This is a genomic window from Comamonas sp. CMM02 (assembly GCF_014851485.1).
In the GTDB taxonomy this organism is placed as follows: domain Bacteria; phylum Pseudomonadota; class Gammaproteobacteria; order Burkholderiales; family Burkholderiaceae_C; genus Comamonas; species Comamonas avium.
In genome coordinates this window covers 805,289-861,948 of sequence record NZ_JACUZW010000003.1, presented here as the reverse complement: position 1 = coordinate 861,948, position 56,660 = coordinate 805,289, and the positions used below count along the sequence as shown (strand labels likewise).

Genomic DNA, 56,660 nt, shown 5'->3' with positions numbered 1-56,660 from the left:
GCTGATATTCCGACAACCGTTCTATTCGCAGAAATAGGAAGATCTATTGTTAAAGATTTTGATAAATTTTCAAATAAAGAGCTAGCTTATATTTTTGATTTAATAGAAAAAGGACTGAATTCTTTAGATGCCAATCTTAGTACCGCTGTCGCAACTGGCTTACTAGAAGCCTTAAGTGGACAGGCTTCGAAAGATACTATTCTTGCAAAAAGAATTGATGCAGAGCTCCAAGAGAAGTCAAGAAAGTATTTGGCTGATTGGAATAGTTGGCCTGGGACCTGATAATTTTATTATTGGGGTGATCTCAACGCTGAAGTGCAGCGCTTGATTCGCGAGGAGGTGGCCTAGGCTGGAAGCGGGTATTACGGGGGCATTGGCAGATGTGCTGACGGCGGCGGCTAGCACAGCAGCGGGAGCGGTGACGGGTGGCGTTAGTGGTGCGGCTGCTGCTGGCAATGAGGTGACGAATAACTACCTCACTCACAATCAAGCTAGGGAAAAAGAGAGAAAGTTAGCTAGTGCAGAGACTGAGGATGATAAGAAGAAAATTATTCAAGAATACGCTCAGCTTGATGAACAGCAGCGCAAGGAAGCCGGTATGTGCTTGGTCAACGACCAATGCCAGAGTGTATTTGACAAAGAATCACTCAAATCCGTGCTTGCCGAGTTGAACTCGGCTTGTTTGCAGCCGCGCTACTGCACGGCAGATGAGAAAGCCAGTATCCAGGAACTTAATCAGTTCTATGCGATGCGTGACAGCGTCAATCCTTACACGGCGGTAGAAGAGTTACTGCTGGGTAATAAAGTCATAAGTAGTGCCTTTAAGGGTGTGGTTGCATTGTATGGAAAATTGATAGAGCGTACAGCCACAGATAATATAGTAAATACCGCTAAAATATTGTCAGAATATGGGAATTCTTCGTCCAAGATGATTCATATATTTGATGATTTCTCTCATAATCTAGGGCCACTAGTTACAAAATATGGAAGTAACGAGGCTGCATTTTCTGCTGTTCACACTGCGGCACAAAAAATGGCGGGGCAGCCAGGGGTTGTTACGGCATGGATCGATGTGGGCGGAAACCCTGTATGGGTCCGTGGAATGACCGTTAATGGATCATTTCGAATTGGTTCGTTCTCTGGAAATACTATGAATTCCAAGTATCCATTACCTAGGAAATAAAATATGCTTGACCCATTTGAAATTAAAGTTATGAAACTTGCTTTAAGAGGTGATACCCCTTGGATCGTTGGGATGCGAAATCAGATTCCATACCTAACTGTGACTGATCGCCAGTCACATGCTGGTGGTTTTACGACAAAATTCCACTGCAGTGATGTTGCAATTCCAGTCGAAATTCCTCGTGGAGAGGGTGATCTACCTGTGAGTGGATATCCACCTGCGATTAATGCTAAGCGTCGTGAGCCAGCCGAAGGTCTTGTTAGTTTCATTGTTTGGCTAGGTGATGACGGAAGAATTCGTCAGCTAGAAGCATGTTCATTAATAGATGATCAGTGGCCGAGTGATATATTTAATGGTTTTTATGAGTTTCAAGACGACTCGGGCAATATTTTGGAGGTATAAGGTATTTACGAGTGGTAGCTCCCATTAATAATAATTTATATTTAAGATATAAAATTAAACAAAATATTGATCTACGGCCTCATCAAACATGACTGATGGTTATTAATTCAACTGAATTTCCCATGGGCATATAATAATGGCGTTGAGCAAAATATCGCAATTGGGGTTTCGTCAAATGGTTTTGTTGTTCGAGCCAATCCTGTAAGTTTTTGGAAATAATAGCTATGATAAATTTAAAATTGGTTAATGAGTATTTAGCTCCCCCATTATTTTGTCCTGACTTGGGGGAGATGGGACATATTTCGTTTAAATAGGAGTCCATATGAACGCACAGCGCTACCCAGAAGCATTCAATTGAGGCCGTTAAACAAATCTTGGAACAAGGCCTGTACAAGTGAATTCGCCTGCAGCAAATTCCTGCGGCACAACGCTTAGAGCAAGCCGGCCAAAGTGAAGAGATGTGTCGCTTGAAGGCTGAGTTCAAGCGGGTCACCGAGGAGCGTGACATCCTGAAAAAAAGCGGCAGCGTACTTCGCTCGTCAGTGCGACTGAAGTACGCCTTGCGATACGGTGATTTGTGCAACAACTCCCAGCAGAAGTCTGGATACAAAAAAGCCTGAGCGGTGAAGCTCAGGCTTTGTATGGCTGGTGGCAGGCCTGATAGTTCGGCCAAGCTAGTGGTATGAGATTGAAAAAATGCAATGGAGATGCTGCCGGTGTCTCAACAGATGGCCGGTTGAGTTCGATCCAGTACGGAACAATCAGCTAATTGATGGCAGGCAGGAAGGGGGATAAAAATAAAAGCCCCGTCTATTGCTAGACGGGGCTTCATTTCTTGGCGGAAGAGGCGGGATTCGAACCCGCGGTGGGGATTAACCCACACACGCTTTCCAGGCGTGCGACTTAAGCCACTCATCCACCCTTCCGAAGCTGAAATTCTAACCTGTTTTTTAGAGGTGACTGGCTTTAAAGGCCTATTGCACCTAAAAAAACGAAGTTAGTTGCGTGCGCCTTGCTGAACCACGCGCATGGCAGAGGCGATGAGGCCCGAGACTTCAGAGATATTGCTGGGCACGATGAGGGTGGTGTTGGCGTCTTTGGCGACCTTGCTGTAGGCATCCACAGCGCTTTCAGCCACTTTCAGTTGCACAGCCTGCTCGCCACCGGGTTGCTGAATGGCAATAGCCACACGCTCCAGCGCTTGCGCGGTGGCCTCAGCCACGGTGGTGATGGCCGAAGCTTCACCCTGGGCTTTATTGATTGCGGCTTGCTTTTCACCTTCAGAGCGGGCGATGAACGCTTCGCGTTCGCCGGTGGCAATGTTGATTTGCTCCTGGCGGCGGCCTTCAGAGGCGGCAATCAAGGCGCGCTTTTCACGTTCAGCGGTGATCTGGGCCTGCATGGCGCGCAGAATTTCGGCGGGCGGTGTCAAATCCTTGATTTCATAGCGCAGCACCTTGACGCCCCAGTTCAGGGCGGCTTCGTCAATGGCGTTGACCACTTGCGCGTTGATCATGTCGCGCTCTTCAAAGGTCTTGTCCAGCTCCAGTTTGCCGATCACGCTGCGCAGCGAGGTTTGCGCCAGTTGTGTCACCGCCATGATGTAGTTGGACGAGCCGTAGCTGGCGCGCATGGGGTCGGTGACTTGAAAGTACAGGATGCCGTCGACCTGCAGCTGTGTGTTGTCACGCGTAATACAGACTTGGCTGGGAACGTCCAGTGGAATTTCCTTGAGGCTGTGCTTGTACGAGACTTTCTCGATGAACGGAATGATGATGCGCAAACCGGGGCTGAGGGTGCCTGCGTATTTGCCGAAGCGCTCCTTGATCCATGCGTGTTGCTGGGGAACGATTTTGACGGACATGCTGACAAAGATGGCAGCTATCACTAAACCGACAATGGCGATTTCCATGGTCTAAGCCTTATAAGAGAAGAAAAAACGGGTTGAAAAAAAGAGGGCGCTCAGGCCTTGTCTACGATCAGGCGGTTGCCTTGCACTTCAATCACGCGGTGCAGGCCTGCTGCGGGCATGCTGCCGGGGCGCAGTACCACGGTCCACTGGCTGCCGCGGTAGGGAATGCGGGCGGTGCCGTCGCTGTTCCATTCGGGGACATGTACGGTCTCGCCAATATCCAGATTCAAGTCGGGGTTGGCGGCAGCGGGCAGCTCTGGCATGCGGCGGCCACGTATGCGGCGGCACAGCATGACCGACAGCACGCCTACGATGGCTGCAGTGCTGATCTGAATGGGCATGTCCAGCCCCAGATGCGCAGCCACGGCACCGGCTGCCATGCCCAGTGCAATCATCAAGAGGTAGATACCCCCTGTGAGCAGCTCGGCGGCAATGGTGATACCCGTCAGGATCCACCACAAATTACTGTCCTCCATGTATCGACTCCCTTGTCTTGTTGATGGCAGTGTCATGAAACTGCCTGTAAATGTAGGAAAAGCGTCTGCAAATTGCAGTCTTGACTGCGATATTACTTACACTGCGCGCCTATCTGACTTTTATTGATCCCCGATTGCAAAGGGTTGCGCATGAAATTCCGTTTTCCCATCGTCATCATCGACGAGGATTACCGCTCCGACAACACGTCTGGTTTGGGCATTCGCGCCCTGGCACAGGCCATTGAGGTTGAAGGTTTTGAGGTCTTGGGTGTCACCAGTTACGGTGACCTGAGCCAGTTTGCGCAGCAACAAAGTCGCGCCAGTGCCTTTATCTTGTCGATCGACGACGAGGAGCTGACTGGCGACAATGATGATCCCATCATTCACAGCCTGCGCAATTTCATTGGTGAAGTGCGCCGCAAGAATGAGGAAGTGCCGATCTACATTTACGGCGAAACCAAAACGGCACGCCATCTGCCCAACGACATTTTGCGTGAACTGCACGGCTTCATTCACATGTTTGAGGACACACCGGAGTTTGTGGCCAAGCACATCATCCGTGAAGCCAAGAACTATCTGGAAAGTGTGCAGCCACCGTTCTTCAAGGCACTGCTGGATTACGCCGAAGATGGCTCGTACAGCTGGCACTGCCCCGGTCACTCGGGTGGTGTTGCGTTCTTGAAGAGCCCTGTGGGCCAGATGTACCACCAGTTCTACGGTGAGAATATGCTGCGCGCTGACGTGTGCAATGCGGTGGAGGAGCTGGGCCAGCTGCTGGACCACAATGGCGCCATTGGCGAGTCAGAGCGCAATGCAGCGCGCATTTTCAATGCCGATCACTGCTACTTTGTGACCAACGGCACATCCACTTCCAACAAGATTGTCTGGCACCACACTGTGGCTCCGGGCGATGTGGTGGTGGTGGACCGCAATTGCCACAAGTCCATCCTGCACTCCATCATCATGACGGGTGCGATTCCGGTGTTCTTGAAGCCTACGCGCAACCATTTCGGCATTATTGGTCCGATTCCGCAAAGCGAATTCAGCGTGGAATCCATTCAGGCCAAGATTGCCGCCAACCCGCTGCTCAAGGGGGTGGATGCCAAAAAGGCCAAGCCCCGTGTGCTGACGCTGACGCAGTCCACCTACGACGGCGTGCTCTACAACACCGAAACCATCAAGAACATGCTGGACGGCTATGTGGCCAACCTGCACTTTGATGAGGCGTGGCTGCCCCATGCGGCGTTCCACCCCTTCTACGGCACTTACCACGCCATGGGCAAAAAGCGCCAGCGCCCGAAAGAGTCGGTGGTGTATGCCACGCAGTCCATTCACAAGCTGCTGGCCGGTATCAGCCAGGCTTCGCATGTGCTGGTGCAGGACTCGCAAAACGAAAAGCTCGATCACCACCTGTTCAACGAGGCGTACCTGATGCACACCTCGACCAGCCCGCAGTACAGCATCATTGCCAGCTGCGATGTGGCTGCCGCCATGATGGAGCCGCCCGGGGGCACTGCGCTGGTGGAAGAGTCGATTGTGGAAGCGCTCGATTTCCGCCGCGCCATGCGCAAGGTGGACGACGAATTTGGTGACGACGACTGGTGGTTTGAAGTCTGGGGCCCCGAAAAGCTCGCCGAAGAAGGTGTGGGCCGTGCCGAGGACTGGATCATTCGCGGCAAGGACGCCACGCCCAAGTCCAAAGCCAAGAAAAAGAACGGTAAAGAGTTCGACAACTGGCATGGCTTTGGCGATCTGGCCGATGGCTTCAACATGCTGGACCCCATCAAGTCCACCATCGTGACGCCCGGTCTGGATCTGGATGGCGACTTTGCCGACACCGGCATTCCCGCCTCGATCGTGACCAAGTACCTGGCAGAGCATGGTGTGGTGGTGGAGAAGACGGGCCTGTACTCGTTCTTCATCATGTTTACCATTGGCATTACCAAGGGCCGCTGGAACACCATGCTCACTGCGCTGCAGCAGTTCAAGGACGACTACGACCGCAACCAGCCGCTCACGCGCATCCTGCCCGAGTTCTGCCAGCAGTTCCGCCGCTATGAGCGCATGGGCCTGCGCGATCTGTGCCAGCACGTGCACCAGATGTACGCCAAGTACGACATTGCGCGCCTGACCACCGAGATGTATCTGTCGGACCTCAAGCCCGCCATGAAGCCTTCGGATGCCTATGCACACATTGCCCAGCGCAAGACCGAGCGTGTAGAGATCGACCACCTGGTTGGCCGTACCACGGTGGGTCTGGTGACGCCTTACCCACCGGGCATTCCGCTGCTGATTCCCGGCGAAGTCTTCAACAAGAAGATCGTGGATTACTTGCTGTTTGCGCGTGACTTTGCCAAAGAGTGCCCGGGCTTTGAAACCGATATCCACGGTCTGGTGGAGATTACGGACGACAGCGGTGTCGTGCACTTTTACGCAGATTGCGTGGCAGAAGAAAAATCTGCGGCGGTCAAGCCCCGTGCACGTTCGCAAGTGCGCAAGCCAGCGGCCAAATCCACAGGTGCTGCGGCTAAATAAAGACTGACCAGTCCATCAAGGCTTGGGATTGAAGCCTTTAATAAAGAGAGCTGCTAACGCTTATGCTGCTTGGTTTTTAGATATAAAACTATCTGAAAACTATAGTGTGTAAGCGCTGGTAGCTCTCTTTTTATTGTTTCTGCTGCAGGGCAGTGTCACTGCGCACCCGCCAGTAGCGGGCAAACCTTGGCAGGCCACTGGGGTGGCTGCCGTTAAAACGGTAGGTGATGGTGCTGCCCATGGCGGGCGGCTGGGCGCGGTCGGCATCGCTCAAGCCACTGCCAATCTTGAAGCGCTGGCCGCTGGGCATTTGCACCAGCAGCGCACCTGTCATGCCCTGGTATTTGCCTTTGCCGGGCAGGTGGGCCACCACTACGGCCTCGGCATCTTCAAACAGTTTGAGCTTGATGAGGTCATCGCTGCGGCCTGCTCGGTAAGGGCTGTCAGCGTGGCGCAGCATCAGCCCCTCAGCCCCGGCTGCGCTCACGGTGCGCAATTGCCGCATCAGCGCCTCATGGCTGGCAACCTGCCATTGCGCAGCAGCCTGCACCCAGTCCTTGCCAATGGCTGCCACCAGTTTTTGCAGCGCTTGCTGGCGCTGTGCAAAGGGGCCGCTGTGCGCGGGCAGGTCAAACACCATGTAGCGCAGTGCGCGCCAGCCAGCCTCGTCTTTGCGGCCCTGGCCCACACTCGATTGCACGGCTGCAAACTGCTCACGCCCGGCCCACAGCTCGCCGTCCATGGGCTGTGCAGGCCAGTGCTGGGTAAACCATGCGGGCGCATCAATCGGCACACCCTGTCGGCTGCGCAGCTGCTTGCCATCCCAGTGGGCGCGAATGCCGTCGTATTTTTCGCTGACCCAATAGGCGCGTACATCGATGTCAGGGCGGTAGGTGTTGGCCAGCGTCAAATCACTGGCCAATGCCACGGTGGCGCAGGCTGCGGCAAACGCTGCACACAGCATGCGGCGCAGCACCATCCATGTGGACATGGCAGCTCCTTTCCGGTCTGACGTTGGGTATGGGTCTTGGTGTGGCTGCATTTCACCAAATTGGTGCTGCAGTGCCAAGCCCGGGCGTCAGATGGGCACAGGTGACTAACCCTGTGCCCTGCAAGGAGCCGCCGTGCCGCGGCCCTAAATCACAATCTGGCTGCCCAGCTCCACCACGTTGCGATGGGGCAGGTGCAGAAAGTCGGCCGCTGAGCCCGCGTTGCGGTACATCTGGGCAAACAGCTTTTCACGCCACAGGGCCATGCCATGGCCGCGCTGGGGCACGATGATGTCGCGCGAGAGGAAGTAGCTGGTTTCCATGATGGATGTGGACGGCAGCTCCCCGCGCTGTGTGAGCATGGACAGAGCGTTGGGCACGTGCGGGTCATCCATAAAGCCAAAGTGCAGCAGCACCTGCCAGCAGTCATGGCCCAGATCGTGCGCCGTGGCGCGGTGTGCAGGGGGAATGTGGGCCAGCTCATGGTGGCGCACCGTAACAAACACGTTGCGGGCGTGCAGCACCTTGTTGTGCTTGAGGTTGTGCAGCAAGGCGCTGGGCACCGTGCCCGATTGCGACGACAGAAAAACAGCTGTGCCTGCCACGCGCGTAACGCTGTCACGGCGCAGCATTTGCAAAAACTCGGCCAGTGACAGCGCATGCGGCTGCATGGCGCTTTGTACCAGCTGACGGCCTGTGTGCCAGGTGCGCATCAGCACAAACATGCCTGCACCAATGGCCAGGGGGAACCAGCCCCCATCAGGCAGCTTGATGAGGTTGGAGGCAAAAAAGCTCACATCCACGACCAGAAAGAACAGCGTTGCCGCAGCAGTTGGGAGCAGCGGGTACTTCCAGCCCCAGCGCACGACAAAGAACGTCAGCACCGTGGTGATCAGCATGTCCAGCGTTACGGCAATGCCGTAGGCTGCAGCCAGATCGCCAGACGACTGGAAAAAGATGACTGCCAGCGCAATACCGGCGCACAGGCCCCAGTTCACCAGAGGCAGGTAGATCTGGCCGGTATCGGTTTCGCTGGTATGCAGCACCTGCAGGCGCGGCAGATAGCCCAGCTGGATGACTTGTTTGGTCACGCTGAAGGCGCCGGTAATCAGGGCCTGAGACGCAATCACGGTGGCAGCTGTAGCCAGCACCACCAGGGGCAGCAGCATGGCGCGCGGTGCCATGGCAAAGAAGGGGTTGCTGACGGCATCGGGTTGTTGCAGCAGCAGCGCCCCCTGACCCAGGTAGTTGATCAGTAGCGCAGGCATGGCCACGCTGAACCAGGCCTGGCGAATGGGGCGTTTGCCAAAGTGGCCCAGATCGGCATACAAGGCCTCGGCACCCGTCACGCAAAGCACCACGGCACCCAGCAGCAAAAAGGCAGTGCCCGGCTCTTCGGCAATGAAAGCCAGCGCATAGTGGGGGCTGAGTGCCCACAAAATCTGGGGCAGCTGCACGATGTGCCAGATGCCCAGCGCGGCCAGACTCAGGAACCACAGCAGCATGATGGGGCCAAACCAGCGCCCAATCCCTGCGGTGCCGCGTTTTTGCACGGCAAACAGCACGAACAAGATGCCCAGCGTCAGCGGCAAAATGGCTGACGACAGGTTGGGCGAAATGACCGCCAGGCCTTCAACAGCCGAGAGCACCGAGATGGCAGGCGTAATGACACCATCGCCATAAAACAGACAGGTGCCGAAAATGCCAATCGCCATCAGGTAGCGGCGCAGGCGAGGGTGCCCTTCTACAGCGTGCGCAGCCAGCGCCAGCATGGCCACCAGGCCCCCTTCGCCGCGGTTGTCAGCGCGCAGCACCAGGGTGACGTATTTGAGGGAAACAATGACCGTGACAGTCCACACCACCAGCGACAGTACGCCGTAGACGTGCTGGGTGGTGAGCGAGACATGGCCGGAGTTAAAAACTTCCTTGAGAGCGTACAGAACGCTGGTGCCTATGTCGCCATAGACGACGCCCAAAGCACCCAGCGTGAGGGCGGTAAACGATGATTTTGTAGATTGCACAAAAAAAGCAGGCAGCAACGATGAGCGCGATTGTGCGATGGTGGAAGCTGCGCGTCGATGCGTGTGCAAAGCTACGCTGTAGGCATGGACTAATGCTTGACGCCATCCAAAAACCTGAGCTCTTTTAAAAAAGGAGCGCTGCACACAGGCTGAATGGACGTCAAGCGACTAAAACATGGTGTTACTGGGCAGTGAAGGTGCAGTGTCCAGCCCACTGGGCTGGTTGCTTACTGGCGCTCAATCACGCCGCAGGCCAAACGTGCCCCCGCATTGCCAGTCGGCTGGGTCTGAAAGTCATCGGGGTTGGCGTGCACGATCAAGCCTTTGCCCAGAATGTCGCGTTCACCTTTGCCCAGTGCCAGCTGAGTGGACTCAAACTGCACGATGGCCAGGCCATTGGCATTGGCCCGCAGGCTGGGTAAGTCCCCCGCATGGCTGGCCGTTTGGCCATGCTTGCCGTGCGCGCTGGCTGCAGGGTTGAAGTGCCCGCCTGCGCTGGTGCCGTCGGGGCTGCTGCAATCGCCTTTTTCGTGGATGTGAAAGCCATGCTCGGAATTGGGCTTGAGGCCACTGACCTGGCCCGATACCTTGACCACGCCGTGCTCGTGCTGGCTGAAGTGCACCTTGCCCGTGACCGCATTGCCTGCGGTGGGCTCAAGCTCTGCGGTGGCAGAAATGCCTTTGTAAGTGCCTGCACAACCGATCAGGGACGCAGCTGCAATACTGCCTAAAAAATATCGATAGAACATGGCAACCTCCGGGTTTGTTGGAATAGGGAAACAGGATTTGACTATGCAGGGTATAGCCCCTCGGGGCATGTCCACCCCGTCCGAGCTTTGCGTAATAGATTACCGCTTGTCACTGAATTTTCCCAGACAAGCTGTGGCTGTGTACGCACTCAGCTCAGCTCAGCTCAGCGAGGTGTCCATGATCATCATCAGCACAAAGCCCAGCATGAGTCCGCCAGTGGCATAGGTTTCATGGCCTTTGCGGTGTGATTCCGGAATGATTTCGTGGCTGATCACAAACAGCATGGCACCTGCAGCAAAGCCCAGACCCCAAGGCAAAATGCTCAAGGAGGTGCTGACAATGGCTGCACCCAGCACCGCACCGACGGGTTCAATCAAGCCACTGAGCATGCCCAGCAGCACGGAAAGCTTGCGGCTGTAGCCTGCAGCGAGCAGGGCAACCGCTACCACCAGCCCCTCGGGCACGTCCTGAATGGCAATCCCTGTGGCCAGCGCATTGCCCGCCGCACTGCCGCTGGCGTAGCCAACGCCAATGGCCAGGCCTTCGGGCAGGTTGTGCAGGGCAATGGCAAACACAAACAGCCAGGTGCGCTGCAGTTTGCGCGCAGCATCTACATCCAGCCCCTCACGGCCTTTGATGAAGTGCTCATGGGGCAGCATCTTGTCCATGACCATCAGAGCCAGCGCACCCAGCAAGATGGCAGAACCAATCACACCACCTGCCGCCCAGCCGCTGCCCCCAAACATGCCCTGGCTGCGGACAGCCTCCAGCCCCGGCAAGATGAGTGAGAAAGCGCAGGCGGCCAGCATGACCCCGGCCCCGAAGCCAAAGAGAGTGTCTTGCGTGCGCTCGGACATGCGCTGCGACAGCATGACGGGCACTGTTCCCAGGGCTGTTGCAAGGGCTGCAGCAGAGCCACCAGCCAGTGCCTGCAGAACCACCGGATGGTTTTGTGCATAAACCCAGAATTGGTGGCACACAGCCCAGACGCCAACCATCATGATGGTCAGCCCGATCCACAGCCTGATGCTGTGACGCACCTCCACAGGCGAGCGCAGGCGTGGGTGCGAATCGTCAATGGCTGCGGGGTGTTTCTTCATGCACATGCTCTTTGAAGTAATGGTCGTACCTGCTTAGCCTTGTGGGGCATTTCGGGCGGCGGCAAAGCGACGGGAAACTTCGGCCCAGTCAATGACGTTGTAAAACGCGGCGATGTATTCGGGGCGACGATTTTGGTACTTGAGGTAGTAGGCGTGCTCCCACACGTCCAGCCCCAGTATGGGCGTAGAGCCCGAACCAATACCTTGCATGAGCGGGCTGTCCTGATTGCCACTGCTTTCAATCGCCAGGGTGCCTTGCGCGTTGACGACCAGCCACGCCCAGCCACTGCCAAAGCGCGTGAGCGCAGCCTGTGTGAATGCGGCCTTGAATGCGTCCATACCTCCCAGGTCTGCTTGTATGGCCTGGGCCAGTTGATCTGTCGGGCCTGCGTCACCCTGCCCGGCAGGGGTCATCACAGTCCAGAACAGGCTGTGGTTGGCGTGTCCGCCACCGTTGTTGCGCACAGCCGCGCGTATGCCTTCGGGCAGACGGGACAGGTCGGCAATCAGTTGCTCCACCGGTTCATCGGCATGGGCGGTGTCTTTCAACGCTGCATTCAGGTTGTTGACATACGCCTGATGGTGTTTGGTGTAGTGAATCTCCATGGTTTGCGCATCAATATGCGGCTCCAGCGCGTCAAAGGCATACGGCAGTGTGGGCAGGGTGTGAAGGGTCATGTTGAAGCTTTCAGTTAGAGAGCATGGCCATCAGTGCAGATGGCTGGAGGGGAAACGAATGCTTGGTGTCGATGGTGCAAAGCAAGCACTGTCAGGTTGCCCGGGCTCGGGAGCACGCAAAACGGCATCAATGCAGGTGCAGCTGCCGTAGCGGGAGTGCCACTGCAGCAGGGCAGCGTGGGTTTCGCGCATGTGGCGCAAGGCAGCCTGCTGCACCTCGGGGGCTGTGGCTGGAGCGCTTTGTATGCTGCGCAGCCCGATGTGTGCATCACACAGGTAATCCAGCGCGAGCACCAGTTGCTGGCGCTGTTCCAGCAACTGGGCAACGTTATGGTGGCTCACCACCCAGGCAGCCATGCAGCGGTCAGGGTGTGCATACAGCATTGGACCGACCAGAAGGCGTGCCGCCACCTGCAGTGCGTTGATCTGCAAAGCCATAGCGCTTTCTATCTTGCCGTGCTGGCTGAACTGCAGGGCGCGCCTTGCAAGTTGCTCCCAAGCGTGCAAAGTGCTGTCGTCCTGTGCAGTGTGCGGGTCCAAAGCGAGGAAAATGTTGGTGGCTTGCATATGCAGGCGGTTCTTGTGGAGTGCGGATGCCAAATCTTGCGCAGCATCAATTGATTGAGAATTATTATCATTCAATATTTATTCTGCTGCAGATAAAAAGACCAGAAAGTCATCGCAGGCATCTAAGGAGCAGGGCGTTTGCAAAAGCGATCAGCGGCTGATCAATGGGCCGCAGACGCAAAAAAGCCCCGCAGGCCTTGCAGACCCCCCGGGGCACCAGTGGCTTTATGTGCTGTCAGTGAATGCGGCAGCAGAGCCTGAGCACATCGAGTGAATGGCTTGCCTGCAGGTATTTCATGGAACACTAGACAGCTCGAGAAAAAGCCCTGCTCTGTGCGCTGTGGCAGACGTCAACGCTTGGGGGGTGTGTGTTCCAGCAATGATCCAGGCCCCGACATCCGGACCAAGCAAGCGGCATCAAGGAGTGCTTTACTGAGGTGCTCGCTGTGCTTGAGGGGTGAGCTGGTGATCAGAGTGCGAGTTGCGACTGGAGAGAATGCTGCTGATCGCACCGAGGGTGAGCTCGCCCACGTGGGCATACGCCAGCTGGCCCTGGGCATCAAAGAAGTAGGTGCTCGGCAGACCCTGCGCGCCTAGAGTCTTCATGGCACTGGAAGAGGGGTCGAGCAGCACATGAGACAGATCCAAGCCTTGCGCTTGAAGAAAACGCACGACTTGCTCAGGTTTTTCACCTTGATTGACCATCACGAACACAGTGTCAGGGAATTTTTTCTGGGCTTGCTCAAACGCAGGCATTTCACGGCGGCAAGGTGGGCACCAGCTGGCCCACAGGTTCAGGACGACAGGCTGGCCCTTGAGGCTATGCAGTGCAGTGGGTTGACCAGTCAGCGACAGCAGCTCTAAATCTGGCAAAGGCGCTGCTTGACGCTGCGCAGCTTCCAGGACAGCGCTGGCCAGGAACCAGGTAAGGATGCCCGCTGCAGCCCCCGTAAAAACCGCTTGGCGCAAGTCACGCTGCTTCATGGTCCGCCAGTACATGAATGCCAGCCCGGCAGCTACGCCTGCCCACCACAGGTAGCCGCCATCGCCAATCGCCAGCAAAGACATGGGAGATGACAAATATTCTTCGCTCCAGCGTGCAATGTGGGCCAGCCTTGCAGTGACGAGCCCCACAAGCAAACTGCTGTACACCAAGCTACCTGCTGACTTATAGCGTTCTGCAGAGGTTTTCCGTTTGGCGAGCACTCTTGAAATGAACCACCCGACCACAAATGCCGCTAAAACCATGAGAGGACGAATAGGAAGTGGACCAATGCTTGTCATGGTGTGCCTGCTGTATTGAGTTTTTCTAAGAAGCTGGCTGCACAGAGTTCATCCACCATGCGTAGAGCACAGCGTTCCCCGACATCAGGAGCAATCCGATCAAGACTGGAACTGCTGCCCAGGCCAGCGCTTGCCCTTGAGCAAGACCCGCGTCTTGGGAGGCGTTGTGTGGAGCATCGGGGCCAATGACTGGCATCTGCCGCAAACACGCTTAGACTTTGGAGCGGCCAAAGCTATTCTTTTTGATCATATGACAGCTGGCACACCACTGAGCAAAGAAGTCGATCAGTATTCATTGGTCTTGCAGCGGAGCTTCTTGCAGCAGCTCTTTGATATCCTGAACCTGTTTGGGAAGCCAACGACAGCCGCCAATCGGCCAAGAGCAGCCCTCTGATGCATTGCCACAAGCGACGGCTTTAGGCTGGTTGCCGTCGCTCACCTCAGTAATTCCAATGACTGTTGTTGCCCAGAGCAGTCATTGAGCCAAGACTTTCGAGAAAGTCTGCTCTACATCTCAAAGCTGTCGCTGGAGTGTGACGAACACCAAGTGACTGCTTTGGAGCCTGCTGAACTGGCGCTATCAACCCAAAGCGGACATCCACTAACGTTTGAATTCACCGGCCTGCGCGGCTTTTCGTGCAGGTCCGGTGGAGTGATGGGTTAGCCTGCATCTGGTTCATCTCTATTGACCCATTCAGTGACGGTCCTTGCAAACCCCTGATCGTGCTCCATGAACATCGCCACGATCTTATGAACCTCTTCGACATTTTCTTCTATTAGGCTTGGGAGGGAGCCCTTAATAGGGTGCGGCGACACAACGACTGAAGAGCCTTGAATGCGAACTCGCTCAGGCCCACTTTCCTCTTCCCTAAAGACTGAGTACCGTAACCCCAGTTCTTTCATGACGTCGATATTGCTGCTGCGATGTTCGCCAAAGTGGTGCGTAATGAAATAGGTGAATGGGTCGTTGCCAAAATGTGACGACAGCACTTTATCGAAGTCTGGAGCGGTTCCATCCCACTCAGGAAGACCAATGAACCGTTCGCGCTTTTTCGTAGGTCGGTCGATATCAAGTCGGAACGTCGGCAAAAATCCGGGATAGCCAAATGCCGTTCCCGCGATCGACCTCAGAATATCTTCGTTACTGAAAGCTGTGAGTCTTACAGTTGCCGGACCCGTACGTTGCGCATAGGCTATTAGATCTCTGCAAGCCCCTCGCCAATCGTTGTTGAAGAAGAAGATATTTTCTGCTGCCTTCGTTAGTGCCTCGATCTGAGGTGGCGAGTCTGTTCGAGCGGTAAGATCAAGATGGTAATCAGATATTCCGTCCCGCCCGATTATTTCGGTGACTATTGTTTCATCAGAAATTCCATCGTCGCGGAATCGACCGAAGCGTTCGATACAGATAGAGCTTTGTGCCCCTTCCGCGAACCAATATGCGGCCTTCTCGGGATGGGATATTTCGGAGTGGTCGGAGTTGATCCGGCCAAAGAGCTCATCGTATCCGGGCAGCCAAACCTGGTCGGCAGACTCCCCAAGTTGATCCTCCTCTTCGCTCAGATCGGACAGGTTGTTCTCGAAATCTTCAAATGCCTCATCATCCAGTAAGGCATGAATCCTTTCTCGATACTCAGCCAAACTCAGTTCTTGCTGAGCGAAATATACGAATCCTTTTTCGATGATCCGAGGATCGTTTGACCGAGTTCGTATGAGTACAAAATCTTTTAGTCCTACTCGATGCATGTGATCTGAAATTAACGGCACCGCCGCAATGGCGCCGGCTTCATCAGCAAAGCGCCAAAGGAACTGGCGTTTTGAAAATCTACGCTGAGCCACGGTAGGCAGAGGTACCACAGGTTCGATTCTGGTTGGTAGCCCGTCTTGGTCAAGAACTATGGTCCCTGCCGACAATTCATACGGTGCCCGATGGGCTAACTCTGAATAAGGTGTGAGCAGCTCGTGCCATTCAACTGACAAGACGATAAGTCGATAGTCAACATCTCGAACCAAGTAGTTTTTCCGAAGCAGAGTCGCGTACTTGAACAGTTCCTGTATGGCCTCGCGAGCGGCAGCGTTAGTACGTTTGATTTCAATGATGAGTAGCTGCCCGTTTGCCGCCCGGGCGAAAATATCCAGGAATCCCGATGCGCCAACAGAATTCCTCAAATAGTGCTCACGGGCGACCAAGGTCAGTCCTGTCTCGATGAGTTCAAGATGTGTCGCTAGGTAGTCGCGGATTGCGCTTTCGTTCGGAGGACTCATCTCAGTAGACTTGGAGCAGTTGGGTAAGAAAATCAGCCGTTCGATGCAGGCTAACTAGATTTAGACGACAGACAGAAAATCCTGTCGTTCTCATAAAAATGAATCTATTCGGATTTATGAAAGTGAGCAATCGCAAGCAATTTTTAGGCAAACCTAAAAATTTCGAGATTGGGGCTTGTTGCAAGTCGTCCAAAGACCAAGGAAGGAATGACGGCTTATGGCCGATCTGCGACTGTCGCTGACTGACCCATTGCAGCTGTTCAGAGTCACCAATGCCTAAAGCAATTCAGATGGTCTGATTCGTGATGAAAATTCAGGTTGAAGACGAGTCTCGCAATATGTCACGATTGCACGCAACAAAGTGATTGCATCACCAGTTGGCTCACTTTTTACTAACATGAGAGCACGCTCAATCTCTGACTTCTGCGCATTAAATAGCTGGCGAGCGAAGGCAGGCACCATCGGTGACTCCAAAGCTTTCTCTATATCTTCAATACTCGTTCTTGGAGCTTCTATGTGACCAAGCGAGTCAAGACGTAACACGAGAAAATTGCTGAAATCTTTTGCGAACTCAAGACAAAATTGGGCTGCGTCCACAGTCGGTGCGAGAATTTCAATCAGCTTGCCTGAAGAATCAAACCGATGAATGTCTTTAGGCACAAAGTATCGCCCTTCAGTCCACCCGCTGATCACTGGATTGCCATCATGAGTAGCTGCATTTCTGCTGAGCCATATAAACGTTCCATGTCGCAAGCCTTCAATGTCGCTCCAAGCAATCTTTGGTTTGAGAAATGTTGAGCCCGCATCTTTAAGAGATTGAACCGTATTGCTAAACGCTGAGAACGCATAGACGATTCTGCTTTCTGTTTGTTCGTTACCTTGCTGCCCTTTGTGAAACCTATCCATTGATTGATCGCAGCACTCCACGACGGAGCGCAAGCAAAAATCAAATTCTTTGACCTTGGATTTGAAGAAGCTGGACACCCAGATGCGATGCTGATCTTGAGTAAGGCTCATGTCCGTGCCTCCTTTTTGAGAAATTCGAATTGTAGGAGTCGAAATGCAACTCTCTGGATGCTTAGCTATCGAAGCGGCAATTTGAGGTGCCTCTGAAGGTCGGCTATTGGCCGATAGTGTGAGCACACGTATGCGCTAGGAAGCAGACACCCCGCCACGCGAGCCAGTTCGAAGAGGTCAGCTCTCAGCGAGGCAACTGGTGCTATCGGCCAAACGACGATATTCGTTGAATTACATTAACAGACTCTAGGCCAATTTTTTGTTGACGACCAAGAGTCAATTAGTTTTAACGCATCGAAGTAAATATTATTCAACTCCTTCAATTTTCTTGATGATTGTTGTTGCAAATAAAAATATTTTTGGATATAATGCATTATCCCAAGTCCACTTAGGGTAATGGGTGCAACCACGAGTTCGACTCTCGCAATTGCGTTTTCTCCCGGTCTCTTTGCAATGGTAGTTTTTCTGGCGTTCGTAGCGCTAAAACTTCAATCATTCACACAGGCATCTAGTGATGCTGGAAAGGAATCAGGTGAAAATATGGGTATTAATATCAGTTTAATCGGTGCAGCTTTGTTTAATGTTTTAACGATGCTGGGGGTTAACGCGATGTCGGTTACAGTAGTACCCTAAGTGGATTTAAAAATCAGTTAAAAGCCCTGGCTTCTTGATGGAGTTGGGGCTTTTATCATTTCTCGGGTGTAGGTTGCCCCTCCCGCATTACAACTTATTCGCCACATTTCCTGAATGACAGTTTGGAGGTACTGTCCTAGATGGCTGCCTGGGGGTTGGCCTGATCCAGTGCCTCGGCCAATGGTAGACCTCGTCGCTGGTTCGCGACTATCGTTGCTCGACTGGTACTTGCCCATGCGCACGGAGCTGATCCCACAACCGCTCGTTGAACTCATAGAGCTCATCACGTGCTTTACTGATGAATTCCACATCACCCTGTACTCGCGCTAAGTCATAGCGTTTACAGCGGTAGCTAATGCCGGTGCGTTTGGACTGCTGCTTGACGCGCACGTACCCATCAAGCTTCATTCCAATCCAATCTGCATGTGCGTACTCATTTCGCCGAGTCGCACACTCAGTGAGCAGCACGTCCACCTTACGTAAATCCTCATGAGTAATCTCTAAGCCGCCATGCTCGATCATTTGACCGTACAGGTCGAGAAGTGCTCGTGCCTTTGCAGAAAACAGCATGCCTGCGAGAAAAACATCCATGCGCTCATCTTGCAAAGCATCCCGAAGAATGGCTTCACGAATGCAAGTTGATACCTCATCTTCCAGCGAGTTGAAGAAGATGATGATCCAGCCAATTTCGGGCGCGAGATCAGACAAGTAGTCCGAGAGCCCGCTGTCATCAACAGCATCCATCTCATCCGCTTGGCGCTGGGTTAAATAAAGCGGCGCTGTGGGATCGTCATGTTTATGCATTGCTTAAGTCTACGAGCAAGCAGACCACATCACTCTTTCCGCACCCGCCTCAGTGGCAAGAAGATGCTGCCATCGAAAGTTGGTGGGGGATTAAAATGTCAGGAGGGATGCGCTATTTTTCGCAGTGTTCGCTCACGGAGCTTAAGTGTGCGTTTTGAGCATTGAGTGAACAACTCCTTTGGAGCAAGCGCAATATCTGTTTTGGGTCGATAACACCTATTCGCGGGCCGAGATAGCGGACTTCCAGCATCCCGAGGACAGCCTGTTAGCGAGGGGCTGCTACTGACCTGAAAGCATCCATTGGAGAAGTGACTGTCTTGGCGCTCTGAATGACCGCTATGAGGTGGTGACCGGTAGTTCAGCCTGCGGATACGAGCAGCAGCAATCGCTGCACAGCTGCCGATGGCCGAACGACAGAAACGGGTTGACCTGAGGCTCTTGTCATCGAGCCACAACCAGCCGTTAGCCATTCCGCCAGCAAACGCACTGAGGAGAGCCCCAGTGGCGCAGCCCTATGACTTCTTGCGTCGCGTTTCTGGAAGAAAGGCGGTCGCAATGCCAAGCAGAGGCAGAAAAGAGGTCACGCCATAGACCCACACGATGCCGTGGATGTCTGCCAGGTCACCGAGTGCGGCTGCGCCAATGCCGCCGACCCCGAACATCAGTCCAAACATCAGCCCGGATACGAGTCCCACCCGACCGGGTACGGCCTCCTGTGCATAAACCACCAGAGCGGCAAAAGCGGATGACATCACCAGGCCGATAACGATGGCGAGGATGCCTGTCCAGACCAGGCCAACGTGCGGTAACGCGAGTGCGAACGGGGCCACACCAAGGAACGATATCCAAATGACGGCCTTACGGCCAATCCGGTCTCCAACAGGTCCGCCGGCGAAAGTACCGGCGGCGACTGAGGCCAGGAACATGAAGAGAAACAGCTGGCTGGACTGGACGCTGAGCTCAAAGCGCTCGATCAGGTAGAAGGTGAAGTAGTTGGTGAATGATGCGATGTAGACAAACTTTGCAAACATCAGCACGCAGATGACGGACACCGCACGTATTACGCCAGCGCGGTCCAGTCCCTCGCCGTGGCTTTTTGACAGAGCCTTGGCTTGGGCTGTTCCGTGCTGACGTACCCAAATTGTGAGTCTATATAGAACGAAGATAGCAACCAGAGCAACCACCATGAACCAGGCCACTGCGGGCTGTCCATAGGGAATGACGATGGCTGCGGTCAGCAAGGGACCTATGGCCGAGCCGGTGTTGCCGCCCACCTGAAAGGTCGATTGTGCGGTGCCAAAGCGCCCACCCGACGCCAGCCGGGCAATGCGAGAGGCCTCCGGGTGAAAAGTCGCAGAGCCGACGCCCACCACCGCCGCTGCGATCAAAAGCATCTCGTAGCTGCTGGCTGTTGCCAGGAGCGCGATTCCGATGAATGTCATGCCCATGCCTGATGGCAGCAGGTAGGGCTTGGGATGCTTGTCTGTGTACAGGCCGATCCAGGGCTGCAGTAGCGAAGCCGTCACTTGATAGACCAGGGCGATGATTCCGATCTGCCCAAAGCTCAAGGCAAAGCTTTGCTTGAGCATAGGGAAGATCGAAGGCAGCATGGCCTGGATCATGTCGTTGAGAAGGTGGGCAAAGGCAGCGCCACCCACAATAGGCAGGAGAAAGCCTTGCGGCTTAGCTTCAGGAGTCACCACTGGAGTTGCATCCGAGGAAGCGATAGTTGCGGTTTGAACGGTCATTGAGATACGGGGCAGGGCGATGGCGCTGATCTGTTAAGAGGCAGAACTTTGAGATTACGGGTTTGCTAATTGGCTGTCGCGCGCTCATCTGCCAATACCTGTAGAGTTTCTGCCATGACCCCGCACCCATCCCATAAGCACAAGCAGTACGACGACATGGCCTGGCCGGTCGTGGTCATGGAAAACAGGTGGCCGGCAGGTATGTCCACGGGCTGGCATTTCCATCCCAAGGGGCAGCTTCTCTACGCTACTGAGGGGGTGATGATCGTACACACCGATGCCGGGTCCTGGATTGTTCCGCCCAACAGAGCGCTCTGGATGACCACAGGCCTGAGGCATAACGTCACGATGGTTGGTGACGTGTTGATGCGTACGGCGTATATCGATGTTGAGAAGGTCTTGATCTTGCCGGGGGAGAGCAGCGTCATCAACGTCTCTCCTTTGCTGCGCGAACTGCTCGTGGAGGCGGTTGGCATTAATTTTCGCGTCGAACCGAAGGGCCGTGACGCACGGCTTCTCGAATTGCTGATTGATGAGATTCGCGTCTCAACGACCTTGCCGCTGCACCTGCCAATGCCCAGTCACGAGCGGCTTCGCACCATCTGCGACAAGCTCTGTGCAAACCCATCGAATTCCTTCAGCGCTGCCCAATGGGCAGCATCGATTCATGTTGCAGAGCGAACGTTGCACCGGTTATTTATGAAAGAAACCGGCATGACTTTTGCCCAGTGGCGCGAGCAGGCCAGGTTGGTTCACGCGCTGCGTGGGATTGCTGCGGGTGACAAGGTGATCAATGTGGCGCTTGACTGCGGTTATGGCAGTGCCAGCTCTTTTGCCGCTATGTTTCGCCGATATTTTGGGGCCTCGCCTTCGAGCTTCTATCAGTAACAGTGCCAAGTTAAAAAGTTGTCACTTGGGTGTGTACTGTTGACGAACTGGCATCTGCTAATTGGCAGTTGTTAATTGGCCTCTGTTTATAGGCTGCAACTGTCCAGATCCAGGAGCGATTAAGTCCTGGCCACAAGGTCTGTGCACGCCTGAGCTACCTAGATTGCAGCCTGCTCTTCGCGGTCTTTGGCAAAGCTCGATCAGGTACTCTTATCTGAAAAAATGATTGAAAACAGCCATGTATACCCACTTCACGCGTGGGATGCGGATATTTGATCTATCTGCATTGAAGTTGCAGCCTCTTGGCATATCCAGTCCATGAAAGCTTTCACCTCTGGCCGTGTAGCCGCACCGGGGCGAGTTACCAAGTAGTAAGCAAATCTCGCAGGCCAGGGCTTATCCAGAACCTGCACAAGTCGTCCCGCTTCAATCTCGCTGCGGGCATAGGCTTGCGCAACCAGTGCCAAACCTTGTCCAGCCTCCGCAGCCCGGATGAGTAGAAATTCATCTTCAAATGCACTGCCTCGTTCGGCTCGTGGGTCTTCGTGTACGCCATGCGCGTTGAGCCAAAGCGCCCAATCAGCACGGTCACTGTCGTGGAGCAGTGGAAAGCGCAGGCAGTCGGCAGCATCTGTGATCGATTCTTGCTGATCTTTCAAAAAAGCAGGGGATGCAACGGGTACGAGTACCGGCGCCATTAGGTGCATGACATCAAGGCCGGGATAGTTGCCCAGCCCATGGCGCAGTGCAATATCTACACGAGCTCGTCGCAAATCCACCAGCTCAGAGGTGGCTTCCACGCGCACTTCTATATCAGGGTTATGTTGCTTGAAGCGTCCTAGTCGAGGAACTAGCCAGGAAGCCGCAAATGTAGCCACGGTACTGACCGTGAGGCTTTTTCTGCTTGTAGTGGCTTCCAAGGTGTCCACGGCCTTGTCAATTTGCAGGAATGCCTCCAACAGCTTGGGGTAGACGCTTGCACCGGCTTTGGTAAGACGCATACCCAGACGTTCGCGCTCCAGCAGGACTACGCCCAGCCTGTCTTCCAGTAATCGAATCTGTTGGCTGACCGCCCCGGGAGTGACGTGCAATGCCTGGGCTGCGGCCTTGACGCTTCCGCGCTTTCCGACTTCGACAAACGTGCGCAGAGCTTGTAATGGGTATGTCATGCTGAATTTAGTTTTGCTAAATACAAAAGGTAGAAATCATCGCTTTTCTAACCATTAAATAAGAAGAAAAATGTGAACTGTCGATTAATTTCTAATTTAGTTTATCTAAAAAATGTTGCATCTTTATACCGACAGTTCTCCGAATGGTTTCAAGGTAACCATTGCGCTTGAAGAGCTTTCATTGCCGTACAGCCTTCACCACGTGCGTATCGATGAAGGCGATCATCAACAACCTGACTTTCTTGCCCTGAATCCGCATGGCCGCATTCCGGTGCTCACGGATAGCGATACAGGCGTTGTTCTTTTCGAGTCGGCGGCCATCTTGCTTTACCTGTCAGAAAGGACGGGGAAACTGCTGCCTCAGAACGCACGCGCACGCTGGGAGGCCATCAAGTGGTTGCAGTTCCATGCGTCCAGCGTTGGCCCGCTGCTGGGTCAGCGTGTGTACTTTGAGCTGTTTGCAAATGCGCCTATTGCAGAGGCTATAGACCGCTATCGAAACCTCACGCAAGAGATGTTTGCAGTGCTAGACCGTCTGCTGGCCAATCGCCCCTATCTGGCAGGGGAGGACTATTCGATTGCAGATATCGCTCATTTTGGCTGGATGCACATTGCACAAATCGTCCATTTCGACTTCAGTCAGTACCGTCACTTGAGTGCATGGTATGCGCGCATCGGGGCTCGAGCCGCAGTGCAAAAGGGCATCACGCTGCCAGCACCGGCAACTGGCGCATGAACATCAATCAGACCTATCCAGAAATGACCAATTCACATTTTTCTGCGCGCACGCGTGGCGCGCCCTGTGCCGCTTTTTATGCACATCCGGGCTACACACGCATGTTCGCTGCGGATCGGCTGACTGTGGGAATCTTCTTGCCGTTGCGAAGCTACCAAGGAGACATGGCTGTGCTTGCGGGTCAGGCGCATCTGGTCACTGAAATCGATAGACATGGTTTTGCCGCAGTGTGGGTGCGAGATGTACCTTTGTTTGATCCATCTTTTGGAGATGCGGGACAGGTTTTTGACCCGTTCACCTACCTTGCTTTCCTGGCTGCAAACACCAAGCATGTGGCTTTGGCAACAGGTAGTGCCGTCATCTCTTTGCGTCATCCCATTGACTTGGCGAAAGCAGCTGCCACGATTGATCAGTTGTCTGGTGGGCGCTTGGTGATGGGTGTGGCCTCGGGTGACAGGCCTATGGAGTTTCCCGCGTATGGACTTGAGCATGCTGCCAGGGCCGATCGATTTGCTCAGGCGCTCTCCTATATGCGGCAACTGACACAGACCGGGCTTTTGTCCATTGATTCCCCGCTAGGGCACTTCAAGGGGGCAGAGTTCCTGCCAAAACCTGTGGCAGGGTCCATACCGCTGGTTGTCACGGGTTCATCAGGTCAATCTCTGTCCTGGATTGCAGAGCACGCAGACGGCTGGTTAACTTACCCCAATGAGACGCATACCCCGAGAGGGCCGCAACATTTGGCGGAAAAAATTCGTGCTTGGCGAGACCTCATTGCAGATGGTGCGTTTCGTCCGCACATGACCAATGAGTGGATCGATCTTGTCGATGACCCCGAGCACCCTCGCACGCCTTTGCACGGGGGTTATGTGTTGCGAACAGGGCGTAACGGTCTGATCACTCTGCTCCAAGAGTGGCAGGCTGCTGGTGTTAATCATGCAGCACTGGGTATTCAGTTTTCTCAGCGCCCTGCTGCTGAAGTACTTGATGAGCTGGCCAAGGAGGTGCTGCCGCATTTCCCATCCCATCAGGGGGCTCGTGCATCGGCAGTCACCTGGTAAATGCTTGAGCACGGCCATACAGCAAAGGAGGCGTTATGAATATTTGTGACCCAGTGGTGGAGGGTGTCCAGGTGCGACAAGTGCAACCACACGATCAAACGCAATGGATGCATCTTTACCGCCAGTACGCGCACTTTTATGGTGTGCCCATGAGCGATGCAATATTGGAGCGCACTTGGTCGTGGCTTTTAGACCCTATGCATCCGTTGGAAGGGCTCATCGCTGAGTCTGCAGGGCAGCGCCTGACTGGATTGGCTCACTTTCGTGCCTGCCCGGAGCCACTGATGGCCCAGGAAGTGGGGTACCTCGATGACCTTTTCGTTTTGCACGATCACAGCGGCCTGGGCATCGGGCAGTGTTTGATGATGAACATCGATGCCATTGCGCGCGAACGAGGCTGGCCCCTGGTGCGCTGGGTCACTTCGGATGCCAATACCCAGGCACGCCACCTCTACGATAAGCTTGCCCAGCTGACCTCATGGGTCACTTACGACCTGGATACTCAGAGATAGGCGGGGCGCAGATGCCATGCTGTTTGCTAGCCCGGCCTGCATCACAGTCCGAAGTCTGAATACTTCGGCCAATGATTGCTCTGTGGCTTTACGCCGATGGCCTGACACCCTGCCTTATGCTTGCCGCAACGCTACCCCACACTTGGATTGGTGCCTGCACCATTGACTGCCATGACAGATATCCGCTTTGCCCGTTTCCCTGATGATCTTGACTCGGTGCTCTGCATTTTCCGGGAGTATGTGGCCAGTCCAGCCGCCAACTTGGACTTTCAAGACTTTGAATCCGAGTTCGCATCCTTGCCAGGAAAATACGCTGCACCCGAAGGCTGTGTTCTGCTGGCTTGGAAGAACGGTCAGCCCGTGGGATGCGCTGCGCTGCGTCGTGTAGATGCCCAAGTGGCAGAGATGAAGCGCGTCTATGTGCGGCCTGCAGTGCGTGGTGAAAGCCTGGGGCGCCGATTGGTGGAGGGTATTTTGGAGTCTGCGCGGCAGGCTGGCTACACCCGCATCTGCCTGGATGTGCTGCCCGAGTTTCAGGCAGCGCAGCGGCTTTACGAGTCGCTGGGGTTTGCAGATGCGGCGCCCGTAAGTTTCAATCCTGTGCCGGGGACTCGGTATCTCGGACTGAACCTCAAAGAGCGGTAAATCTGACAACCCACAAAGTCTGGACAGATGATCGAGACGGCCATGCAAGAACAAGGCGTGGATATTCCCGTTTGACCGGCCACAGGCTGTCCATGCTCGATCCTTTGAGCCATCTCTAACTTTTTCCCCTTTGCGCTCGTGCTCACCCAACAACTCCAAGGATTCATCCTGACCCGCAACTGGCGAGACACGGCAGCGGGTACCGAAGTCGAGTACTGGCTGGCCACGCAGGCAGGCCCCTTGAAAGTCCTGCTGACAGGGCAAACGTCCGTAGCATTTGTAGAGGCCAGACACAAAGCTGTGGTGCAGGCACAGCTCTTTAGCATGCCGGATGTGACGTTGCGTGAGCTGGGGCTCAAGAGCTTTCAGCAAGAGCCAGTTCTGGGGGTGTACTCCAAAAAATTTCGTCAACTGGGGCGGCTGGCACGCGCACTTCAGCGCCAGGGGGTTGCTTTGCTTGAAGCCGATGTGCGCCCGCATGAACGCTATCTGATGGAGCGTTTCATCACTGCGAGTGTGACGATTCAAGGAGGGCGGCTAGAAAACTCCGTGTGCGTCGACTGCAAGCTCCTGCCTGCACCGGATTACAGGCCACATTTGAAAGTTGTTTCGCTGGATATCGAAACCAGCCAGCACCAGGAGCTTTACTCCATTGCGCTGGATGGCATGGCGGAGCGCGTCGTTTTCATGCTTGGTGAGCAGCCCTGCGAGCCTGTTGAATCTACCAACTTTGCGTTGCGCTATTACTCAAGCCGTAAAGCGATGATTGAGTCTCTCAACGAATGGTTTGAGCGCAATGACCCTGACGTCATCATCGGGTGGAACGTTGTTCAGTTTGACCTGCGTGTTTTGCAAAAAACAGCAGATGATGCGCAAACACCTCTTTTATTAGGGCGCGAGCGCCAACCTATCGCATGGCGTACCCATCCTGGCAAACAGGAATATCTCTTCGCCCCCATGCCAGGCCGGGTAGTCATTGACGGCATCGAAGCGCTCAGAGCCGCGATTTGGAGCTTTCCCTCTTTCAGTCTTGAAAATGTTTCGCAGCAACTCCTTGGCGAGGGTAAAGACATTGGCGATGAGTACGACAAGATGGCAGAAATCGAGCGGCGCTATCAGGAGGACAAACCTGCGCTCGCCGTTTACAACCTCCGCGATTGCGAGCTGGTTCTGCGCATTTTCGAGAAAGCGAATTTGCTGCCTTTTGCCATGGAGCGTGCACATACGACAGGTTTGCAGCTCGACCATTTTGGTGGATCTATCGCCGCTTTCAGCCACCACTACCTGCCGCGCATGCACCGCTTGGGCTATGTAGCACCCAATGTGGGGGAGATTCAGGGCAAGTCGTCTCCGGGTGGCTATGTCATGGATTCCAAACCCGGCTTCTACGATTCAGTTTTGGTTCTGGACTACAAAAGTCTCTACCCCTCCATTATTCGAACCTACCTTGTGGACCCGGTGGGTCTTGTCGAAGGCTCACGTGCAAGTGAGCCCGGGAAACCTGTCAAGGGGCCGATGGATACCCTGTTCTCAAGGGATAAGCATTGCCTGCCGGGGATTGTGACCACGCTTTGGCAGGCACGTGATGAGGCTAAACGCAGTAAAAACGAGCCTTTGTCGCAGGCGCTGAAGCTGGTGATGAATTCTTTTGCCGGGGTGCTGGGGGCATCAGAGTGCCGCTTCTTTAACCCCAGGTTAATTTCTGCGATCACCTTGCGCGGCCATGAGATGGTGAAGGTCACCCGTGACTTTGTAGAAAAACGAGGCTACCAGGCGATTTACGGTGACACGGACTCTATTTTTATCTGGCTAAGACGTAGCCATACTGACGAGCAGGCACGCGCTGTAGCGGCTGACCTTGTCAGCGATATCAATGCGTGGTGGTCGCAGACTTTGATGCAAGAGCAGGGCTTGGAGAGTTTTCTTGAAATCGAGTTCGACACGCATTACAAGAAGTTCTTCATGCCGACAATCCGGGGCTCGGATATTGGCAGCAAGAAGAGGTATGCGGGCCTGTGCAGCGATGAAGAGGGCAAGGATGCGATGGTTTTTCGTGGTCTGGAGATGGCGCGAAGCGACTGGACACCTTTGGCTCGCCAATTCCAGGAGGGCTTGCTTTCACGCGTTTTTCAAGGAACCCCTTATCAACAATACATAGCCGAGTATGTGCATTCCACTCTGGCTGGTCATAAGGTTGATTCGCTGATCTATAGAAAGCGCCTGCGGCACAGACTCGATGCCTATGTGACGAATGTGCCCCCGCAAGTGAGGGCAGCCCGCATTGCTGATGCATACAACGTACGTCTGGGGCGGCCCGCACAGTATCAAAACGGGGGCTGGATCCGATACGTCATGACCCAAAACGGCCCCGAGCCACTGGAGGCTCGCAGTTCACCAATTGACTACGATCACTATCTGACAAAGCAGCTTCAGCCAATTGCAGATGCCATCTTGGTGCCGCTGGGCGACAGCTTTACAGCGTTGACGTCGCCCCAAAAAAATCTCTTTTAGCGAATGGACTGCCCCTGATCGGTCCACATCGAATGTGTCAGCTTTAAAAAATCTAAGCTAGCAGCAATCGATGGTCAATCACTCATGCCCTATCGATTGATAAGGCATGAGGTATCAGCGAAGTACGGGGCGTTGTCTCAAGCGACTGCGGCTTACACCTGATCGGCTGACAGGCCCGCAGTCTGGCTGAAGCCACCGTCTACATAGGTGATCTCGGCGGTTACGCCAGAAGCCAGGTCTGACAGCATGAAAGCTGCTACGTTGCCGACATCTTCAATGGTGACATTGCGGCGCAGTGGCGATGCATCGGCCACGCGGCCCAGCAACTTGCCAAAGTCCTTGATGCCCGAAGCGGCCAAGGTCTTGATGGGGCCAGCAGAAATACCGTTGGCGCGGATGGCGCGGCCATCTGCGGTGCGGCCCACGGCTTCAGCCAGGTAGCGCACCGAAGCTTCCAGCGATGCCTTGGCCAGACCCATGGTGTTGTAGTTGGGGATGGAGCGCAGTGCGCCCAGGTACGACAGTGTCAGCAGTGACGACTTGTCGTTCAGGTAAGGCAGAGCCGCCTTGGCCATTGCGGGGAAGCTGTAGGCGCTGATGTCGTGGGCGATCTGGAAAGCTTCGCGGCTCAGACCTTCCAGGAAATTGCCTGCAATGGCTTCACGGGGCGCGAAACCGATGGAGTGCACAAAGCCGTCAAACTTGCCCCAGGCATCGCCCAGGCCCTTGAACATGGCTTCAATCTGTGCGTCGTCGGCGACGTCGCAGTCAAAAATCAGGGTCGAATTGAATTCAGCCGCGAAATCGGTGATGCGGTCCTTGAAACGCTCGCCCACGTAGCTAAAAGCCAGTTCAGCGCCTTGCTCATGGCAAGCCTTGGCAATACCGTAAGCGATGGAGCGGTTGGACAGCACGCCAGTGATCAGCAGCTTCTTGCCGGTCAGAAAACCCATTGTTCTTCTCCTTAGGAAATTCAGTGAAGGCCAGCCGCAGGTTTTGTACAACGCAAAAAACACAGGGCGGCGGGCCGCAGTGGTGCAGAATTGTCGCATGCGCTTTTGGAAGTTTTGTTTCTTGCTCGCAGGAGCCACTACGGTTGCCCCGACTTGGGCTGGCTACGCCTATGCTTTGTGGGGACAGCCCAAGTACGCGCAGGACTTTGCACACTTTGGCTATGTCAACCCTGACGCCCCCAAAGGCGGGGAGTTGCGGCTGGTCAGCAACCTGCGGGTTTCAACCTTCGATAAATACAACCCGTTCACCATTAAAGGCAATGCACCCGCTTACTTGTCCAACTTGATGTTTGATACCTTGCTGACCGGCAGCATGGATGAAACAGCGACAGGTTATGGCCTGCTGGCAGAAGACGTAACGGTGGCCGCTGATGGCATGTCTGCCACCTTTCGCCTGCGCCGCCAAGCCCGTTTTCACGACGGCACACCGGTTCTGGCCCAAGATGTGCGGCACAGCTTTGCCACGTTGATGGGGCCACACACCTCGCCCGCCTACAAAACCATGCTGGCTGAAGTCGTGGCTTGTGAGGTGATGGACAGCCGCACGGTGCGCTTTACTTTTCGAGCGCCCAATCGTGAACTGCCACTGACCGTGGGTAGTCTGCCCATCTTCAGCCGGGCGTGGGGTGCAGGCAAGCCTTTCAGCGAGGTGGTAATGGACACCCCGATTGGCAGTGGCCCCTACAAAATTGGCCCAGTGAGCTTTGGCAAAGACATTACCTACGTGCGTGATGCGCATTACTGGGCCAAAGATTTGCCTGTGCGCCGTGGCACGATCAACTTTGACCGTATCAACGTCAAAATTTACAAGGACAACACCGCCAGACTAGAAGCGCTGAAGGCGGGGGAGTTTGATTTGATGCGTTTTTACAGCGCGGGCGACTGGGCGCGGCGTGTGGATGGGCGCAAGTTCAAATCTGGCGAACTGGTCAAAGGTGAGTTCGCGCACAAGCAGCCCACTGGCTTTCAAAGCTATGTGCTCAATGCTCGCCGTCCTTTTTTGCAAGACGTGCGTGTGCGCGAGGCGCTGGGCCTGGCGCTGGACTATGAATGGATGAATCGCCAGATGTTTTACGGCGCTTACCAGCGCGTAAATGGTATTTTTGGCAATACCTTGTGCCAGACCACAGGGCTACCCAGCGCTGCCGAGCTGGCGCTGATGCAGCCTTGGGGCGATGTGCTGCCCCCTGGTGCTTTTGGTCCCATGACGGTTGCGCCACGTACGGATGGCGATAGCAGCCTGCGCGAGAACCTGCGCAAAGCCAAGGGCTTGCTGGCTGCAGCGGGCTGGACAGTGCAAGGCGGTGTGCTGCGCAACAGCGCCGGCCAGGCCATGGAGCTGGAGTACTTGGACAGCAGTGAAGTGGGCCAGCGCACCGTAGCGTCATGGCAGCGCAATTTGCAAAAGCTGGGCATCCAGCTCAATTTCCGCGCCGTGGACTATGCGCTGTACCAGCAGCGTTTGCAAAAGTTTGACTTTGATATCACATCCATTGCCTACCAGGGCACCAACAACCCGGGGCAGGAGTTTGCCGACTTGTTTGGCAGTGCATCAGCCGATCAAGAAGATTCGGGCAATTTCCCCGGTGTGAAGAGCAAGGCGGTGGATGCGTTCATTCAGGCCATGGTGTCGTCCAAGACTGAGGCGCAGTTGCTGCCTGCCTGCCATGCACTGGAGCGAGCGATTGCCCATGGGCACTATCTGATTCCGCAATGGTCGTCCAGCACGCACCGCATGGCCTATAACCAGTGGCGTCTGGAGCACCCGCAGGTGATTCCTCCGTACTCCAATGGTGAAAACTGGGTGATCGACACGTGGTGGGCACGCATGCCCCCCTTGACGGCGGAAACGGCCCCGGTGGTCTTGAAAGAACAGGCGCAATAGACATGCTGGCCTACATTCTTAAACGCATTCTTTTAATGGTGCCCACGTTGATGGGGGTGCTGCTCCTGACTTTTGTGGTCATCCAGTTCGTTCCCGGCGGCCCTGTCGAGCAGTATCTGGCCGAGGCCAAAGCAGGGGTGGGTGGAGGTGCTGAAGGCGGGGGCATGGCTTACCGGGGTGCGCAGGGGGTGGATCCACAGCGTATCGAGCAAATCAAGGCTTTGTACGGGTTTGATAAGCCGGCGCACGAGCGGTTCTTTCAAATGCTGCGCCAGTTTGCCCAATTCGATCTGGGCACCAGTTTTTTTCAGAACAAACCCGTCTGGGCACTGATTGTGGAAAAGCTGCCAGTGTCCATCAGCTTGGGGTTGTGGACGTTTTTCATCAGCTATCTGGTTGCGGTGCCGCTGGGCGTGGCCAAAGCGGTGCGTGCAGGGTCGCGTTTTGATTTGATGACCACGCTGCTGATCTTGATTGGCTACGCCATTCCGGGCTTTGTGCTGGGCGTGGCGCTGCTGGTGATTTTTGGCGGGCAGTTGCAGTGGTTTCCGCTGCGTGGGCTGACTTCGGCCAACTTCGACGAACTCAGTGCCATGGGCAAGGTGGTGGATTACCTGTGGCACATTGCGCTGCCGGTAACTGCCATGGTGGCGGGCAGCTTTGCGGTGACGGCCATGCTCACCAAGAACGCTTTCCTGGAAGAAATTCGCAAGCAATACGTGCTGACTGCGCGCGCCAAAGGCTTGAGCAAGCGGCAGGTGCTGTGGAAACACGTATTTCGCAATGCACTGATTCCCATCATCACGGGCTTTCCGGCCGCGTTCATTGGGGCGTTCTTTGCCGGGTCGCTGTTGATTGAAACGCTGTTCTCACTGGACGGTCTGGGTCTGCTGAGCTACGAGAGTGTGATTCGCCGTGATTACCCCGTGGTGCTGGGATCGCTCTATCTGTTTACCTTGATCGGACTGGTGACCAAACTCATCAGCGACCTGTGCTACGTGTGGGTCGATCCACGCGTTAAATTTGATTGAATATGGCTCCGATCCAAACACCGTCTGTGCAGGCAGCTATGTTTATTGAGTCTTTGCCCACCGTGGCACCACGCTCTGTCTCACCGGGGCGCAGGGCGTGGCAGCGCTTTAAGCGCAATAGGCTGGGTTTTTACAGCCTCATTTTGTTTTGCGTGATGGTGGTTCTCAGTCTGTGCGCTGAGGTGGTGAGCAACGACAAGCCGCTCATCGTGCACTATGAAGGGCAAACCTATTTCCCGCTGCTCAAAGACTATCCAGAGACAGTGTTCGGCGGCGATTTTGAAACGACCACGGACTACCTCGACCCCTACATCACAGAGCAGTTGCACAAGGGCAGCAACTGGGCGCTGTTTCCTCTCAATCGCTATGGCGAGGCAACGATCAATTATTTCGCCCAGGCCCCAAATCCTGCCCCGCCATCAGCCGCTAACTGGCTGGGCACCGATGACCGGGGGCGTGATTTGCTGGCACAGCTGCTGTATGGCTTTCGCGTAAGTGTGCTGTTTGCGCTGGCTCTGACTTTTGTTGGGGTGCTGCTGGGGGTGGTGACGGGCGCGATTCAAGGCTTTTTTGGGGGCAAGACTGATTTGGCCTTTCAGCGGTTCATTGAAATCTGGGGCTCCATGCCAGAGCTGTACCTGCTCATCATCTTCAGTGCCGTGCTGGCGCCCAGCATCAGCTTGTTGCTGGTGCTGCTCAGTCTGTTTGGCTGGATGGGGCTGTCTGACTATGTCCGGGCCGAATTTCTGCGCAATCGCCAGCTGGACTATGTCAAGGCTGCACGCGCCCTGGGCGTGCCCAATGGGCAAATTATCTGGCGACACATCTTGCCCAACAGCCTGACACCGGTCGTCACATTTTTGCCGTTTCGCATGAGCGCCGCCATCTTGGCGCTGACATCGCTGGACTTTCTGGGGCTGGGTGTGCCCCCTGGAACGCCCAGCTTGGGCGAGCTGCTGAGCCAGGGTAAGAACAGCATTGATGCATGGTGGATTTCGCTGGGCACATTTGCTGTGCTGGTCATGACGCTGCTGCTGCTGACCTTTATGGGCGATGCCCTGCGCGATGCGCTGGACCCACGCAAAGCGCAAGTGACCGATGCCAAGGGGGGTGTGTGATGCAAGCGGCCGATGACAAGCTGCCACTGCTGTCTGTGCGTGACCTGAAGGTGCGCTTTGGCCGCAAGACGGTGGTGCAGGGGGTGAGCTTTGATATGCATCCTGGCGAGAAACTGGCTTTGGTAGGCGAATCCGGCTCTGGCAAGACCATCACAGCTTTGAGTTTGCTGCGGCTTGCGGAAGACGCACATATCAGCGGCCAAGTCTTGCTCAATGGGAGGAATCTGCTCTCACTGACTGAGCGAGAAATGCGTGCAGTGCGTGGCGGTGATGTGGCCATGATCTTTCAGGAGCCCATGACAGCGCTGAACCCGCTGATGACGGTGGGGGTTCAAGTGGCAGAGGTGCTGCAGCTCAAAGAGGCGCTGAGCAAGCAGCAGGCATGGAAGCAGGCTGTGGAGTTGCTGGCGACCACAGGCATACCAGAGCCTGAACGCCGCGCACAAAGCTATCCGCACCAGCTCAGCGGTGGGCAGCGTCAGCGCGCCATGATTGCGATGGCGCTCGCGTCCAAACCGAAATTGCTGCTGGCAGACGAGCCCACCACGGCACTGGATGTCACGCTGCGCATGCAGGTGCTGGAGCTGCTCAGTGATCTGCAGCGTCAGACGGGCATGGCAATTTTGCTGATCACGCACGACTTGCCACTGGTGCGCCGCTTTGCCGATCGTGCGGCCGTGATGGAGCATGGTGTATTGGTAGAGCAAGGGCCAGTGACGGCACTTTTTGATTACCCTAAACATGCCTATACACACAAACTGCTGCACAGCCAGCCTGTGCGGGATGTACTGCAGACCCATCCCGGGGCCAGGCCAGTGGTGCAGGCCAGTCAGTTGCGTGTGAGCTATCCCGTACCGCTGGCAGGCATCAAGGGCTGGTTTGGCAAGGGTGAGTTTGTCGCAGTACAGGGCGCGCAACTGTGCATGCGAGAAGGGCAGACGCTGGGTGTTGTCGGAGAGTCCGGCTCAGGAAAATCCACCTTGGCGCAAGCCATTTTGGGGTTGTTGCCCAGCCATGGTGAATTGCACATCAGTGGCAAAAACTGGCAACAGCCCGCCATGCGCAATACACCTGCCAACCAGGCACTGCGCCGCCAGGTACAGGTTGTTTTTCAAGATCCGTTTTCATCGCTTTCGCCGCGCATGACGGTGGAAGAAATTGTGGGCGAAGGCCTGCGCGTGCACGCCCCTGACATCAGTGAAGCAGGGCGGCGTGAACAAGTGCTGTCCGTGCTGCTGAGCGTAGGCTTGAGTGAGCAGCAGTTCCCCGGTTTGCTGCAGCGTTACCCGCATGAGTTTTCGGGGGGGCAGCGCCAGCGTTTGGCGGTGGCGCGAGCTTTGATCTTGCGCCCCAAAATTTTGGTGCTCGATGAGCCTACCAGCGCGCTGGATGTGACGATCCAAAAGCAGGTGCTGGGTTTGTTGCAGCGTCTGCAGCGAGAGCTGGGGCTGAGCTATCTGCTGATTACGCACGATATGGAAGTGATTCGCGCCATGGCGCACGACGTCTTGGTGATGAAAAACGGCGAGGTCGTGGAGCAGGGCACGGTCGATGCTGTACTGGGGAAGCCCCAGCACCCCTACACCCGGCAACTGGTTACAGCAACCTTTTAGGTCGCTTGGCTGTGCAGCAGGCAGTGCATGCTGCGTTGCATGTTTTGCCGCATCTTTACAAGGTGTTGGGCTGACTGTTGCTTGGCGTGCCTAGTATTGGAGTCGTCAGCAATTACCCACGAAAGGGGTCGCTATGAACAAGCAATACGTGACTGCAGCTATGACCGCACTGGTCGTGGCTGCATCCTCCTTCTCCGCCGTCGCCCAGCCACGCCATGGTGGCGGTGACTGGCAAGGCCAAGGGGCTTCTCAGCGCCCTTCGCATGGCGCCCATAAGGGCCAGCAAGCGCACCGGCCTGCAAAGCCTGCCGCTCCTGCGTATCGCCCTGGCGTGCAGCCACACCAAGGGCATCCGCATGGAATGCCTCCCGGGCAGGCCAAACGCATGGGTGCAGGCCCGCAGCACAACTGGGTCAAGGGTAGCCGCGTGCCGCCGCAATACCGCTCATCCCACTATGTGGTCAATAACTGGCACGCCCACGGCCTCAAGCGTCCTGCGCGTGGTCAGCAGTGGGTGCAATACGGCGGCGACTATCTGCTGGTGGCGGTGGCCACGGGTGTGATTGCGCAGCTGGTTCTGGGCTATTGACAGCTATCCATGCGCGCACGTGCGTGCGTGTGGGCGGGGGCCTTTGGCAGACACGCGGTATGTGTGTGGAGGTTAAAAAGCACTTGCTTTTGAGTGTCTGCCTCGGGTTCGACGGAGTGTGAGCAGAGCGAAGTTAAAGCTCTGTAAAACCAAGAACCGATGCAAAAGGCATCGGTTCTTGTTTTTTATAGCAGTCAACGTACGACTGGTAATGAACTTAGATATAAAACAATCTAAAAACACCAGTGCATAAGCGCTGATAGCTTATTTATTTGTAGCTGCCTGTTGGATTGACGCCGTCCTGGTGCACCCACAGCACTTTCTGGGTGTCGATGCCTAGTGATTGCGCTTGTTGTAGCAGCCGCTCTTCCACGCCGTCTGGCAGTGATGGCTGGCGCGAGAGAATCCAGAAATAGTCCAGGCTGGAGCCAATCACCATGGCCCATTGGTAATTATCATCCAGCGCTACAACGTTGTAGCCGCCATAAAACGGGCCAAAGAACGACACTTTGAGGGCTGCAATATCCGGCGCAATCGTCGGATGGGCTTTGCCGTGAGAAATTTTCCACTCACCGCGCTTGGGGTCGTAGCCACGGTTGATGACCTGGATGCTGCCGTTGGGGTTGAGGTTGTACTCGGCTTGCGTGCGCTGCAGGCCTTTTTCAAAACTGTGCTCAATGCGGGCCACTTCGTACCATTTGCCCAGATAGCGGTCTAAGTTGAAGCCGTCGACAGGCTCAATTCCCTCTGGAATGCGCGGGTTGCGCGTTGCATAGATGGCGGTTCCCGCCAGTGCTGCCAGGCCAATCGTGCACAGCACGGCATTGCCTACCGTCACACCCGAGCGGCTAGATGACGAAGCTGGGGGGGCGATAGTAGGGTGCAGAGCCGTTTTGAGGCTTTGCACCGTATTGTGTAATTTGTTGGAGGTCTTGCACTTGTGGCAAGAGCAGTGGATGTTGGCCTTGCAAGAACGGTCAAAGAAAGACATGGGCATGATCCTGTGGCAAAAAACGCAGAAACAGGCACTTTTTGGGTGCGCTCGAATGCACACAGTATTTGTAGCAGAAGGCTTGCGCCGGTGTAGGTCACGTCCGTAAATCCGTGTGCTGATGTGCTGAGCTTGTGGTGCGCATGCCCAAAAATGGCAGTAAAAAGAGAAGAATGCCCAGATGTGAGACAATTTTTTGAATCCCGCCGTCACGTTGCCTTGCAGTGTGTGGAAAAATAACGGGTTTACTGAAACCTCAACTGGAGAGATTGCCATGGGCAATAAGATCGTTACTGAAGCTGACCGCAAGCGCACACCCCGTCCTGTTGCCCCTAACGGCGTAACTTTGTTGCCACAAGGCCGTGGCCAGCGCTCGAGCTTGGAGCGTGGTTCGCACACTCGCAGCAAGAAGAACGCCGGCAAGCGCCCTCACTCGGGTTAATCCATCGATGCATGTTTGGGTAATTCGTTGCCCAAATCTGACCAAGAAAGCCTCAGGCCCTGTCTGGGGCTTTTTTTATGGATGATGCGAAGTGGGCAAAGCTGCCTGCTTTGCTCTGCTTTCGGAAAAAAGAAACGGTGTGCGGGTTGGTTGTCGTTAGGATGCATGGCTTTAAAGCCATGATGGTGCCCCTGTGAGGGTTGTGGAGCCAAGTTGAAGATGTACTGTGACAAGCCCTCAGATACCATGCAGCCAGTGACGGCACAGGATGGCGCACCCTGGCGGGTGGTGTGCCTGTGTGCTGCGTGGTGCGGTGTGTGTCGCCAGTACGAGCCTGAGTTTTTGGCGATTCAGGAAAAATTTCCCCAAATCCGCTTTTCCTGGGTGGATGTAGAGGACCAGGAAGAAATAATGGGCGATGTCGATGTTGAGACATTTCCCACATTGCTGATTGGACAGGGCGCTCAACCGCTGTTTTTTGGGCCTGTGCTGCCCCAGGTGAAAGTGCTGGAGCGGTTGTTGACCTCTTTGCTGCAGGCCCCGCAGGAAGCTTCTGGCATGCCGTCTGAAGCTGTACCACTGTGGCAACGGATTGCAGCGCAATAGCAATGATTGCTGCAGGAAATCCGGCTGCTTGACATTGCGAATCAATGCTTTGCGGATACAATAGAACATTCACGACCAAACGGGCGGGTATTAACCGCCCTTTTTTTTGGTCGCTTGCATTTGGAGCTCGAAGCCGCCAGCAAGCAATTGCAGGATGGTTATCGGGTTTTTTGTACTTCCGGGATTGAACTGAGCACGTGGCACTACAGCAAATTGTTGAACAAATCGTAACGGGTCTGGGCTATGACCTGGTGGAGATCGAGCGTTCCGCTGGCGGATTGCTTCGTGTCACCGTTGACTTGCCTTGGCAGGCGCCGCAAGAAGGTGCGGATCCTGTTCCTGAGGCTTTCGTGACCGTAGAGGATTGCGAAAAAGTCACACGACAACTGCAATTTGCGCTGGAAGTCGACGGTGTTGATTACACGCGTCTGGAAGTTTCTTCTCCGGGCATCGATCGCCCCCTGCGCAATGAACAGGACTTTGTTCGTTTCGCTGGCGCAGAAATCGATATCACCCTCAAGGAAGCCATTGGTGCAGCTGGTGGTGGTGTGGTGAATGCAAATCGTAAGAAATTCCGCGGCACGCTCGAGCGTGCTGAATCGGGTGGCTGGCAAATCGTCTGGAGTGACGAGCCGCCGCGCAAGCCCGGTGCGAAAGTGAGCAAAAAGCGTGAACCTGCGCCGTTACAGGCAATGGGCTTTACGCTGCAAGAGCTGCGAGAGGCGCGTTTGGCGCCCGTGGTGAGTTTCAAGGGGCGTGGCGCTAAGCCCGCTTGAGATAGAGCACATGAGCTAGATGGGTGCCCAAGCTGGTGCCACCGCTTGAAAGAATTGAAATTAGGAGAGTCATCGCATGAACCGCGAACTGTTGATGTTGGTTGAGGCCATTTCGCGCGAAAAGAACGTAGAACGCGATGTGGTGTTTGGCGCCGTTGAGTTGGCTTTGGCGCAAGCTACCAAAAAGCTGTACGAAGGCGAAGCGGATATTCGCGTTGCGATTGATCGCGACAGCGGCGATTACGACACCTTCCGCCGCTGGGTGGTGGTGCCTGATGATGCCGGTCTGCAAAACCCCGAGGCTGAAGAAATGCTGATGGATGCGGAAGACCGCGTTCCAGGTATTCAGGTCGGTGAGTTCATTGAAGAGCAAATCGAGTCGTTGCCAATCGGGCGTATCGGTGCGATGACTGCCAAGCAAGTAATCTTGCAAAAAATTCGTGACGCAGAGCGCGAAATGCTGCTCAACGAATTCATGGCACGTGGCGAAAAGATTTTCACCGGCACCGTCAAGCGCATGGACAAGGGCGACATCATTGTCGAATCCGGCCGTGTTGAAGGCCGCCTGCGCCGCAGCGAGATGATCCCCAAGGAAAATCTGCGCAACGGTGACCGTGTGCGCGCCATGATCATGGAAGTGGACTTGACCCTGCGTGGCGCACCTATCGTGCTGTCGCGTTCGGCCCCTGAGTTCATGATTGAGCTGTTTCGCAACGAAGTACCAGAAATCGAGCAAGGTTTACTGGAAATCAAGAGCTGCGCACGCGATCCCGGCAGTCGTGCCAAGATCGCAGTTGTTTCGCACGATAAGCGCGTGGATCCAATCGGAACCTGCGTGGGCGTACGCGGCACCCGAGTGAACGCTGTAACCACAGAGTTGGCGGGCGAGCGCGTAGACATCGTGCTGTGGTCGGAAGACCCTGCGCAGTTTGTGATCGGTGCTTTGGCGCCTGCCAATGTTTCATCCATCGTTGTAGATGAAGAGAAACACGCCATGGATGTGGTGGTAGATGAAGAAAATCTTGCCATCGCCATTGGTCGCGGCGGTCAGAATGTGCGCTTGGCGTCCGATCTGACAGGCTGGAAGATCAACATCATGGATGCAGCAGAATCTGCCCAGAAGCAAGCTGAAGAGACCGATGGTGCTCGCAAGCTGTTTATGGAGAAGCTGGATGTGGACGAAGAGTTCGCTGGCATCTTGGTAGATGAAGGTTTTAGCAGCTTGGAAGAAGTGGCCTATGTGCCCTTGTCCGAGATGCTGGGAATTGAAGCTTTTGATGAGGAAACCGTGACTGAGCTGCGCGCCCGTGCCAAGGATGCGTTGCTGACCATGGAAATTGCTCAAGAAGAAAGCGTCAGCGAAGTCTCGCAAGAGTTGCGTGACTTGGAAGGTCTGACACCTGAGTTGGTGGCCAAATTGGCTGCTGGCGGAGTGTTGACTCGTGATGACTTGGCCGATTTGGCCATCGATGAACTGACCGAATTGACCGGTCAAACTGATGACGAAGCCAAGGCTTTGATCATGAAGGCGCGTGAACATTGGTTCACCGACGGTCAGGAATAAGGGTCAGGGAGGATCGAACGGAGTATGTCTTTGAACACTGTTGCTGAGTTCGCTAGCGAACTTAAAAAATCCCCTGAGACTCTGCTGGAACAACTCAATGCCGCTGGTGTGGCAAAGAGCTCTGGCACTGATGCCTTGACCGAAACGGACAAGCAAATGCTGTTGTCGCACCTCAAGGCCAGCCATGGCTCTGAAGGCGACGGCAAAAAGAAGATCACGCTGACGAAAAAGTCGACCAGCGAGATCAAGCAGGCCGATGCCACTGGCAGAGCCCGCACCATTCAAGTGGAAGTGCGCAAAAAACGTACTTTCATCAAACGTGACGATGCCCCCGAGGTAGTTGCCGAAGCTGCTGCCCGTTCTGCGCAAGCTGCACAGGCTTCCCAAGAGCTGGTGCGCCGCGAGGAAGAAGTCCGCAAGCAAGCAGAGATGATTAGCCAAGAAGAAGTTGAATTAGCGCAAACGCGCCATGAGCGTGAAGAACGCGAAGACCGTGTGCGCAAAGAGCGCGAAGCGGAAGAGCGCGCTGCTGCTTACGCAGCCGCCGAAGCCGCCAAGGCTCGCCAAGCCAAGGAAGCGCAAAAGGAAGCTGCTGCAGGTAATGCAGCTTTTGCTGAAGCACGTGCCAAAGCACAAGCTGATGCGCGTGCCAAGGCCGATGAAGAATCCCGTCAGCGCCAGGCTGAAGAAGCTGCTCGCGCCAAGGATCTGGAAGATCGTCGTCGCAAGGCTTTGCAAGAAGCAGAAGCTATTCGCGCCATGATGGCTGCACCTAAGAAGGTGCTGGTTGCCAAGAAGCCTGAAGAGCCCAAGAAGGTTGTTGCTCCAGCTGCGGCTGCTGATGCCAAGAAGACCACCGCTTCCAAGGATGCCAAGCCTGCTGCAGGCGCAGCAACGGCTGCACCTGGCCGCGGCGGCGCGAAGGACAAGGAAGTCAAGTCTTCCAAGCTGTCTTCGACTTGGTCGAACGACGCCAACGGCAAGAAGAAGGAAATCAAGACCCGTGGCGACAGCTCGGGTGGCGTGGGTAATCGCTCCAGCTGGCGCGGTGGCCCTCGTGGTGGCCGTCGTGGTAATGACCGCAACGATCACCAGCAGCAACAGCAGCAGCAGGAATTCCGCGCGCTGGAAATCTCGGTGCCAGAAACCATCACTGTGGCCGAATTGGCTCACAAGATGGCGGTGAAGGCGTCCGAGCTGATCAAGGTGCTGATGAAGATGGGCCAGATGGTCACCATCAACCAGCCTCTGGACCAGGACACCGCCATGATCGTGGTGGAAGAAATGGGTCACACCGCCAAGATCGCTGCACTGGATTCTCCAGAAGCCTTCAGCGAGGAAGATACTTCCAAGTACACCGGCGAGCTGGTGTCGCGTGCTCCTGTCGTTACAGTCATGGGCCACGTTGACCACGGCAAGACTTCGCTGCTCGATTACATTCGTCGCAGCAAAGTGGCAACCGGCGAAGCGGGTGGTATTACCCAGCACATTGGTGCATACCATGTGACGACTGACCGCGGTATGGTGACGTTCCTGGATACTCCGGGTCACGAAGCGTTTACCGCTATGCGTGCCCGAGGTGCCAAGTCCACCGACATCGTAATTTTGGTCTGTGCGGCTGATGACGGCGTGATGCCTCAGACCAAGGAAGCCATCAAGCACGCCAAGGCTGCTGGTGTGCCGATCGTGGTTGCCATTACCAAGTCTGACAAGCCTGAAGCGAACCCTGAGAAGGTCAAGCAAGAGCTGGTGGTCGAAGAGGTCGTGCCAGAAGAGTACGGTGGTGATTCTCCGTTCATCTCTGTGTCGTCCAAGACCGGCGCTGGCGTTGACGCATTGCTCGAGCAAGTGCTGCTGCAAGCTGAAGTGCTGGAGCTCAAGGCTGCAGTGGACGCAGCTGCCAAGGGTCTGGTGATTGAGGCTCAGCTGGATAAGGGTCGCGGCCCGGTCGCTACAGTGCTGGTGCAATCCGGTACGCTGAAGGTCGGTGACGTGGTGCTGGCTGGTCAAACCTATGGCCGCGTGCGTGCCATGCTGGACGAAGACGGCAAGCAGACCAAGGAAGCTGGTCCTTCGATTCCTGTGGAAATCCAGGGTCTGTCCGACGTGCCTTTGGCCGGTGACGACTTCATGGTCATGGCCGATGAGCGCCGTGCCCGCGAAATCGCGACTTACCGTGCAGGCAAGTTCCGTCACACCAAGTTGGCCAAGCAGCAAGCTGCCAAGCTGGAGAACATGTTCTCGGACATGACTTCTGGCAACGTGCAGACTCTGCCTTTGATCATCAAGGCCGACGTACAAGGCTCGCAAGAAGCGTTGGCAACATCGCTGCTCAAGCTGTCGACCGACGAAGTCAAGGTACAGATCGTGTACTCTGGCGTGGGTGGTATCTCCGAGTCCGACGTCAACCTGGCGCTGGCTTCCAAGGCCATCATCATCGGCTTTAACGTGCGTGCTGACGCCCAGGCTCGTAAGACGGCCGAAAGCAACGACGTGGATCTGCGCTACTACAACATCATTTACGATGCCGTAGATGAAGTGAAGTCCGCCATGTCCGGCATGCTGGCTCCTGAAAAGCGCGAAGAGATCATCGGTATGGCCGAGATCCGCACTGTGTTCGTGGCAACCAAGATCGGTACGATCGCTGGTTCCTACATCACCCAGGGCCATGTGGTCCGCAACGCACACTTCCGTTTGCTGCGCGACAACGTGGTTATCTACACGGGTGAGATCGAATCGCTGCGCCGCCTGAAGGACGATGTCAAGGAAGTCAAGGAAGGCTTCGAGTGCGGTATCAAGCTGCGCAACTACAACGACATCCGCGAAAACGACGTGCTGGAAGTTTTCGAAATCAAGGAAATTGCACGTACGCTGTAAACCATAGCTTTCAGCGCTGATGAATAAAGGGTTTGAAGGTCGAAAGGCTTTCAAACCCTTCTCTGACTAGCGCTACTAGCTCATAATTTTTAATGCCACCTAAACGTAAATCTGCTGCGCCTAACCGCAGCTTCAAAGTTTCTGACCAGATCCAGCGTGATCTGTCGGAGCTGATCGCCCGCGAGTTGAAGGACCCGCGTGTTGGCATGGTCACACTGCAAGGCGTTGAAGTGACGCCCGACTATGCACACGCCAAAGTGTTTTTCAGCTTGCTGATCGGTGACCCGGATGAGTCGCAAAAGGCGTTGAACCAGGCTGCAGGCTTCCTGCGCAATGGCTTGTTCAAGCGTTTGCACATCCACACCGTGCCTACTTTGCACTTCGTCTACGACCGCACCTCAGAGCGTGCTGCTGACATGAACGCCTTGATTGCCAAGGCTGTGGCGTCACGCGGCCCTGAAGAAGGCTAAGCAATGAACGCCACTCGCACCAGGGTGCAGCGGCGCCCTGTGCATGGGGTGTTGCTGCTCGATAAACCGCTGGGTCTTTCCAGCAATGACGCTTTACAGAAAGTGAAGTGGTTATTGCGTGCGGAAAAGGCCGGCCACACTGGCACTTTGGATCCCCTTGCCACCGGCGTGTTGCCGCTGTGTTTTGGGGCTGCCACCAAGTTCAGCCAGTTGCAGCTGGAAGCTGCCAAGACCTATATTGCTGTTGCCCGCTTAGGCCAGACTACTACCACTGCAGATGCAGAAGGTGAAGTGCTGCGTGAGCGGGTGGTGGATATGTCGGCCATCACGCCAGCGCTGCTGGCGCAGGTGCAGGCCCGCTTTACGGGCCCTATCCAGCAAGTGCCGCCTATGTACAGCGCCCTCAAGAAAGATGGTAAGGCGCTGTATGAATATGCGCGCGCAGGTATTGAAATTGAGCGTCCTGCGCGCAATGTAACTATTCATGCACTGGACATTGTTTTGTGCAAGGATGCGGACGGTTTGGATGCCCTTGAGCTGACAGTCACCTGCAGCAAGGGCACTTACATTCGTACGCTGGCAGAGGATGTGGGGGAGGCGCTCGGTTGTGGCGCACACCTGCGTTCGCTGCGCCGTACAGACACGGGCGGCATTGGTGTCGATCGTTGCATCACTTTGGATGCCTTGATCGCCATGCCCGAAGAAGAGCGCATGAGCGTGGTGCAGCCGGCAGATTGTCTGCTGCATGCCCATACGCGCGTGACGCTGGATGCGAGTGAAAGCGGCCGGTTTCTGACTGGTTTGCGTCGCCGCGGCGATTGGCCCGATGCCGAGGCTGTCGCAGTTTATGGGGATGAACCACGCGCCTTGCTGGGTGTGGGGCACATCACAAGTGGGGAGCTGATTCCTGATCGCCTGCTCAGCCCCCTAGAAATTCAACAAATTTTGGAAGGCACGCCGCGCCCACAAGACCGCGGCATTTTGGAAATCGTATGAGCAAACAAATCCGCAACATCGCCATCATCGCGCACGTTGACCATGGCAAGACCACAATGGTTGACCAACTGCTGCGCCAATCGGGCACTTTTGCCGAGCACGAAAAAGTGGTCGACACCGTCATGGACAACCACGCCATTGAACGTGAGCGTGGCATTACGATTTTGGCGAAGAACTGTGCCGTATCGTGGAACGATACCCACATCAACATTCTTGACACACCCGGTCACGCGGACTTCGGTGGTGAAGTTGAGCGCGCTCTGTCCATGGTGGACGGTGTGGTGCTGCTGATCGATGCGCAAGAAGGCCCCATGCCCCAAACGCGTTTCGTGACCAAGAAGGCTCTGGCCCTGGGTCTGAAGCCTATCGTGGTGGTCAACAAGGTGGACAAGCCCGGTGCCAACCCCGACAAGGTGGTGAACGCTGCGTTTGACCTGTTTGACAAGCTGGGCGCTACTGACGAGCAGCTGGACTTCCCCGTGGTGTACGCATCGGGCATCAACGGCTGGTCTTCCAAAGTAGAAGGCGTACCAGGTGAAAAGTGGGGCGAAGACATGTCGGCCCTGTTTGACACCATCTTGGAGCACGTGCCTTTCGTACAAGGCGATGCCACTGCACCTTTGCAGTTGCAAGTGTCTGCGCTGGACTACTCCACGTTTGTGGGCCGTATCGCTGTGGGCCGTATCACTCAGGGTACCTTGAAGGTTGGCCAGAATGTGCAAGTGATGGCCGGTCCTGATGGCAAGGCTTACAACGGCAAGATCAACCAGATCCACAAGTTCCAGGGTATCGACCGCGTGCAAGCCACTGAAGCCGGCCCTTCGGAAATCGTGCTGATCAACGGTATCGAAAACATCGGTATCGGTGAAACCATCACTGATCCCGCCAATCCTCAGCCTCTGCCGATGCTCAAGATTGACGAGCCGACACTGACTATGAACTTCTGCGTGAACAACTCGCCTTTGGCGGGCCGCGAAGGCAAGTACGTGACCAGCCGTCAAATCTGGGACCGTCTGCAAAAGGAACTGCGCTCCAACGTGGCTCTGCGCGTCAAGGAAACCGGCGAAGACGGTATCTTTGAAGTGATGGGCCGTGGCGAATTGCACCTGACCATCTTGATCGAAGAAATGCGCCGTGAAGGCTACGAGCTGGCCGTGTCCAAGCCCCGCGTGGTGTTCAAGGACATCGACGGTGTCAAGCACGAGCCTATCGAGCTGGTGACTGCGGACATCGAAGAAGGCCATCAAGGCAGCGTGATGCAAGCCCTGGGCGAGCGCAAGGGTGAACTGGTGAACATGGAACCCGATGGCCGCGGTCGCGTCCGTCTGGAATACCGTATTCCTGCCCGTGGCCTGATCGGCTTTACCAACGAGTTCATGAACATGACACGTGGTTCCGGCCTGATCGCCAACATCTTTGACAGCTACGAACCCCATAAGGGTGACATCGGTGGCCGCAAGAACGGCGTGCTGATCTCCATGGACGATGGTGAAATCTTCACCTACGCTCTGGGCAAGCTGGACGACCGCGGTCGCATGTTTGTGAAGGCCAACGACCCCGTGTACGAAGGCATGATCATTGGTATCCACAGCCGTGACAACGATCTGATCGTCAACGCCACGCGTACCAAGCAGCTGACCAACTTCCGTGTATCTGGCAAGGAAGACGCGATCAAGATCACTCCTCCTATTCAGCTGTCGCTGGAATACGGCGTTGATTTTATTGAAGACGACGAGCTGCTGGAAATCACTCCTACCAGCCTGCGCGTGCGCAAGCGATTCCTGAAGGAGCATGAGCGCAAGCGTGCTCAGCGCGACAACTAAGCCGCGTTCAGTGTGCTTTCAAAAGGCCGCCTTGTGCGGCCTTTTTTTACGTATGCCTGGTAGTCAAATGCAGCCAGAGTGACAAAACAAAAGTGACGCTTGCGGTATCGTGCTCACTTTGTTGGAGACAGTTGGAGCACAAAAATATGTCACAGACCCCTGCAGACGTTCTGGCCGAAGTACGCGGCCATGTTGGATTCATCACCCTCAATCGACCCAGAGCCATCAATGCCTTGTCACTGGGCATGGTGCGCGATTTGCTGGCGCAGTTGCTGATCTGGAAAGATGATCCCAAGGTGTTGGCGGTGGCCATTCGCGGCAGCCACAAAGAGGGCGTGTTTGGGCATTTCTGTGCAGGCGGTGATATCCGCTTTCTGCACCAGGCGGGCAGCACTGGCAACCCAGAGCTGGAGGACTTCTTCACGGAAGAGTACGCGCTCAACCACCTGATCTTTACCTACCCCAAGCCTTACATCGCCTTCATGGACGGCATTGTGATGGGCGGCGGTATGGGCATCAGCCAAGGTGCCAGCCTGCGTCTGGTGACTGAAAAAACCAAGATGGCCATGCCAGAGACCATCATTGGCCTGTTCCCCGATGTGGGGGGGGGCTACTTTCTCTCGCGCTGTCCGGGTGCTGTGGGCGAGTGGCTGGCGTTGACGGGCGATACCATCGAGGCGGCTGAAGCGTTGGCCTTTAATTTGGCAGACGCCTATTTGCCCGCCGCTGAGCAGGGTGCCCTGTGGGAGGCACTGGGCGCGCAGCAGTTTGCAGATGGCGATGCCGTGCACGCCTTTGTACAGGCGTGCAGCCAGCCCCATGCACCGCAACCCGTGCGCGATGTGCAGCAGATCAACCGTATTTTTGCTCTGCCCACGGTGCGCGACATCATCAGCACCTTGGAGGCAGATACCAGCGAGTGGGCACAGGCCACCGCAGCCGTACTGCGCAAGCGCTCGCCTCTGATGCTGTTTGTGGTGCTCGAGCAGATCCGCCGCGCGCGCAACATGGGTGTCGCCGAAGATTTGCGCATGGAGCGCGACATGGTGCGTCACTGTTTTTACCTGCGCCCCGGCCAAAGCGAAACAGTGGAAGGCATCCGCGCGCTGGCAGTGGACAAAGACCACAACCCGCGTTGGAACCCGGCACGCATTGAGGACGTGCCTGAAGATCTGTGGAAGGCGTTTTTTGTCAGCCCATGGCCTGCGCACTCACACCCTTTGGCTTACCTCAAAGACTGATGCAGGTGTAAAAAAACCACGCAGGCACAGGCGTGGTTTTTAAAAATAGAAGCATCAAGCGCTGGTACTTAAAGGGTTTCAGATAGTTTTATATCTGAAACCCTCGTGGATAAAGCGCTGGATGCTCTTGTTTATTGCTTCTGGCGTTTAACGGTTGCGGCTTTTCATGGCGCGTTCCACCTCGCGCTTGCCTTCTCGATCTTTGATCACATCGCGCTTGTCATGCTCGCCCTTGCCCTTGGCCAAGGCAATGTCGCATTTCACCAGGCCGTTTTTCCAGTGCAGATTCACGGGCACCAAGGTAAAGCCTTTTTGCTCCACTTTGCCAATCAAGCGCTTGATGTCGTCTTTTTTCATCAACAGCTTCTTAATGCGTGCTGAATCGGGGCTGACGTGCGTGGAGGCGGTCTTGAGTGGCTGAATTTGGCAACCAATCAAGAACAGCTCGCCGTCTTTGATGATCACGTAGCCGTCGGTCAACTGCGCCTTGCCACTGCGCAAGGCTTTGACTTCCCAGCCGTGCAGCACAATGCCTGCCTCGTGGCGCTCTTCAAAGTAATAGTTGAACGCCGCTTTTTTGTTATCCGCTATGCGGGATGGTGTTTCTGATTTTGTTGCCATGGGTCTTTCTGGGCGGGTGACCCGCAGATGCCGGGCTCTACCTACAATGGGCGTTTCTCCCGCTGAACAGCAATTCTAGTTTCTCCAGCCGTGCGTGGTCCGTTGGTGCAGCAATGCCCCAGGCATGTGCCGTGCTGGCTTTGTGCTTTCATGAAAAACGTTAACAAGTCTGTTCTTATTTGGTATAGCCCCGAAGAAATGTTTGCCTTGGTGGCGGACGTGGCAAGCTATCCAGAATTTTTGCCCTGGTGCTCGCACACCAAGGTGCTGGAGCAGGACGCAACGAGCATGACGGCGGAAGTCGGCATGTCGATGGGTGCACTGCGTAAATCCTTTGTGACACGCAATGTGCACGAAGGCAAGACCAAGATCAGCATGCGCTTGGTCAAAGGCCCGTTTTCGCGCCTAGAAGGCCACTGGATTTTTCACCCCGTAGGCGATGGCTCACAGCGTGCCTGCAAGGTCGAGCTGCAGCTGGACTATGGCTTTGACAGCGTGGCCATTGCTACGCTGATTGGCCCTGTTTTTGACCGCATTGCCAACTCCATGGTGGACGCCTTTATCAAGCGTGCTGAAAAAGTCTATGGCTGATACCAGCAAGCTCAAGGTGCATGTGGTCTGGGCCGATAGCAGCGCCGCTGTGCAAGAGCGAGCGGTAGCACTGCCTGAGGGGGCGTGCTTGCAAGATGCTCTTGACGCCTGTGGCCTGCAGTTGACGGCGTCGCAATCTTGCGGTGTCTGGGGGCGTACCAAACCATTGGATTGCGCCTTGCAAGACGGTGACCGTGTGGAGCTGTATCAACCGCTCAAGGTTGACCCCAAAGTAGCGCGCCGCGAACGGTTTGCCAAGCAGGGCGCGCGCAGTGCAGGGCTGTTTGCCAGCCGGCGCACCCACAGTAAAGCAGGCTACTGAATCAAAGCGTGGAGGGGTGGGGCCGCCGGTTCATGAGCAATTGCTCTTGATCGTTTGCTGGGCGCGTTGCAAATCGGTTTGGCGTTGCTCGTCGGTCATAAAGCCACGCTCGCCTTTTGCATTGACGGTGGCCAGCAGGCTGCCCGACTGCAGCGCAGCTTGTGCAGCGCGTGCGCGCTGGCAGTTTTCTTGGCGAGCCTGAGCTTGCTGGGCTTTTTGCTTTTTTTGCTCAGCTTCTTCGGCTTTGTGCTTGGCGTCCTCTATGTCTTTTTCCTTGGCTTGATCCTGCGCAGCTTGTTTGGCCTGTGCAGCCGCTTCTGGCGTCTGAGCTGCGGGCGTAGCTTCAGCTTCAGTGGGGGCAGCTTGTGAGGGCTGAGCAGACTTGGGTGGCAAGCCAGCAGTCTCTGCGCTGGGGTAGACCACGCGTGCACTGGCAGAACGTGTGCCGTGAGGCTGCTTCAAAATCTGCTCAGGCGCAATGTGCGCAGGTGGTGGCCGATCACTGAACACTTTGCGACCGGCTTCATCAACCCATTGCCATTGGGCCAAAACACTGCTGCTGCAAATGCTCAAGACAGCTGCAATCCATAGTTTGTGGGTGTTCATGGCTTTCAGTTTAGCGTGATCGTGCAAGGTTTCTTGTTGCATGTTTGGCACGGGTTAGTGCTGAGAAAGCTACAATCTTTCTTTTGGAGCCTTCACAATGCGCCTTCTCGGAAAAGCACTGACATTCGACGACGTTCTGCTCGTTCCCGCCTACTCCGAAGTCCTGCCCAAGGACGTAACTCTCTCCACACAGTTCACACGCAACATCACGTTGAACCTGCCTTTGGTCTCTGCGGCCATGGACACGGTGACCGAAGCGCGTCTGGCGATTGCCATTGCCCAAGAAGGTGGCATTGGCGTGATCCACAAGAACATGACAGCCCAGGAGCAAGCGGCTGAAGTGGCTAAGGTCAAACGCCATGAATCCGGTGTGGTAATTGATCCTGTCGTGATCACCCCTGACCACACGGTGCTGCAAGTGCTGCAGCTGTCGGAAGAGCGCGGCATCTCCGGCTTCCCTGTGTGCGATGGCGGCAAGGTGGTCGGCATTGTGACCAGCCGTGACGTGCGCTTTGAGACCCGCTACGACGTCAAGGTCAGCCAGATCATGACGCCCCGCGAAAAGCTGATTACTGTCAACGAAAAAGAGGGCACCACGCCCGCTCAAGCCAAGGCACTGCTCAACAAGCACAAGCTGGAGCGTATCTTGGTGGTCAACGATGCATTCGAGCTCAAGGGCCTGATCACCGTTAAAGACATCAACAAGCAAACCAATTTCCCTAACGCCGCGCGTGACTCGGCTGGCCGCCTGCGCGTGGCTGCCGCTGTGGGCGTGGGCGCCGGCACCGAAGAGCGTGTCGACCTGCTGTCCAAGGCTGGTGTTGATGCTGTGGTGGTGGATACCGCCCATGGACACTCCAAGGGCGTGATTGATCGCGTGCGCTGGGTCAAGCAAAACTACCCGCACCTTGAAGTCATCGGCGGCAATATCGCCACAGGCGCTGCCGCACTGGCATTGGTTGAGGCAGGTGCTGACGCCGTGAAGGTGGGTATTGGCCCCGGCTCGATTTGCACGACACGTATCGTCGCCGGTGTGGGCGTACCCCAGATCATGGCGATCTCCAACGTGGCCGAAGCCCTCAAGGGTACGGGCGTACCTTTGATTGGTGACGGTGGCATCCGCTTCTCGGGTGACATTGCCAAGGCGCTGGCTGCCGGTGCTTCTACCATCATGATGGGCGGCATGTTCGCGGGTACCGAAGAGGCTCCTGGTGAAGTGATTCTGTACCAGGGCCGCTCGTACAAGAGCTACCGTGGCATGGGCTCTATCGGTGCCATGCAGCAGGGCTCGGCCGACCGTTACTTCCAAGAGTCGTCCACTGGCAACCCCAATGCAGACAAGCTGGTGCCAGAAGGTATTGAAGGCCGTGTGCCCTATAAGGGCTCGATGGTCTCCATCATTTACCAAATGGCTGGTGGCGTGCGTGCCTCCATGGGCTACTGTGGATGTGCCACTATTGCAGAGATGGGCGAGAAGGCCGAGTTTGTGGAAATCACCGCTGCCGGTATCCGTGAATCTCACGTACACGATGTGCAAATCACCAAGGAAGCGCCAAATTACCGCGCCGACTGAGTGATGGGCTGATTGGCCTGCAGGTCACAAGCGGGGTTGGCATGGCTGGCTCCGCTTTTCTTTTTCAGGAGTCCCTCATGAAACTTGCCGAAGCACTGTTGCTGCGCGCTGATCTGAAGAAAAAACTGGCCTCGCTGCGTGAGCGGATTGGCCGCAACGCCATGGTGCAAGAGGGTGAGGCGCCGCAGGAAAAGGTCGAAGATCTGCTGGCCCAAGCGACTAGTGCATTGCAGGAGCAGCAGAAATTGGTGCGCAGCATCAATGCTACTAATGCATCCGCCAAACTTGCCGATGGCCGTTTGCTGTCGGATCTGTTGGCGCAGCGCGACATGCTGATTGAGCAGCATTCTCTGCTGACCAGTACGATTGCGGCCACGCACAAAGAGGTTGATCGCTACAGCCAGCGCGAGATCAAATGGGTGCCGCAAATCAACGTAGCCAGTTTGCAAAAGCAGGTGGATGACCTGTCGCGCAAAATTCGCGAGGTGAATGTGGCTGTGCAGGCGGCCAACTGGCAGATTGATATCTGACCATCGCTATCGAGTTTCGGAGCGCCACGGGCGAGTGCAAAGACCTCGGTGAGGCCAAGAGGTTGAAAATAAGTTGGTCTCTCCTGTAGAGCGTGAAGGGCAGCGCTGGTGCTAAAACCACCTGACCAATCAGCCCATCACCTTTGACAGCGTACATGTGACACCGCACACCGCACTACCTTGCACTGACTTGGCGCTCCCCTTTATGCCAATAACCATCCATTCTTGGCTGGAATTTGAGATTCTGGTCAGAATGCTAAAATCTAGTCTGATTTAACGCCAAGCTAGCTTTCTCATCTTCCACTCCATGCAATCCGTCGGTATCTACGAAGCCAAAACTCGTTTCTCTGCCTTGATCGAACTGGTCGAGCAGGGCGAGGAAGTGCGCATCACGCGCCATGGCAAAGAGGTGGTGCGCATGCTGCCCGTGCGCCGACGCCCCGTAATTACCGATGAGCAGATTGCCCGTGAGCTGGAGCAAATTCAGGCGCTGCAAAAGACAGTGCGGGCGCAAGCAGCTGCAGACACTGTCGTGATGCTGCGCCAAACAGGACGCAGTCAGGCATGAGCGCTTTTGTCATTGATGCGTCTGTAACGGCTGCGTGGCTGCTGCCCGATAGCGCCAGCGCAGACACCCAGCGTTTATATGCACGCATTCGTCGCCATGAGGTTGACCCGCAAGCGCCCAATGTTTGGCAATGGGAATGCGGCAACCTGATTGCTTCGGGTGTCAATATTGGCCGTATTCCACACAGCTCGGTTGAGGGGCTGTGGGGGGTGCTGGAGGCCATTCGCCACCGTGTTGAGCTGCACGAGCTGGCACCTGCCCAGCACAAAGCTGTGCTGGACGTTGCGCTGGATACGGGCTTGCCCGTGTACGACGCCGCTTATTTATGGCTGGCGCAATCCCTGCGATTGCCGCTGGCCACTTTCGATCCTGCCCAGATCACGGCAGCGCAGCAGCGTGGAATCGCGTTGCTGGCTGCGGCTGATTTTTGAAACGGATACTCCTTTCTCTTGCCTTTGGATCACACCATGCAACACGACAAGATTCTGATTCTTGACTTTGGCTCCCAAGTCACACAGTTGATCGCACGCCGAGTGCGCGAAGCCCACGTTTATTGCGAAGTTCATCCCTGCGATGTCAGCAGCGAATGGGTGCGCGAATTTGCCGCTGACGGCCACCTCAAGGGTGTGATCTTGTCAGGCAGCCACGCCAGCGTTTACGAAGTAGACGACCGTGCTCCGGATGCCGTGTTTGAGCTGGGCCTGCCCGTGCTGGGCATTTGCTACGGCATGCAGACCATGGCTACCCAGCTGGGTGGCAAGGTTGAAGGCTCCAACAGCCGCGAATTTGGCTACGCCGAAGTGCGCGCCCATGGTCACACCAAGCTGCTCGACGGCATTGAAGACTTCGTGACCACCGAAGGCCACGGCATGCTCAAGGTCTGGATGAGCCACGGCGACAAGGTCACCCAGCTGCCTGAAGGTTTCAAGGTAATGGCATCGACCCCTTCGTGCCCGATTGCCGGCATGGCAGATGAGGCCCGCCGCTTCTACGCGGTGCAGTTCCACCCGGAAGTCACGCACACCGTGCAGGGCCAGGCATTGCTGAACCGTTTTGTGCTGGATATCTGCGGCACGAATGCAGACTGGATCATGGGCGACTACATCGAAGAAGCCGTGGCCAAGATCCGCGAGCAAGTCGGTGACGAAGAAGTCATTCTGGGCTTGTCTGGTGGCGTGGATTCGTCCGTGGCCGCAGCTCTGATCCACCGCGCCATCGGCGACCAGCTGACTTGCGTTTTTGTCGATCACGGCCTGCTGCGCTTGAACGAAGGCGACGCGGTCATGGAAATGTTCGCAGGCAAGCTGCACGCCAAGGTCATTCGCGTCGATGCGGCCGACCTGTTCCTGGGCAAGCTGGCTGGCGTGAACGAGCCAGAAGCCAAGCGCAAGATTATTGGTGGCCTGTTTGTCGATGTGTTCAAGGCCGAGGCATCCAAGCTCAAGGCTGCCAACGCAGGTAGCAAGGGTGCAACCTTCCTGGCCCAGGGTACGATTTACCCCGACGTGATCGAGTCCGGCGGTGCCAAGAGCAAGAAGGCTGTGGTCATCAAGAGCCACCACAACGTAGGCGGTCTGCCTGAGCAGCTGGGCCTGAAGTTGCTGGAACCTCTGCGTGACCTGTTCAAGGATGAAGTGCGCGAACTGGGTGTGGCTCTGGGCCTGCCCCGTGGCATGGTCTATCGTCACCCCTTCCCGGGCCCCGGTCTGGGCGTGCGTATCTTGGGTGAAGTCAAGAAGGAATACGCCGACTTGCTGCGCCGTGCCGACGCCATCTTCATCGAAGAGCTGAACAACTGGATCGACGAAGCCACAGGCAAGAGCTGGTACGACCTGACCAGCCAGGCATTCACCGTGTTTCTGCCCGTCAAGAGCGTGGGTGTGATGGGTGATGGCCGCACTTACGATTACGTCGTGGCACTGCGCGCTGTGCAAACCAGCGACTTCATGACTGCCGACTGGGCAGAGCTGCCTTACGGCCTGCTCAAGAAAGTGTCTGGCCGCATCATCAACGAAGTGCGCGGCATCAACCGCGTGACTTATGACGTGAGCACCAAACCACCAGCAACGATTGAGTGGGAATAAGCAAGCGTCTAGCAGTGTCTAGCTGCTAGTGCAGAAAAAGCCTCGTAGATCATTGATTTGCGAGGCTTTTTTTTGCCGATCGGGTCAATCCTCCGCACTCGGATTCCAGAAGGCCTGCAGCACACCCTTTTCCTGCTCCAGTGCGGCCACCAGCCGGTCAAGCGCCTCGGGCTCCACCGCCGTGGCGTACAGCGCGGCCTCAATCTCGATGTCGTTCTGGCCGAAGGCGTGCTGCGCCACATCGCGCACCGGGTAGCTGGCAGCCTCTAGCAGAGCGACCAGTTTTTCGCGCACGTCGGCCTGCACGTCGCGCTGGCAGATGGCATAGACGGCGTAGCTGGCTTCGCTAAATTGCTCGTTCACGGGGCGCCGGTTGATGCGGTTGACCACCGGGCGCAGCAGGGTGTTGGCCGCCAGCACGAACAGCGCCGCCAGCAGCGCCTCGCCGATCAGCCCGGCCCCGGCGCAAGCGCCTACGGCGGCTGAGCCCCAGAGTGTGGCGGCGGTGTTCAGGCCGGTGACGTTGGCACCTTCTTTCATGATGGCGCCCGCGCCCAGGAAGCCGATGCCTGACACCACGTAGGCCACCACACGCACCGCGCCCTCGGGCCCGCCTAGGCGAAACGCCATGTCGACGAACACCGCCGCGCCCACGGCGACCAGGGTGTTGGTGCGCAGCCCGGCGGTGCGCTGGCGCACTTGGCGCTCGAAACCGATCAGGCCGCCCAGCAGGAAGGCGGTGCTCAGGCACACCAGGGTGTTGAGCAGGGCGGCGGGATTCAGGGAAGTTAGAACTTGCATGGCGGGTCAGTGGGGTAAGGAAGGTGGCAAGAAAGGTGGCAAGAAAGGTGGCAAGGAAGGGCTGGCACAGGGGGCAAGGGAGTCCCGAGCGGGCGCGGGCTTTGGCGCAACACGGTATGGCACGGCCCTGCCGCATGGCCTCAGCGGTCGAAGGCCCAGGTCGCACCCAGCGTCCCCCATGCGGCCACGCGGCCATGGTCGCCACGGGCATGACTCAAGTCGATGCTCAGGTCTGGGGTCACCATCCAGCGCACGCCGAGCCGCCAGTGGTTGAACGTCGATTCGCGAAAACGCTCCGCGACGAAAGACCACTGCGCGGCCGGCGACCATTCGAGAGCGGCGCCGGCTCTGGTGGTGCCGGGGGCATGGCGCATGAAGTCGCGCCCCAGGTTGAGGTGCAGCTTCACGCTGTCGCTGGCATGCCAGGTCAGCGGCACCAGCAGCGTGCTGCCGGCGGCGTGGAGCGAGGTCAGGGCTTCGCTCTGCCAGTGCGCCTGCGCCACAACGCCCACGCTCAGCCGGTCGTGGAGTGGGAAGACCCATTTGAGCTGTGGGCTGACGTTTCCGGTCCGGCCGATGTCGTTTTCGCTCTGGTGCTCCAGTCCCAGGCTGAGTTCGACCGGACCGATGCGGCAACCCGGCTCCAGGTGATATAGCGTGCGGTTGCCTTGCCGTTCGCGTTCGCTCCAGGCTGACAGCTGGCATTGGCCCTCGTCCAGGATCGTGGCGTCGTCTACTGCGTGGTGGCCGCCGGCCGCGTGGGCTAGGCTGGCGCCCAGCCCCAGTGCGGCCACGGTGGCCAGCCTTGTACGTGCCGTGGTGGCAACGTGCCGCGCGACAAAGTGAAGGTGCTTCATGAAAACCTCGTGCGATTCAGAGGGGAGGGTGGCGTTCGGGCCGAGGGCCAGCCAGGCCACCCGGCCCGGGAATTTTTTAAAAGGGAACGCTCGAAACAACAGGCCGCCCGGCCCTCGCCGGGGAGGATGCATGGCTAGGGCCAGCCTGCTGAGGCCGATGCGGTGCCATGGCCGCCACGGCGGCTGCGCGGTGGGCGGCCGTGGACCGGCTCAGAACCAGTGGCCGAAGCGTCGGATGTAGATGGTCTTGACCGTTTGCGCCAGCGCCATGTACGCAACCATGGTGGCCAGCAGCCAGCCAAAGTAGCTTGGTTCGAGCGCAATGAAGCCCAGCGAATCGGCAAACGGCGAGTACGGCAGCCAGCAGCCGACCACGATGGCGAGGCTGGTCGACAACAGCACCGGCAGCGTGGCTGTGCTCTGGAGGAACGGGATCTTGCGCGTGCGCAGCATGTGCACCACCAGCGTCTGTGATACCAGGCCTTCGATGAACCAGCCCGAATGCATGATCGAGGCGCCACCGCCATCGGCATGAAACGCGGCGCCGGCGCCGAACACCGTCCACAGCAGCACGTAGGTCGTGATGTCAAACACCGAGGAGGTCGGGCCCATCCAGATCATGAAACGGCGGATGTTATTGGCCTCCCATTTGCGCGGCTTCTTGACGAAGTCGGGGTCCATCTTGTCCCAGGGCAGGAACATCTGCGACATGTCGTAGATCAGGTTCTGGATCAGCAGGTGCACCGCCAGCATCGGTTCCCACGGCAGCCAAGCTGAGGCCACGAGCACCGAGAACACGTTGCCGAAGTTCGAGCTGGCCGTCATGTTCAGGTACTTGAGGATGTTGCCAAAGGTCTCGCGCCCCTTGATCACGCCTTCTTCCAGCACCATCAGGCTCTTTTCCAGCAGGATGATGTCGGCCGTTTCCTTGGCGATGTCGGCACCACTATCCACCGAAATGCCCACGTCCGCATCGCGCAGCGCCGGCGCGTCATTGATGCCGTCGCCCAGAAAGCCCACGGTGCGCCCGTTGGCCTGCAGCGCCTTGACCACACGTGATTTCTGCAGCGGCGTAAGCTTGGCAAAAATCGTCGTGAACTGCACCGCTTCGCGCAGCGTGGCGTCGTCCATCGCCTCGACGTCGCGGCCCACCAGTGGCGTGCCGGGGTCCAGGCCGACGTCGCGGCAG

54 protein-coding genes, 1 tRNA gene and 1 pseudogene (2 of these 56 running past the window's edge) are annotated in these 56,660 nt (G+C 56.1%); 34 read left to right on the top strand and 22 right to left on the bottom strand.

Annotated elements, in window-relative coordinates; translation table 11 throughout:
- From IB213_RS13440 to IB213_RS18140, 4 genes and pseudogenes are all read left to right on the top strand, one after another.
- Positions 1-282, top strand: the 3' portion of a protein-coding gene (locus tag IB213_RS13440) for a hypothetical protein (protein WP_192407067.1). The gene continues 87 nt to the left of window position 1, outside the view; only the last 282 of its 369 coding nucleotides appear in the window; the start codon falls outside the window, past its left edge; its stop codon occupies positions 280-282.
- A gap of 91 nt (positions 283-373) precedes the next feature.
- Positions 374-1,183 (top strand): hypothetical protein, encoded by an 810-nt coding sequence (locus tag IB213_RS13435; RefSeq protein WP_192407061.1) that lies wholly within the window; start codon positions 374-376, stop codon positions 1,181-1,183.
- Positions 1,184-1,186: 3 nt separating this feature from the next.
- On the top strand, positions 1,187-1,585 hold the full coding sequence (locus IB213_RS13430) for a hypothetical protein (protein ID WP_191721475.1): 399 nt from the start codon (positions 1,187-1,189) through the stop codon (positions 1,583-1,585).
- Positions 1,586-1,907: 322 nt separating this feature from the next.
- Positions 1,908-2,145 (top strand): annotated as a pseudogene (locus IB213_RS18140) (IS3 family transposase); the annotation flags it as partial.
- A gap of 276 nt (positions 2,146-2,421) precedes the next feature.
- On the opposite strand, the gene IB213_RS13425 reads toward IB213_RS18140, so the two are convergent.
- The 3 genes from IB213_RS13425 to IB213_RS13415 all read right to left on the bottom strand — a co-directional run bounded on the left by IB213_RS13425 (position 2,422) and on the right by IB213_RS13415 (position 3,973).
- Positions 2,422-2,511 (bottom strand) — tRNA-Ser (locus tag IB213_RS13425).
- A 71-nt stretch (positions 2,512-2,582) separates the two neighbouring features.
- Entirely contained in the window at positions 2,583-3,497 is a 915-nt protein-coding gene (locus IB213_RS13420) for an SPFH domain-containing protein (protein WP_191721476.1), read from the bottom strand.
- Positions 3,498-3,547: 50 nt separating this feature from the next.
- Positions 3,548-3,973 carry an NfeD family protein gene (locus IB213_RS13415; protein ID WP_191721477.1) on the bottom strand — a complete coding sequence of 142 codons (426 nt, stop codon included), beginning with the start codon at positions 3,971-3,973 and terminating at the stop codon, positions 3,548-3,550.
- A gap of 150 nt (positions 3,974-4,123) precedes the next feature.
- Here IB213_RS13415 and IB213_RS13410 point away from each other — a divergent pair, with 150 nt between their 5' ends.
- Positions 4,124-6,508: an arginine/lysine/ornithine decarboxylase gene (locus IB213_RS13410; RefSeq protein ID WP_225561102.1), complete on the top strand. Its 2,385-nt coding sequence runs from the start codon at positions 4,124-4,126 to the stop codon at positions 6,506-6,508.
- Positions 6,509-6,638: 130 nt separating this feature from the next.
- Here IB213_RS13410 and IB213_RS13405 read toward each other — a convergent pair whose 3' ends face one another.
- The 7 genes from IB213_RS13405 to IB213_RS13375 all read right to left on the bottom strand — a co-directional run bounded on the left by IB213_RS13405 (position 6,639) and on the right by IB213_RS13375 (position 13,897).
- On the bottom strand, positions 6,639-7,499 hold the full coding sequence (locus IB213_RS13405; protein ID WP_225561101.1) for a DNA ligase: 861 nt from the start codon (positions 7,497-7,499) through the stop codon (positions 6,639-6,641).
- A 144-nt stretch (positions 7,500-7,643) separates the two neighbouring features.
- Positions 7,644-9,518 carry a potassium transporter Kup gene (locus IB213_RS13400; RefSeq protein WP_191721480.1) on the bottom strand — a complete coding sequence of 625 codons (1,875 nt, stop codon included), beginning with the start codon at positions 9,516-9,518 and terminating at the stop codon, positions 7,644-7,646.
- A 227-nt stretch (positions 9,519-9,745) separates the two neighbouring features.
- Positions 9,746-10,267, bottom strand: a complete 522-nt coding sequence (locus IB213_RS13395; RefSeq protein ID WP_191721481.1) for a superoxide dismutase family protein — start codon at positions 10,265-10,267, stop codon at positions 9,746-9,748.
- Between the two features lie 159 nt (positions 10,268-10,426).
- Positions 10,427-11,368, bottom strand: coding sequence for a ZIP family metal transporter (locus IB213_RS13390; RefSeq protein ID WP_370551216.1), 942 nt, complete (start codon positions 11,366-11,368; stop codon positions 10,427-10,429).
- Positions 11,369-11,401: 33 nt separating this feature from the next.
- On the bottom strand, positions 11,402-12,046 hold the full coding sequence (locus IB213_RS13385; protein WP_192407057.1) for a superoxide dismutase: 645 nt from the start codon (positions 12,044-12,046) through the stop codon (positions 11,402-11,404).
- Positions 12,047-12,076: 30 nt separating this feature from the next.
- A complete protein-coding gene (locus IB213_RS13380) occupies positions 12,077-12,613 on the bottom strand; it encodes a hypothetical protein (RefSeq protein WP_192407055.1) in 537 nt (178 codons plus the stop codon).
- 429 nt (positions 12,614-13,042) lie between these two features.
- Positions 13,043-13,897, bottom strand: a complete 855-nt coding sequence (locus IB213_RS13375) for a TlpA disulfide reductase family protein (protein ID WP_192407053.1) — start codon at positions 13,895-13,897, stop codon at positions 13,043-13,045.
- A 136-nt stretch (positions 13,898-14,033) separates the two neighbouring features.
- On the opposite strand from IB213_RS13375, the gene IB213_RS13370 reads away from it, so the two are divergent.
- Positions 14,034-14,291, top strand: a complete 258-nt coding sequence (locus IB213_RS13370; RefSeq protein ID WP_192407051.1) for a hypothetical protein — start codon at positions 14,034-14,036, stop codon at positions 14,289-14,291.
- 266 nt (positions 14,292-14,557) lie between these two features.
- On the opposite strand, the gene IB213_RS13365 is transcribed toward IB213_RS13370, so the two are convergent.
- Entirely contained in the window at positions 14,558-16,159 is a 1,602-nt protein-coding gene (locus IB213_RS13365) for an endonuclease NucS domain-containing protein (protein ID WP_192407049.1), read from the bottom strand.
- A 276-nt stretch (positions 16,160-16,435) separates the two neighbouring features.
- On the bottom strand, positions 16,436-17,176 hold the full coding sequence (locus IB213_RS13360) for a hypothetical protein (RefSeq protein WP_192407047.1): 741 nt from the start codon (positions 17,174-17,176) through the stop codon (positions 16,436-16,438).
- A gap of 396 nt (positions 17,177-17,572) precedes the next feature.
- Between IB213_RS13360 and IB213_RS13355 the strand changes: the two genes are divergently transcribed.
- Entirely contained in the window at positions 17,573-17,809 is a 237-nt protein-coding gene (locus IB213_RS13355) for a hypothetical protein (RefSeq protein ID WP_192407045.1), read from the top strand.
- Positions 17,810-18,016: 207 nt separating this feature from the next.
- Here IB213_RS13355 and IB213_RS13350 read toward each other — a convergent pair whose 3' ends face one another.
- Both IB213_RS13350 and IB213_RS13345 read right to left on the bottom strand, forming a co-directional pair.
- Positions 18,017-18,613, bottom strand: coding sequence for a hypothetical protein (locus IB213_RS13350; RefSeq protein WP_192407044.1), 597 nt, complete (start codon positions 18,611-18,613; stop codon positions 18,017-18,019).
- 512 nt (positions 18,614-19,125) lie between these two features.
- The gene (locus tag IB213_RS13345) at positions 19,126-20,361 is read right to left on the bottom strand and encodes an MFS transporter (protein ID WP_192407041.1); all 1,236 of its coding nucleotides are present in this window, start codon (positions 20,359-20,361) and stop codon (positions 19,126-19,128) included.
- 114 nt (positions 20,362-20,475) lie between these two features.
- Here IB213_RS13345 and IB213_RS13340 point away from each other — a divergent pair, with 114 nt between their 5' ends.
- A complete protein-coding gene (locus tag IB213_RS13340; protein ID WP_192407040.1) occupies positions 20,476-21,249 on the top strand; it encodes a helix-turn-helix transcriptional regulator in 774 nt (257 codons plus the stop codon).
- 251 nt (positions 21,250-21,500) lie between these two features.
- Here the strand turns inward: IB213_RS13340 and IB213_RS13335 are convergent, their stop codons facing one another.
- Complete coding sequence (locus IB213_RS13335) at positions 21,501-22,418, bottom strand: LysR substrate-binding domain-containing protein (protein ID WP_192407038.1); 918 nt, start codon at positions 22,416-22,418, stop codon at positions 21,501-21,503.
- A 112-nt stretch (positions 22,419-22,530) separates the two neighbouring features.
- On the opposite strand from IB213_RS13335, the gene IB213_RS13330 reads away from it, so the two are divergent.
- From IB213_RS13330 to IB213_RS13310, 5 genes are all read left to right on the top strand, one after another.
- A complete protein-coding gene (locus IB213_RS13330; protein ID WP_192407035.1) occupies positions 22,531-23,154 on the top strand; it encodes a glutathione S-transferase family protein in 624 nt (207 codons plus the stop codon).
- A gap of 101 nt (positions 23,155-23,255) precedes the next feature.
- Positions 23,256-24,215 (top strand): LLM class oxidoreductase, encoded by a 960-nt coding sequence (locus IB213_RS13325; RefSeq protein ID WP_192407191.1) that lies wholly within the window; start codon positions 23,256-23,258, stop codon positions 24,213-24,215.
- A gap of 35 nt (positions 24,216-24,250) precedes the next feature.
- The gene (locus IB213_RS13320; protein WP_225561100.1) at positions 24,251-24,727 is read left to right on the top strand and encodes a GNAT family N-acetyltransferase; all 477 of its coding nucleotides are present in this window, start codon (positions 24,251-24,253) and stop codon (positions 24,725-24,727) included.
- Between the two features lie 171 nt (positions 24,728-24,898).
- Positions 24,899-25,372 carry a GNAT family N-acetyltransferase gene (locus tag IB213_RS13315; protein WP_192407034.1) on the top strand — a complete coding sequence of 158 codons (474 nt, stop codon included), beginning with the start codon at positions 24,899-24,901 and terminating at the stop codon, positions 25,370-25,372.
- Between the two features lie 138 nt (positions 25,373-25,510).
- Complete coding sequence (locus IB213_RS13310) at positions 25,511-27,883, top strand: DNA polymerase II (protein WP_192407032.1); 2,373 nt, start codon at positions 25,511-25,513, stop codon at positions 27,881-27,883.
- A gap of 152 nt (positions 27,884-28,035) precedes the next feature.
- Here the strand turns inward: IB213_RS13310 and fabI are convergent, their stop codons facing one another.
- A complete protein-coding gene (gene fabI, locus IB213_RS13305) occupies positions 28,036-28,836 on the bottom strand; it encodes an enoyl-ACP reductase FabI (protein ID WP_191721498.1) in 801 nt (266 codons plus the stop codon).
- Between the two features lie 97 nt (positions 28,837-28,933).
- Between fabI and IB213_RS13300 the strand changes: the two genes are divergently transcribed.
- The 5 genes from IB213_RS13300 (at position 28,934) to IB213_RS13280 (ending at position 35,132) form a co-directional block, all read left to right on the top strand.
- A complete protein-coding gene (locus IB213_RS13300; protein WP_192407030.1) occupies positions 28,934-30,781 on the top strand; it encodes an extracellular solute-binding protein in 1,848 nt (615 codons plus the stop codon).
- 2 nt (positions 30,782-30,783) lie between these two features.
- The gene (locus IB213_RS13295) at positions 30,784-31,812 is read left to right on the top strand and encodes a microcin C ABC transporter permease YejB (RefSeq protein ID WP_192407028.1); all 1,029 of its coding nucleotides are present in this window, start codon (positions 30,784-30,786) and stop codon (positions 31,810-31,812) included.
- A gap of 38 nt (positions 31,813-31,850) precedes the next feature.
- Complete coding sequence (locus tag IB213_RS13290) at positions 31,851-32,930, top strand: ABC transporter permease (RefSeq protein WP_225561127.1); 1,080 nt, start codon at positions 31,851-31,853, stop codon at positions 32,928-32,930.
- On the top strand, positions 32,930-34,543 hold the full coding sequence (locus IB213_RS13285) for an ABC transporter ATP-binding protein (protein WP_192407023.1): 1,614 nt from the start codon (positions 32,930-32,932) through the stop codon (positions 34,541-34,543). Before IB213_RS13290 ends, IB213_RS13285 begins: the two co-directional genes overlap by 1 nt.
- Before the next feature lie 133 nt (positions 34,544-34,676).
- Entirely contained in the window at positions 34,677-35,132 is a 456-nt protein-coding gene (locus IB213_RS13280) for an RcnB family protein (RefSeq protein WP_225561099.1), read from the top strand.
- 268 nt (positions 35,133-35,400) lie between these two features.
- Here the strand turns inward: IB213_RS13280 and IB213_RS13275 are convergent, their stop codons facing one another.
- Complete coding sequence (locus tag IB213_RS13275) at positions 35,401-36,123, bottom strand: lipocalin family protein (protein WP_192407021.1); 723 nt, start codon at positions 36,121-36,123, stop codon at positions 35,401-35,403.
- Between the two features lie 274 nt (positions 36,124-36,397).
- On the opposite strand from IB213_RS13275, the gene IB213_RS13270 reads away from it, so the two are divergent.
- The 9 genes from IB213_RS13270 to IB213_RS13230 all read left to right on the top strand — a co-directional run bounded on the left by IB213_RS13270 (position 36,398) and on the right by IB213_RS13230 (position 46,918).
- Positions 36,398-36,565 carry a hypothetical protein gene (locus IB213_RS13270; RefSeq protein ID WP_191721504.1) on the top strand — a complete coding sequence of 56 codons (168 nt, stop codon included), beginning with the start codon at positions 36,398-36,400 and terminating at the stop codon, positions 36,563-36,565.
- Positions 36,566-36,784: 219 nt separating this feature from the next.
- On the top strand, positions 36,785-37,171 hold the full coding sequence (locus tag IB213_RS13265; protein ID WP_225213946.1) for a thioredoxin family protein: 387 nt from the start codon (positions 36,785-36,787) through the stop codon (positions 37,169-37,171).
- A 197-nt stretch (positions 37,172-37,368) separates the two neighbouring features.
- The gene (rimP, locus tag IB213_RS13260) at positions 37,369-37,947 is read left to right on the top strand and encodes a ribosome maturation factor RimP (RefSeq protein ID WP_191721505.1); all 579 of its coding nucleotides are present in this window, start codon (positions 37,369-37,371) and stop codon (positions 37,945-37,947) included.
- A 76-nt stretch (positions 37,948-38,023) separates the two neighbouring features.
- On the top strand, positions 38,024-39,511 hold the full coding sequence (gene nusA / locus IB213_RS13255) for a transcription termination factor NusA (RefSeq protein WP_191721506.1): 1,488 nt from the start codon (positions 38,024-38,026) through the stop codon (positions 39,509-39,511).
- Positions 39,512-39,535: 24 nt separating this feature from the next.
- Positions 39,536-42,388 (top strand): translation initiation factor IF-2, encoded by a 2,853-nt coding sequence (gene infB / locus IB213_RS13250; RefSeq protein WP_191721507.1) that lies wholly within the window; start codon positions 39,536-39,538, stop codon positions 42,386-42,388.
- Between the two features lie 92 nt (positions 42,389-42,480).
- Positions 42,481-42,858 (top strand): 30S ribosome-binding factor RbfA, encoded by a 378-nt coding sequence (gene rbfA / locus IB213_RS13245; RefSeq protein WP_191721508.1) that lies wholly within the window; start codon positions 42,481-42,483, stop codon positions 42,856-42,858.
- A gap of 3 nt (positions 42,859-42,861) precedes the next feature.
- Positions 42,862-43,854 (top strand): tRNA pseudouridine(55) synthase TruB, encoded by a 993-nt coding sequence (gene truB / locus IB213_RS13240; protein ID WP_191721509.1) that lies wholly within the window; start codon positions 42,862-42,864, stop codon positions 43,852-43,854.
- Positions 43,851-45,677 carry a translational GTPase TypA gene (gene typA / locus IB213_RS13235; protein ID WP_191721510.1) on the top strand — a complete coding sequence of 609 codons (1,827 nt, stop codon included), beginning with the start codon at positions 43,851-43,853 and terminating at the stop codon, positions 45,675-45,677. The genes truB and typA overlap by 4 nt, the downstream gene beginning before the upstream one ends.
- Before the next feature lie 146 nt (positions 45,678-45,823).
- Complete coding sequence (locus IB213_RS13230; RefSeq protein WP_192407019.1) at positions 45,824-46,918, top strand: enoyl-CoA hydratase/isomerase family protein; 1,095 nt, start codon at positions 45,824-45,826, stop codon at positions 46,916-46,918.
- A gap of 147 nt (positions 46,919-47,065) precedes the next feature.
- On the opposite strand, the gene smpB is transcribed toward IB213_RS13230, so the two are convergent.
- Positions 47,066-47,539: an SsrA-binding protein SmpB gene (gene smpB, locus IB213_RS13225; protein ID WP_191721512.1), complete on the bottom strand. Its 474-nt coding sequence runs from the start codon at positions 47,537-47,539 to the stop codon at positions 47,066-47,068.
- 150 nt (positions 47,540-47,689) lie between these two features.
- Between smpB and IB213_RS13220 the strand changes: the two genes are divergently transcribed.
- Together IB213_RS13220 and IB213_RS13215 are read left to right on the top strand one after the other, a co-directional pair.
- A complete protein-coding gene (locus IB213_RS13220; protein WP_191721513.1) occupies positions 47,690-48,130 on the top strand; it encodes a type II toxin-antitoxin system RatA family toxin in 441 nt (146 codons plus the stop codon).
- Positions 48,123-48,452 carry an RnfH family protein gene (locus tag IB213_RS13215; protein ID WP_192407017.1) on the top strand — a complete coding sequence of 110 codons (330 nt, stop codon included), beginning with the start codon at positions 48,123-48,125 and terminating at the stop codon, positions 48,450-48,452. Before IB213_RS13220 ends, IB213_RS13215 begins: the two co-directional genes overlap by 8 nt.
- 30 nt (positions 48,453-48,482) lie before the next feature.
- On the opposite strand, the gene IB213_RS13210 is transcribed toward IB213_RS13215, so the two are convergent.
- Complete coding sequence (locus tag IB213_RS13210; protein ID WP_192407015.1) at positions 48,483-49,058, bottom strand: DUF4124 domain-containing protein; 576 nt, start codon at positions 49,056-49,058, stop codon at positions 48,483-48,485.
- Between the two features lie 97 nt (positions 49,059-49,155).
- Here IB213_RS13210 and guaB point away from each other — a divergent pair, with 97 nt between their 5' ends.
- The 5 genes from guaB to guaA all read left to right on the top strand — a co-directional run bounded on the left by guaB (position 49,156) and on the right by guaA (position 53,813).
- Positions 49,156-50,631, top strand: coding sequence for an IMP dehydrogenase (gene guaB, locus IB213_RS13205; RefSeq protein WP_191721515.1), 1,476 nt, complete (start codon positions 49,156-49,158; stop codon positions 50,629-50,631).
- Positions 50,632-50,708: 77 nt separating this feature from the next.
- Positions 50,709-51,161: a DIP1984 family protein gene (locus IB213_RS13200; protein WP_191721516.1), complete on the top strand. Its 453-nt coding sequence runs from the start codon at positions 50,709-50,711 to the stop codon at positions 51,159-51,161.
- A gap of 307 nt (positions 51,162-51,468) precedes the next feature.
- Complete coding sequence (locus IB213_RS13195; RefSeq protein WP_192407013.1) at positions 51,469-51,729, top strand: type II toxin-antitoxin system Phd/YefM family antitoxin; 261 nt, start codon at positions 51,469-51,471, stop codon at positions 51,727-51,729.
- The gene (locus IB213_RS13190) at positions 51,726-52,160 is read left to right on the top strand and encodes a type II toxin-antitoxin system VapC family toxin (RefSeq protein WP_191721518.1); all 435 of its coding nucleotides are present in this window, start codon (positions 51,726-51,728) and stop codon (positions 52,158-52,160) included. The genes IB213_RS13195 and IB213_RS13190 overlap by 4 nt, the downstream gene beginning before the upstream one ends.
- A gap of 36 nt (positions 52,161-52,196) precedes the next feature.
- Complete coding sequence (guaA, locus tag IB213_RS13185) at positions 52,197-53,813, top strand: glutamine-hydrolyzing GMP synthase (protein ID WP_191721519.1); 1,617 nt, start codon at positions 52,197-52,199, stop codon at positions 53,811-53,813.
- Between the two features lie 84 nt (positions 53,814-53,897).
- Here guaA and IB213_RS13180 read toward each other — a convergent pair whose 3' ends face one another.
- The 3 genes from IB213_RS13180 to mgtA all read right to left on the bottom strand — a co-directional run.
- Positions 53,898-54,614 (bottom strand): MgtC/SapB family protein, encoded by a 717-nt coding sequence (locus tag IB213_RS13180; RefSeq protein WP_191721520.1) that lies wholly within the window; start codon positions 54,612-54,614, stop codon positions 53,898-53,900.
- Between the two features lie 140 nt (positions 54,615-54,754).
- Positions 54,755-55,471, bottom strand: a complete 717-nt coding sequence (locus IB213_RS13175; protein ID WP_192407012.1) for a hypothetical protein — start codon at positions 55,469-55,471, stop codon at positions 54,755-54,757.
- A gap of 210 nt (positions 55,472-55,681) precedes the next feature.
- A protein-coding gene (mgtA, locus tag IB213_RS13170; RefSeq protein WP_192407011.1) for a magnesium-translocating P-type ATPase crosses the window boundary here: on the bottom strand, positions 55,682-56,660 show its final stretch. The gene runs 1,766 nt beyond the window's last position; only the last 979 of its 2,745 coding nucleotides appear in the window; the start codon falls outside the window, past its right edge — the gene reads right to left on this strand; it ends in the stop codon at positions 55,682-55,684.

Excerpts from the sequence above, each read along its gene's own strand:
- IB213_RS13390 (WP_370551216.1), bottom strand. The coding sequence starts at position 11,368 with ATGAAGAAACACCCCGCAGCCATTGACGATTCGCACCCACGCCTGCGC.
- IB213_RS13385 (WP_192407057.1), bottom strand. The coding sequence starts at position 12,046 with ATGACCCTTCACACCCTGCCCACACTGCCGTATGCCTTTGACGCGCTG.
- IB213_RS13330 (WP_192407035.1), top strand. The coding sequence starts at position 22,531 with ATGTTGCATCTTTATACCGACAGTTCTCCGAATGGTTTCAAGGTAACC.
- truB (WP_191721509.1), top strand. The coding sequence starts at position 42,862 with ATGAACGCCACTCGCACCAGGGTGCAGCGGCGCCCTGTGCATGGGGTG.
- IB213_RS13275 (WP_192407021.1), bottom strand. The coding sequence starts at position 36,123 with ATGTCTTTCTTTGACCGTTCTTGCAAGGCCAACATCCACTGCTCTTGC.
- fabI (WP_191721498.1), bottom strand. The coding sequence starts at position 28,836 with ATGGGTTTTCTGACCGGCAAGAAGCTGCTGATCACTGGCGTGCTGTCC.
- IB213_RS13325 (WP_192407191.1), top strand. The coding sequence starts at position 23,256 with ATGTTCGCTGCGGATCGGCTGACTGTGGGAATCTTCTTGCCGTTGCGA.
- IB213_RS13300 (WP_192407030.1), top strand. The coding sequence starts at position 28,934 with ATGCGCTTTTGGAAGTTTTGTTTCTTGCTCGCAGGAGCCACTACGGTT.
- smpB (WP_191721512.1), bottom strand. The coding sequence starts at position 47,539 with ATGGCAACAAAATCAGAAACACCATCCCGCATAGCGGATAACAAAAAA.
- IB213_RS13410 (WP_225561102.1), top strand. The coding sequence starts at position 4,124 with ATGAAATTCCGTTTTCCCATCGTCATCATCGACGAGGATTACCGCTCC.
- IB213_RS13405 (WP_225561101.1), bottom strand. The coding sequence starts at position 7,499 with ATGTCCACATGGATGGTGCTGCGCCGCATGCTGTGTGCAGCGTTTGCC.
- IB213_RS13200 (WP_191721516.1), top strand. The coding sequence starts at position 50,709 with ATGAAACTTGCCGAAGCACTGTTGCTGCGCGCTGATCTGAAGAAAAAA.
- guaB (WP_191721515.1), top strand. The coding sequence starts at position 49,156 with ATGCGCCTTCTCGGAAAAGCACTGACATTCGACGACGTTCTGCTCGTT.
- IB213_RS13230 (WP_192407019.1), top strand. The coding sequence starts at position 45,824 with ATGTCACAGACCCCTGCAGACGTTCTGGCCGAAGTACGCGGCCATGTT.
- IB213_RS13290 (WP_225561127.1), top strand. The coding sequence starts at position 31,851 with ATGTTTATTGAGTCTTTGCCCACCGTGGCACCACGCTCTGTCTCACCG.
- IB213_RS13220 (WP_191721513.1), top strand. The coding sequence starts at position 47,690 with ATGAAAAACGTTAACAAGTCTGTTCTTATTTGGTATAGCCCCGAAGAA.
- IB213_RS13415 (WP_191721477.1), bottom strand. The coding sequence starts at position 3,973 with ATGGAGGACAGTAATTTGTGGTGGATCCTGACGGGTATCACCATTGCC.
- IB213_RS13375 (WP_192407053.1), bottom strand. The coding sequence starts at position 13,897 with ATGACAAGCATTGGTCCACTTCCTATTCGTCCTCTCATGGTTTTAGCG.
- infB (WP_191721507.1), top strand. The coding sequence starts at position 39,536 with ATGTCTTTGAACACTGTTGCTGAGTTCGCTAGCGAACTTAAAAAATCC.
- nusA (WP_191721506.1), top strand. The coding sequence starts at position 38,024 with ATGAACCGCGAACTGTTGATGTTGGTTGAGGCCATTTCGCGCGAAAAG.
- IB213_RS13430 (WP_191721475.1), top strand. The coding sequence starts at position 1,187 with ATGCTTGACCCATTTGAAATTAAAGTTATGAAACTTGCTTTAAGAGGT.
- IB213_RS13355 (WP_192407045.1), top strand. The coding sequence starts at position 17,573 with ATGGGTGCAACCACGAGTTCGACTCTCGCAATTGCGTTTTCTCCCGGT.
- IB213_RS13395 (WP_191721481.1), bottom strand. The coding sequence starts at position 10,267 with ATGTTCTATCGATATTTTTTAGGCAGTATTGCAGCTGCGTCCCTGATC.
- IB213_RS13280 (WP_225561099.1), top strand. The coding sequence starts at position 34,677 with ATGAACAAGCAATACGTGACTGCAGCTATGACCGCACTGGTCGTGGCT.
- IB213_RS13360 (WP_192407047.1), bottom strand. The coding sequence starts at position 17,176 with ATGAGCCTTACTCAAGATCAGCATCGCATCTGGGTGTCCAGCTTCTTC.
- IB213_RS13295 (WP_192407028.1), top strand. The coding sequence starts at position 30,784 with ATGCTGGCCTACATTCTTAAACGCATTCTTTTAATGGTGCCCACGTTG.
- IB213_RS13195 (WP_192407013.1), top strand. The coding sequence starts at position 51,469 with ATGCAATCCGTCGGTATCTACGAAGCCAAAACTCGTTTCTCTGCCTTG.
- IB213_RS13345 (WP_192407041.1), bottom strand. The coding sequence starts at position 20,361 with ATGACCGTTCAAACCGCAACTATCGCTTCCTCGGATGCAACTCCAGTG.
- IB213_RS13190 (WP_191721518.1), top strand. The coding sequence starts at position 51,726 with ATGAGCGCTTTTGTCATTGATGCGTCTGTAACGGCTGCGTGGCTGCTG.
- IB213_RS13180 (WP_191721520.1), bottom strand. The coding sequence starts at position 54,614 with ATGCAAGTTCTAACTTCCCTGAATCCCGCCGCCCTGCTCAACACCCTG.
- IB213_RS13210 (WP_192407015.1), bottom strand. The coding sequence starts at position 49,058 with ATGAACACCCACAAACTATGGATTGCAGCTGTCTTGAGCATTTGCAGC.
- IB213_RS13315 (WP_192407034.1), top strand. The coding sequence starts at position 24,899 with ATGACAGATATCCGCTTTGCCCGTTTCCCTGATGATCTTGACTCGGTG.
- IB213_RS13340 (WP_192407040.1), top strand. The coding sequence starts at position 20,476 with ATGACCCCGCACCCATCCCATAAGCACAAGCAGTACGACGACATGGCC.
- guaA (WP_191721519.1), top strand. The coding sequence starts at position 52,197 with ATGCAACACGACAAGATTCTGATTCTTGACTTTGGCTCCCAAGTCACA.
- IB213_RS13265 (WP_225213946.1), top strand. The coding sequence starts at position 36,785 with ATGTACTGTGACAAGCCCTCAGATACCATGCAGCCAGTGACGGCACAG.
- rbfA (WP_191721508.1), top strand. The coding sequence starts at position 42,481 with ATGCCACCTAAACGTAAATCTGCTGCGCCTAACCGCAGCTTCAAAGTT.
- IB213_RS13350 (WP_192407044.1), bottom strand. The coding sequence starts at position 18,613 with ATGCATAAACATGACGATCCCACAGCGCCGCTTTATTTAACCCAGCGC.
- IB213_RS13335 (WP_192407038.1), bottom strand. The coding sequence starts at position 22,418 with ATGACATACCCATTACAAGCTCTGCGCACGTTTGTCGAAGTCGGAAAG.
- IB213_RS13380 (WP_192407055.1), bottom strand. The coding sequence starts at position 12,613 with ATGCAAGCCACCAACATTTTCCTCGCTTTGGACCCGCACACTGCACAG.
- IB213_RS13215 (WP_192407017.1), top strand. The coding sequence starts at position 48,123 with ATGGCTGATACCAGCAAGCTCAAGGTGCATGTGGTCTGGGCCGATAGC.
- IB213_RS13420 (WP_191721476.1), bottom strand. The coding sequence starts at position 3,497 with ATGGAAATCGCCATTGTCGGTTTAGTGATAGCTGCCATCTTTGTCAGC.
- IB213_RS13175 (WP_192407012.1), bottom strand. The coding sequence starts at position 55,471 with ATGAAGCACCTTCACTTTGTCGCGCGGCACGTTGCCACCACGGCACGT.
- typA (WP_191721510.1), top strand. The coding sequence starts at position 43,851 with ATGAGCAAACAAATCCGCAACATCGCCATCATCGCGCACGTTGACCAT.
- IB213_RS13320 (WP_225561100.1), top strand. The coding sequence starts at position 24,251 with ATGAATATTTGTGACCCAGTGGTGGAGGGTGTCCAGGTGCGACAAGTG.
- IB213_RS13270 (WP_191721504.1), top strand. The coding sequence starts at position 36,398 with ATGGGCAATAAGATCGTTACTGAAGCTGACCGCAAGCGCACACCCCGT.
- IB213_RS13285 (WP_192407023.1), top strand. The coding sequence starts at position 32,930 with ATGCAAGCGGCCGATGACAAGCTGCCACTGCTGTCTGTGCGTGACCTG.
- IB213_RS13365 (WP_192407049.1), bottom strand. The coding sequence starts at position 16,159 with ATGAGTCCTCCGAACGAAAGCGCAATCCGCGACTACCTAGCGACACAT.